Annotated in this window: 53 protein-coding genes (1 of these 53 only partly in view); 27 read left to right on the plus strand and 26 right to left on the minus strand. The window is 65.6% G+C overall.

Annotation, left to right across the window (positions count from 1 at the left end; genetic code table 11):
* The 3 genes from R3280_RS00925 to R3280_RS00935 all read left to right on the plus strand — a co-directional run.
* Positions 1-598: acyl-CoA dehydrogenase (locus R3280_RS00925; RefSeq protein WP_318996694.1), on the plus strand; the 598-nt coding region annotated here is incomplete at its 5' end.
* Between the two features lie 260 nt (positions 599-858).
* Positions 859-1,656: a tRNA cyclic N6-threonylcarbamoyladenosine(37) synthase TcdA gene (gene tcdA, locus R3280_RS00930; RefSeq protein WP_318996695.1), complete on the plus strand. Its 798-nt coding sequence runs from the start codon at positions 859-861 to the stop codon at positions 1,654-1,656.
* 46 nt (positions 1,657-1,702) lie between these two features.
* Positions 1,703-3,556, plus strand: coding sequence for a sodium:proton antiporter (locus tag R3280_RS00935; RefSeq protein ID WP_318996696.1), 1,854 nt, complete (start codon positions 1,703-1,705; stop codon positions 3,554-3,556).
* A gap of 14 nt (positions 3,557-3,570) precedes the next feature.
* On the opposite strand, the gene R3280_RS00940 is transcribed toward R3280_RS00935, so the two are convergent.
* The 3 genes from R3280_RS00940 to R3280_RS00950 form a co-directional block, all read right to left on the minus strand.
* Positions 3,571-4,521, minus strand: coding sequence for an NADP-dependent oxidoreductase (locus R3280_RS00940; protein WP_318996697.1), 951 nt, complete (start codon positions 4,519-4,521; stop codon positions 3,571-3,573).
* Between the two features lie 78 nt (positions 4,522-4,599).
* Positions 4,600-5,118: a thioesterase family protein gene (locus R3280_RS00945; RefSeq protein ID WP_318996698.1), complete on the minus strand. Its 519-nt coding sequence runs from the start codon at positions 5,116-5,118 to the stop codon at positions 4,600-4,602.
* Positions 5,115-6,203, minus strand: coding sequence for an SMP-30/gluconolactonase/LRE family protein (locus R3280_RS00950; RefSeq protein ID WP_318996699.1), 1,089 nt, complete (start codon positions 6,201-6,203; stop codon positions 5,115-5,117). The genes R3280_RS00945 and R3280_RS00950 overlap by 4 nt, the downstream gene beginning before the upstream one ends.
* Positions 6,204-6,388: 185 nt before the next feature.
* On the opposite strand from R3280_RS00950, the gene R3280_RS00955 reads away from it, so the two are divergent.
* Entirely contained in the window at positions 6,389-6,544 is a 156-nt protein-coding gene (locus tag R3280_RS00955) for a hypothetical protein (protein WP_318996700.1), read from the plus strand.
* 1 nt (position 6,545) lies between these two features.
* Here the strand turns inward: R3280_RS00955 and R3280_RS00960 are convergent, their stop codons facing one another.
* Complete coding sequence (locus R3280_RS00960) at positions 6,546-7,352, minus strand: alpha/beta fold hydrolase (protein ID WP_318996701.1); 807 nt, start codon at positions 7,350-7,352, stop codon at positions 6,546-6,548.
* 22 nt (positions 7,353-7,374) lie between these two features.
* Positions 7,375-8,061, minus strand: a complete 687-nt coding sequence (locus R3280_RS00965; RefSeq protein WP_318996702.1) for a hypothetical protein — start codon at positions 8,059-8,061, stop codon at positions 7,375-7,377.
* A 186-nt stretch (positions 8,062-8,247) separates the two neighbouring features.
* Here R3280_RS00965 and R3280_RS00970 point away from each other — a divergent pair, with 186 nt between their 5' ends.
* The 4 genes from R3280_RS00970 to R3280_RS00985 all read left to right on the plus strand — a co-directional run bounded on the left by R3280_RS00970 (position 8,248) and on the right by R3280_RS00985 (position 11,331).
* Positions 8,248-8,697 (plus strand): PilZ domain-containing protein, encoded by a 450-nt coding sequence (locus tag R3280_RS00970; protein ID WP_318996703.1) that lies wholly within the window; start codon positions 8,248-8,250, stop codon positions 8,695-8,697.
* Positions 8,698-8,718: 21 nt separating this feature from the next.
* Positions 8,719-10,149 carry a cardiolipin synthase gene (gene cls / locus R3280_RS00975; RefSeq protein WP_318996704.1) on the plus strand — a complete coding sequence of 477 codons (1,431 nt, stop codon included), beginning with the start codon at positions 8,719-8,721 and terminating at the stop codon, positions 10,147-10,149.
* A 68-nt stretch (positions 10,150-10,217) separates the two neighbouring features.
* On the plus strand, positions 10,218-10,904 hold the full coding sequence (locus R3280_RS00980) for a GntR family transcriptional regulator (protein WP_318996705.1): 687 nt from the start codon (positions 10,218-10,220) through the stop codon (positions 10,902-10,904).
* A complete protein-coding gene (locus tag R3280_RS00985) occupies positions 10,891-11,331 on the plus strand; it encodes a hypothetical protein (protein ID WP_318996706.1) in 441 nt (146 codons plus the stop codon). The genes R3280_RS00980 and R3280_RS00985 overlap by 14 nt, the downstream gene beginning before the upstream one ends.
* 9 nt (positions 11,332-11,340) lie before the next feature.
* Here the strand turns inward: R3280_RS00985 and R3280_RS00990 are convergent, their stop codons facing one another.
* On the minus strand, positions 11,341-11,955 hold the full coding sequence (locus R3280_RS00990) for a hypothetical protein (protein ID WP_318996707.1): 615 nt from the start codon (positions 11,953-11,955) through the stop codon (positions 11,341-11,343).
* Positions 11,956-12,192: 237 nt separating this feature from the next.
* Between R3280_RS00990 and R3280_RS00995 the strand changes: the two genes are divergently transcribed.
* Positions 12,193-12,549 (plus strand): hypothetical protein, encoded by a 357-nt coding sequence (locus tag R3280_RS00995; RefSeq protein ID WP_318996708.1) that lies wholly within the window; start codon positions 12,193-12,195, stop codon positions 12,547-12,549.
* Between the two features lie 21 nt (positions 12,550-12,570).
* On the opposite strand, the gene R3280_RS01000 is transcribed toward R3280_RS00995, so the two are convergent.
* Positions 12,571-15,372, minus strand: coding sequence for an ATP-binding protein (locus tag R3280_RS01000; protein ID WP_318996709.1), 2,802 nt, complete (start codon positions 15,370-15,372; stop codon positions 12,571-12,573).
* A 95-nt stretch (positions 15,373-15,467) separates the two neighbouring features.
* On the opposite strand from R3280_RS01000, the gene R3280_RS01005 reads away from it, so the two are divergent.
* Entirely contained in the window at positions 15,468-15,701 is a 234-nt protein-coding gene (locus R3280_RS01005) for a DUF2789 domain-containing protein (protein ID WP_318996710.1), read from the plus strand.
* Here R3280_RS01005 and R3280_RS01010 read toward each other — a convergent pair.
* From R3280_RS01010 to R3280_RS01040, 7 genes are read right to left on the minus strand one after another with little or no spacing between them, the layout of a single operon-like run.
* Entirely contained in the window at positions 15,695-17,374 is a 1,680-nt protein-coding gene (locus tag R3280_RS01010; RefSeq protein ID WP_318996711.1) for a diguanylate cyclase, read from the minus strand. The two genes, R3280_RS01005 and R3280_RS01010, sit on opposite strands and share 7 nt — an antisense overlap.
* Before the next feature lie 44 nt (positions 17,375-17,418).
* Positions 17,419-18,402 (minus strand): tyrosine recombinase XerC, encoded by a 984-nt coding sequence (gene xerC, locus R3280_RS01015; protein WP_318996712.1) that lies wholly within the window; start codon positions 18,400-18,402, stop codon positions 17,419-17,421.
* A gap of 2 nt (positions 18,403-18,404) precedes the next feature.
* Positions 18,405-19,151, minus strand: coding sequence for a DUF484 family protein (locus tag R3280_RS01020; RefSeq protein ID WP_318996713.1), 747 nt, complete (start codon positions 19,149-19,151; stop codon positions 18,405-18,407).
* 15 nt (positions 19,152-19,166) lie between these two features.
* A complete protein-coding gene (gene dapF, locus R3280_RS01025; protein WP_318996714.1) occupies positions 19,167-20,081 on the minus strand; it encodes a diaminopimelate epimerase in 915 nt (304 codons plus the stop codon).
* On the minus strand, positions 20,078-21,346 hold the full coding sequence (gene lysA, locus R3280_RS01030) for a diaminopimelate decarboxylase (RefSeq protein ID WP_318996715.1): 1,269 nt from the start codon (positions 21,344-21,346) through the stop codon (positions 20,078-20,080). Before lysA ends, dapF begins: the two co-directional genes overlap by 4 nt.
* 33 nt (positions 21,347-21,379) lie before the next feature.
* The gene (gene lptM, locus R3280_RS01035) at positions 21,380-21,544 is read right to left on the minus strand and encodes an LPS translocon maturation chaperone LptM (protein ID WP_413468725.1); all 165 of its coding nucleotides are present in this window, start codon (positions 21,542-21,544) and stop codon (positions 21,380-21,382) included.
* A gap of 51 nt (positions 21,545-21,595) precedes the next feature.
* Positions 21,596-24,463 carry a class I adenylate cyclase gene (locus R3280_RS01040; RefSeq protein ID WP_318996717.1) on the minus strand — a complete coding sequence of 956 codons (2,868 nt, stop codon included), beginning with the start codon at positions 24,461-24,463 and terminating at the stop codon, positions 21,596-21,598.
* Positions 24,464-24,576: 113 nt separating this feature from the next.
* Between R3280_RS01040 and R3280_RS01045 the strand changes: the two genes are divergently transcribed.
* Positions 24,577-27,021: an EAL domain-containing protein gene (locus R3280_RS01045; RefSeq protein ID WP_318996718.1), complete on the plus strand. Its 2,445-nt coding sequence runs from the start codon at positions 24,577-24,579 to the stop codon at positions 27,019-27,021.
* Positions 27,022-27,032: 11 nt separating this feature from the next.
* Here R3280_RS01045 and argH read toward each other — a convergent pair whose 3' ends face one another.
* On the minus strand, positions 27,033-28,433 hold the full coding sequence (gene argH, locus R3280_RS01050) for an argininosuccinate lyase (RefSeq protein WP_318996719.1): 1,401 nt from the start codon (positions 28,431-28,433) through the stop codon (positions 27,033-27,035).
* Positions 28,434-28,527: 94 nt separating this feature from the next.
* Here argH and R3280_RS01055 point away from each other — a divergent pair, with 94 nt between their 5' ends.
* The 6 genes from R3280_RS01055 (at position 28,528) to R3280_RS01080 (ending at position 34,556) form a co-directional block, all read left to right on the plus strand.
* On the plus strand, positions 28,528-29,628 hold the full coding sequence (locus tag R3280_RS01055) for a sensor histidine kinase (protein ID WP_318996720.1): 1,101 nt from the start codon (positions 28,528-28,530) through the stop codon (positions 29,626-29,628).
* On the plus strand, positions 29,615-30,361 hold the full coding sequence (locus R3280_RS01060) for a LytTR family DNA-binding domain-containing protein (protein WP_318996721.1): 747 nt from the start codon (positions 29,615-29,617) through the stop codon (positions 30,359-30,361). The genes R3280_RS01055 and R3280_RS01060 overlap by 14 nt, the downstream gene beginning before the upstream one ends.
* An 80-nt stretch (positions 30,362-30,441) precedes the next feature.
* Positions 30,442-31,383 (plus strand): hydroxymethylbilane synthase, encoded by a 942-nt coding sequence (gene hemC, locus R3280_RS01065; RefSeq protein ID WP_318996722.1) that lies wholly within the window; start codon positions 30,442-30,444, stop codon positions 31,381-31,383.
* Positions 31,364-32,182 carry a uroporphyrinogen-III synthase gene (locus R3280_RS01070; RefSeq protein ID WP_318996723.1) on the plus strand — a complete coding sequence of 273 codons (819 nt, stop codon included), beginning with the start codon at positions 31,364-31,366 and terminating at the stop codon, positions 32,180-32,182. The genes hemC and R3280_RS01070 overlap by 20 nt, the downstream gene beginning before the upstream one ends.
* Before the next feature lie 8 nt (positions 32,183-32,190).
* On the plus strand, positions 32,191-33,324 hold the full coding sequence (locus R3280_RS01075) for a uroporphyrinogen-III C-methyltransferase (protein ID WP_318996724.1): 1,134 nt from the start codon (positions 32,191-32,193) through the stop codon (positions 33,322-33,324).
* A complete protein-coding gene (locus tag R3280_RS01080; RefSeq protein ID WP_318996725.1) occupies positions 33,321-34,556 on the plus strand; it encodes a heme biosynthesis HemY N-terminal domain-containing protein in 1,236 nt (411 codons plus the stop codon). The genes R3280_RS01075 and R3280_RS01080 overlap by 4 nt, the downstream gene beginning before the upstream one ends.
* 151 nt (positions 34,557-34,707) lie before the next feature.
* Here R3280_RS01080 and R3280_RS01085 read toward each other — a convergent pair whose 3' ends face one another.
* From R3280_RS01085 to rho, 3 genes are all read right to left on the minus strand, one after another.
* Complete coding sequence (locus R3280_RS01085; RefSeq protein WP_318996726.1) at positions 34,708-35,730, minus strand: 2Fe-2S iron-sulfur cluster-binding protein; 1,023 nt, start codon at positions 35,728-35,730, stop codon at positions 34,708-34,710.
* Positions 35,731-35,739: 9 nt separating this feature from the next.
* Positions 35,740-37,230: a 4-hydroxy-3-polyprenylbenzoate decarboxylase gene (gene ubiD / locus R3280_RS01090; RefSeq protein ID WP_318996727.1), complete on the minus strand. Its 1,491-nt coding sequence runs from the start codon at positions 37,228-37,230 to the stop codon at positions 35,740-35,742.
* Between the two features lie 113 nt (positions 37,231-37,343).
* Entirely contained in the window at positions 37,344-38,606 is a 1,263-nt protein-coding gene (rho, locus tag R3280_RS01095; RefSeq protein ID WP_318996728.1) for a transcription termination factor Rho, read from the minus strand.
* Positions 38,607-39,103: 497 nt separating this feature from the next.
* Between rho and moaB the strand changes: the two genes are divergently transcribed.
* From moaB to moaE, 4 genes are read left to right on the plus strand one after another with little or no spacing between them, the layout of a single operon-like run.
* Positions 39,104-39,670, plus strand: a complete 567-nt coding sequence (gene moaB, locus R3280_RS01100; RefSeq protein ID WP_318996729.1) for a molybdenum cofactor biosynthesis protein B — start codon at positions 39,104-39,106, stop codon at positions 39,668-39,670.
* The gene (gene glp / locus R3280_RS01105) at positions 39,670-40,878 is read left to right on the plus strand and encodes a gephyrin-like molybdotransferase Glp (protein ID WP_318996730.1); all 1,209 of its coding nucleotides are present in this window, start codon (positions 39,670-39,672) and stop codon (positions 40,876-40,878) included. The genes moaB and glp overlap by 1 nt, the downstream gene beginning before the upstream one ends.
* A gap of 26 nt (positions 40,879-40,904) precedes the next feature.
* A complete protein-coding gene (moaD, locus tag R3280_RS01110) occupies positions 40,905-41,180 on the plus strand; it encodes a molybdopterin converting factor subunit 1 (protein WP_318996731.1) in 276 nt (91 codons plus the stop codon).
* 1 nt (position 41,181) lies between these two features.
* Complete coding sequence (gene moaE / locus R3280_RS01115; RefSeq protein WP_318996732.1) at positions 41,182-41,673, plus strand: molybdopterin synthase catalytic subunit MoaE; 492 nt, start codon at positions 41,182-41,184, stop codon at positions 41,671-41,673.
* A 99-nt stretch (positions 41,674-41,772) separates the two neighbouring features.
* Here the strand turns inward: moaE and trxA are convergent, their stop codons facing one another.
* Complete coding sequence (gene trxA, locus R3280_RS01120) at positions 41,773-42,099, minus strand: thioredoxin TrxA (RefSeq protein ID WP_318996733.1); 327 nt, start codon at positions 42,097-42,099, stop codon at positions 41,773-41,775.
* Positions 42,100-42,513: 414 nt separating this feature from the next.
* Here trxA and ppx point away from each other — a divergent pair, with 414 nt between their 5' ends.
* Entirely contained in the window at positions 42,514-44,028 is a 1,515-nt protein-coding gene (ppx, locus tag R3280_RS01125) for an exopolyphosphatase (protein WP_318996734.1), read from the plus strand.
* A 41-nt stretch (positions 44,029-44,069) separates the two neighbouring features.
* Here ppx and R3280_RS01130 read toward each other — a convergent pair whose 3' ends face one another.
* Positions 44,070-46,016 carry an ATP-binding cassette domain-containing protein gene (locus R3280_RS01130; RefSeq protein WP_318996735.1) on the minus strand — a complete coding sequence of 649 codons (1,947 nt, stop codon included), beginning with the start codon at positions 46,014-46,016 and terminating at the stop codon, positions 44,070-44,072.
* Positions 46,017-46,121: 105 nt separating this feature from the next.
* Between R3280_RS01130 and R3280_RS01135 the strand changes: the two genes are divergently transcribed.
* From R3280_RS01135 to R3280_RS01145, 3 genes are all read left to right on the plus strand, one after another.
* Positions 46,122-46,673: a TIGR02444 family protein gene (locus R3280_RS01135; protein WP_318996736.1), complete on the plus strand. Its 552-nt coding sequence runs from the start codon at positions 46,122-46,124 to the stop codon at positions 46,671-46,673.
* A complete protein-coding gene (locus tag R3280_RS01140; protein ID WP_318996737.1) occupies positions 46,670-47,053 on the plus strand; it encodes a DUF4124 domain-containing protein in 384 nt (127 codons plus the stop codon). Before R3280_RS01135 ends, R3280_RS01140 begins: the two co-directional genes overlap by 4 nt.
* A gap of 149 nt (positions 47,054-47,202) precedes the next feature.
* Positions 47,203-47,910, plus strand: coding sequence for an FKBP-type peptidyl-prolyl cis-trans isomerase (locus R3280_RS01145; RefSeq protein WP_318996738.1), 708 nt, complete (start codon positions 47,203-47,205; stop codon positions 47,908-47,910).
* A gap of 56 nt (positions 47,911-47,966) precedes the next feature.
* Here R3280_RS01145 and rsd read toward each other — a convergent pair whose 3' ends face one another.
* Complete coding sequence (rsd, locus tag R3280_RS01150) at positions 47,967-48,449, minus strand: sigma D regulator (RefSeq protein ID WP_318996739.1); 483 nt, start codon at positions 48,447-48,449, stop codon at positions 47,967-47,969.
* 111 nt (positions 48,450-48,560) lie between these two features.
* The gene (locus tag R3280_RS01155; protein WP_318996740.1) at positions 48,561-49,064 is read right to left on the minus strand and encodes a disulfide bond formation protein B; all 504 of its coding nucleotides are present in this window, start codon (positions 49,062-49,064) and stop codon (positions 48,561-48,563) included.
* Between the two features lie 133 nt (positions 49,065-49,197).
* Between R3280_RS01155 and fliL the strand changes: the two genes are divergently transcribed.
* The gene (fliL, locus tag R3280_RS01160; RefSeq protein ID WP_318996741.1) at positions 49,198-49,659 is read left to right on the plus strand and encodes a flagellar basal body-associated FliL family protein; all 462 of its coding nucleotides are present in this window, start codon (positions 49,198-49,200) and stop codon (positions 49,657-49,659) included.
* A gap of 7 nt (positions 49,660-49,666) precedes the next feature.
* Here the strand turns inward: fliL and rmf are convergent, their stop codons facing one another.
* From rmf to R3280_RS01180, 4 genes are all read right to left on the minus strand, one after another.
* A complete protein-coding gene (gene rmf, locus R3280_RS01165; protein WP_318996742.1) occupies positions 49,667-49,879 on the minus strand; it encodes a ribosome modulation factor in 213 nt (70 codons plus the stop codon).
* Between the two features lie 155 nt (positions 49,880-50,034).
* Positions 50,035-51,588 carry a glutamate--cysteine ligase gene (gene gshA, locus R3280_RS01170; protein ID WP_318996743.1) on the minus strand — a complete coding sequence of 518 codons (1,554 nt, stop codon included), beginning with the start codon at positions 51,586-51,588 and terminating at the stop codon, positions 50,035-50,037.
* 69 nt (positions 51,589-51,657) lie between these two features.
* On the minus strand, positions 51,658-54,003 hold the full coding sequence (locus tag R3280_RS01175) for a Tex family protein (RefSeq protein ID WP_318996744.1): 2,346 nt from the start codon (positions 54,001-54,003) through the stop codon (positions 51,658-51,660).
* An 86-nt stretch (positions 54,004-54,089) separates the two neighbouring features.
* Positions 54,090-55,826: a GGDEF domain-containing response regulator gene (locus R3280_RS01180; RefSeq protein WP_318996745.1), complete on the minus strand. Its 1,737-nt coding sequence runs from the start codon at positions 55,824-55,826 to the stop codon at positions 54,090-54,092.
* A 178-nt stretch (positions 55,827-56,004) separates the two neighbouring features.
* On the opposite strand from R3280_RS01180, the gene rep reads away from it, so the two are divergent.
* Positions 56,005-56,469, plus strand: partial view of a DNA helicase Rep gene (gene rep, locus R3280_RS01185; RefSeq protein ID WP_318996746.1) — the 5' end (the start) only. The gene runs 1,554 nt beyond the window's last position; only the first 465 of its 2,019 coding nucleotides appear in the window; its start codon is at positions 56,005-56,007; its stop codon lies off the right edge, out of view.

Here is a 56,469-nt window from a genome sequence, read left to right on the forward strand (position 1 = left end):
CAAAGCCTTCCTCACCGACGAGGGCTTCAACAACAGCAACATCGGCCTGCAGGTGCTGGGTGGCTCCGGCTTCACCACCGACTGGCCACTGGAGCAGCTGGTTCGTGACGGCCGCATCGCGCGCATCTACGAGGGCACCAACGGCATCCAGGCCATGGATCTGGTGGGCCGCAAGCTCAGCCTCAAGGGCGGGCAGCTGGTGCGGGGCCTGTTCGGTGTCCTCAGCGGCTTCCTCAAGGAAAACCCGCAAGCGCCCCATGGCGAAGAACTCAAAGGCGCCATCAGGGCCCTGGAGCAGGCCACAGTCTGGCTGGCCACCAACGCGCCGAAAGACCCGGAACAGGCCGGCGCCGCCGCCACTCCCTATCTGAGGCTGATGGCACTGACCGTGATCGGCTACCTCTGGTCCCGCATGGCCCAGGTGGCCACCGCGAAGCTGGCGGCAGGCGAGGGCAACAAGGTCCTGCTGGAAGGCAAGCAGGTGTCGGCGCGCTTCTACTTTGAGAAGATCCTGCCGGAGATCGAGCAGCTGACCCGGGACATCACCACCGGCAAGGACAGCCTGATGGCGTTCAGCGACGACCACTGGGCGGCCTGATATCGCGCCCAGGCATTGTGGCCGGAAATGACCGGTGGCTGGCAGCTTATGACATGGTGGCGCCAGCCGCCGGCGCTATAATCTCAGATGTTGATTAGTGTCTCTGAACTAGTCTTGTCCGGCTCTCCGCAGGGTCGGGCTCCTTGCTTGCCTGCCACGCCTATGCGTGGCTTTTTTGTTTGGGGCTCCGGCCGGTCTGCAGCCGCTGCTGCCTTGCGCTACAATGGCCGCTCCTTGGACACTCGGGCAACCACAGGCAGATGATCCAGATCGACGACTACAGCCTCAGGTTCGGCGGTATCGAGCGGCTCTACGGCCGCCAGGCCCTGGCCGCGTTCCGCGCCAGCCACGTTGCGGTGGTGGGTCTTGGTGGCGTCGGCTCCTGGGCGGCCGAGGCCCTGGCACGCACCGGTATCGGCACCATCACACTGATCGACATGGACGATGTCTGCGTCTCCAACACCAACCGCCAGCTCCACGCCCTGGCCGGCCAGTACGGCCGCACCAAGACCGACGCCATGGCCGAGCGGTTGCGGGCTATCAATCCGGAGGCGGACATCCGGGTGCATTTCGGTTTTGCCACGCCGAAGAACGTGGCAGAGCTGTTCACCCGGGAATTCCATGGGGTGGTGGACGCCATCGACAGCGTTCGCCCCAAGGCCGCACTGATTGCCCACTGCCAGCGCCAGAAGATCCCGCTGGTGTGCGCAGGCGGCGCCGGCGGCCAGATGGATCCGACCCAGATCCTGGTGGGCGACCTCAGCCGCACCACCCAGGACCCCCTGCTGGCGAAGGTGCGCAACATGCTTCGCCGAGAGTATGGTTTCTCCCGCAACCCCAAGCGCCGTTTTGGGATCGAGGCGGTGTACTCGCTGGAGCAGCTCACCTATCCTGCCGGTGACGGCGAGGTCTGCCTGCAGAAACCGGACACTGACGGTCCGGTGCGTCTGGACTGCGCCTCCGGCTTTGGCGCCGCCACACCGGTCACCGCCAGCTTCGGCCTGATTGCGGCCGCCCGACTGATCAACCGGATCGCCAAGCGCGCCAGGGCATCCTGAACCGGCCCGGCACGGGCCCAAACCAGCTACGGACTACGATGTCATTATGCAAGTCAGCACCGTTCTACTGCTCGCCAGCATTGGCCTGATCTCCCTGTTCTGCCAGTGGCTGGCCTGGCGCCTGCGGGTACCGGCCATCCTGTTCCTGCTGGCCGGCGGTATCGCCGCAGGCCCCATGTTCGGCCTGCTGGACCCGGAAGCCATCTTTGGTGACCTGCTGTTCCCGCTGATCTCCCTGTCGGTGGCGGTGATCCTGTTCGAGGGCAGCCTCACGCTGAAATTCCGGGAGATCAAGGGCCACGGCAAGATGGTGCGCAACCTAATTCCCGTGGGCTCCATCGTTACCCTGACGGTGGGTACCCTGGCGGCACGCTGGGCCCTGGACCTGTCCTGGGAGATCGCCCTGCTGTTCGGTGCCATCGCCACCGTCACCGGCCCCACCGTGATCGCGCCTCTGCTGCGCTCGGTGCGCCCGGTGGCCAAGCTGGCCAATATCCTGCGCTGGGAGGGCATCATCATCGACCCGGTGGGCGCCCTGCTGGCGGTTCTGGTGTTCGAGGGCATCGTGTCCTGGGGCCAGGGCAACGTGTTCGAGCATTCGCTGTATATCTTCGCCACCACCATCCTCACCGGGCTGGTGCTGGGCGCGGCGGCCGGCTGGCTCAACGGCATCGCCCTGCGCAAGCACCTGATTCCCCAATACCTGCACAACGCCGGCACCCTCACCTTCATGCTGGGGGTCTACGCCCTGTCCAACGAGCTGGCCCACGAATCCGGCCTGCTCACTGTCACCGTCATGGGCATCTGGATGGCCAACATGAAGCAGGTGCCGGTGGAGCAGATTCTGGAATTCAAGGAATCCCTCAGCGTACTGCTGATTTCGGCCCTGTTCATCATCCTGGCCGCGCGGGTGGAGTTCGCCGCTATTGCCGAGCTGGGTTGGGGCCTGGCGGTGGTACTGGGGGCGCTGATCCTGATTGCGCGACCGGCGAGTATCTTCCTGTCCGCCATCGGCACCCGTCTGACCTGGCGTGACAAGCTGTTCCTGAGCTGGGTGGCGCCGCGGGGCATTGTGGCGGCGGCGGTGTCGGCCCTGTTCGCCTTCCAGCTGCAGCGGGTGGGCTACGACGGGGCGGCCGCCCTGGTGCCACTGGTGTTCATGGTGATCATCACCACCGTGACCCTGCAGAGCCTGACCGCCCGGCCCATCGCCCGGCTGCTGAAGGTGGATGAGCCCGCCGATTACGGTTTCCTGATTCTGGGGGCCAACCAGGTGGCGCGGCAGATCGGCCTGGTGCTGAAAAAACTGGAGGTGCCGGTGGTGCTGTGCGATACCAACTGGGAAAACGTCCGCATGGCACGGATGGACAACCTCAACGTGTATTTTGGCAACCCGGTGTCCGAGCACGCCTCCACCCACCTTGACCTGACCGGCATCGGCAACCTGCTGGTAATTTCCCCCTACAAGCAGCTCAATTCCCTGGCCACCTACCACTTCCTGGACTGGTTCGGTAACGGCAGCGTCTACAGTTTGTCGGAGGGGGATCAGGATCAGAAGGCCCGCCACCAGACCGCGGAGAAGATCCAGCAGACCCGGGGCCTGTTCGGTGAGGTCAGCTATGCCAAGCTGGCCAGCATGGCCAGCAAGGGCTACACGGTGAAAACCACCCAGTTCGGTGACAACTTCACCTTCACCGACTTCAAGCAGCGCTACCAGCAGGCACTGCCGCTGTTCACCATCGACCCCAAGGACCGCATCCAGGCGGTAACCAGCCAGCCGCCGGAAAAACTGGACAAGGGCTGGACCCTGGTCAGCCTGGTGCCGCCCCAGCCGCCGAAGGATCGCAAGGAAAAGGACACAGACGAGCCCGGCACGGCGCCCCAGGCCTCACCCGCCTGACGGCCCCGGACCGGTCAGCCCCGGCAGTCGAGGATCAGTTTGCCCCGGACGTGGCCCTGCTCCAGCAGTTTGTGGGCCGCTACCGCCTCTTCCAGGGGGAAGGTCCGGTCGAGATGGACGTGGACATCGCCATCCTCGATCAGCTCGGCAATCTCATCCAGGTGGAAGACATCGGGCCGCACCGTCATGCCGTGGGCCCTCAGACCCCGGCGCTCGGCCTCGGTGATGATGTCGTCGGCGGTGACGGTGGGGATGGTCACCAGGACGCCGCCCTCGCCCAGGGTATGCAGTGAGCGCTTGCCGGTTTCACCACCAATCAGGTCGATGACCGCGTCCAGGCCGTAACACTCCTCGACAATGTCGGTGGTGTGATAATCGATCACCTCGTGCACCCCCAGCGCCGCCAGGAAATCCCGGTTGGCGGCCGAGGCGGTGGCCAGCACATGGGCACCCCGCACCAGCGCGAACTGCACCGCAAAGTGCCCGACACCACCGGCGCCGGCGTGCACCAGGACCTTGTCACCGGGGCCCACATGAGCCACCTCGAACAGGGCCTGCCAGGCGGTCAGCGCCGCCAGCGGAAGGCCGCCGGCGGTCACCAGGTCCAGCTCCTCCGGCACGATGATCAGCTCGTCTGCCCGGGCTACGGCATACTCGGCGTAGGCCCCGCCCCTGTCGGGAAACCCGATCATTCCCATCACCCGGTCGCCCACCGACAGGGTATCCACGCCCTCGCCCACTTCGGCGACGGTGCCGGCGGCGTCGTAACCCGGGGTCCAGGGCAGACGGTTCTCGATCTGACGGGCCGCGAAACCCAGGCCCTTGCGGGTTTTCCAGTCGATGGGATTGAGGCCCGCGCCGGCGACCCGGATCAGGACCTCGCCGGCGGCCACCGCCGGCGGTTCTCCCTGGTCCAGGCGCAGGACCTCGGCGTCACCAAAACGGTCATAGGTGATTCGGCGCATGTCGGTCTCCAAGAGTCGTTCCGCAATTGAGGGGGTGGCGTTCCAAGAGCCTAGCAGAAAACCCGCCCGGCGGCGGCTTCAGTCCAGCATGGGTTTGCCGCCGGACACCGAGGCTCCGGCAAGGATGTCGGCGTATTGCGGCGGTACCCGGGTTGGACGCTGGCTGCGCAGGCTGACACAGGCATGGGTGGAGACCGCGCGTACCAGGGTCCGGCCATCGGCGGGCCGGACCAGCTGGAACTGGCGGGAAGAGCGCAGGCGGCCGTCGAAGCCGGTCAGCCAGGTGGCCAGCAGCAGCCGGTCGCCGGCATTGGCGGCCGCCAGGTAGTCGATCTCGGTGCGGGTGATGGCCATGGCCTTGCCGGTGGCCTCGTGCAGTTCCCAGGTCATACCCAGGCTTTCAATATGGGCCCAGCTGATGTCCTCAAGCCAGCGCACGTAGACCACGTTGTTGGCGTGGCCTAGGCGGTCGGTATCTGCCTCGGTGACCTCGATGGCCAGGATGAAGGGGTCCGGCAGGTCCCAGTCACGGTAGTCCGGGGTCTTGTCGGCGCCGTGGCCGGGGATGTGATCGGGCGTGTGCGTGTCACGGGTCATGGCGTGTCATCCTCCAGACCGGGCACCGCCGCCATGGGGAGGCGGCCAATGCGGTCATTGTGCAGTGAGCCGAAATACAGCATGCCCTGGTGGGGATTCACCGAGGTGATCTCCTGCAGGTGGCTGCCGTCGGTGTCGTGCAGACTGGCCAGGATCTCGCCGTCGGCGTTCATCGCCACCGCCAGGCCATATTCCTGAACCGCCGGCTGCAGACTCTCCGGCAGTTTGGCCACCAGGTCCTTGAGCCAGGGCGTCGGGTGAAGCTCATCGATCTGGCTGTTGCGCAGGGTCGGGAAGGCCACCCAGACCCGGCCGGCATCGTCCATGGCCAGGTTGTCGGGGAAGCCCGGCAGGTTGCTGGCGAAGACGTCGGTCTGGCCCTGCCTGGGACCCTCGAGCCAGTGCTTTTTGATACGGTATTTCCAGGTTTCGTTCACCAGCACATAGTCACCGGCGGGAGACACCGCCACGCCATTGGCGAAAAACAGGTTGCCCACCAGGGTCTCGGTGGCGCCGGTGGCCGGGTCGTAGCGCAGCAGGCGGCCGTGGGGACGCAGTTCCAGCAGGTCGAGGCGGTAATCGGGCTGGTTGAAACGTGCGCTGGCATCGCTGAAGTAGATGCGGCCGTCCGGGGCAATGTCCACATCGTCGGTGAAACCGAAGGGGATGCCGTCAGCCTCGGTGGTCAGCACCTCGATGGCGGCGTCCGCATCGATAGCCAGCAGGCCTTTCCAGGCATCAGCCACAATCAGACGGCCGGCGTCGTCAAACACCATGCCCAGGGGCCGGCCACCGGTCTCCACCCAGCTCTCCACCCGGCCATCGGGCCAGACCCTGACAATCCAGCCATCCTGGGTACCGGTGTAGACCCGGCCCTGATCGTCCACGGTGGTGTCCTCGGGCCCGTAGACCTGGCCTTTCGCCAGCAGCTCAGCCTGCTCCAGCGCCTCATTGGGGGCCAGCTCGCCGGTCAGCTCCGGCGCCGGCGGCGGCGTCCAGGCCTGACTGTCCACCGGTGACGGCAGCCACCAGAAAGCCGCCGCCAACAACACCAGCACCACCAGAACCAGACCAAGCCATCTCATAGCATTTCCCTGTTTTTATCGTGATTTCGCCGAACTTTATCGGGTTTCCGCTTTCTTCGCCCAGCCCCTTCGGGCCAGGAAGGCAGCCTTGCCGGACCCGGGGAGCTCCGGTATGATCGCCGCTCAATTTTTGGTCGACCCGGCAGCAGCCCGGATCGCAAAGCCACTTCTGCCGGAGCAGCGCCATGCTGTACGAACTCTCCTCCCCGCTTTTCACTGTCTCCGCCCTCCTGGTTCTAGGCGGCATCGTCTACAGCGCAAAGAGCTTCTTCGACCGCAGGATGACCGCCCTCTCAGGTACCGACACCGACAACGGCGAACTGGAGCAGGCCGAGGCCTGAGTCAGCGGCCGTCGTCCTGGCCGGACAGGAAACGCCGGCAAAGGGTGGCAAAGGTGTCCGCCTTCTCGGCATGCAGCCAGTGGCCAGCGCCCTGGATGATGCGCAGCCGGGCATGGGGGAACAGCCTGGCCACGGCGTCCCTGTGCTTGTCCTGGATATAGGCGGATTCGGAGCCCTTGATGAACAGGGTCGGCCCGTCGAAGGGGCCCTCGGCGGATGGCGCTCTGGCCAGGTTGTCGTAACAGGCCTTGATGGCGGTCAGATTCAGCCGCCAGCGGAAGCGGGCGCCGTTGCCGGCATCCTCATCCGCACCGACCCGAATCAGGTTCTTCAGCAGAAACTGGCGCACCGGCAGCTCCTCGACGTGAGCCCTGAGCACTTCGTCCGCCTGCTGGCGGCTCTCCAGTGCGGCCAGATCAATGGCGTCCAGCCCCGCCAGTACATTGTCATGGCGGGGCCGGTAGGTAACCGGGGCAATGTCCGCCACGATCAGCCGGTCAACCCGCTCCGGGTGAGACAGCGCCAGCTCCATGGCGACCTTGCCGCCCATGGAGTGCCCCAGCAACGAGGCCTGCCCCAGGCCCTGGCGATCCATGTAGGCCAGCACATCCGCCGCCATGGCCGGGTAGTCCATGGTGTCGGCGTGGGGTGAGCGGCCGTGGTTTCGCTGGTCCAGGGCATGGATCTGCCAGCCATCCTGCAGCCGCTGGCTGACGCCTCCGAGGTTCTCCAGGGAGCCGAACAGGCCGTGGAGCAGGATCAGCGGTTCGCCTTCGCCGGTCACCCGGTAATTCAGTTCAACACTCATTGCATTCTCCTCGATGCCTTGGTCACAGCCAGGCCCGCAGCTCACCCAGCGCCGTCGAATTCAGCAAATAGGACACCCGGTGGGCGGCGGCCTGCTGCTGGATCTCACGGGCCAGTGCCGGCAGGTCGCTCGTCTGGGGACTGATCCGGGAATGCTCGGACACATAGCCCCACATGTGCTGCAGGGCATTGCGAATGCCGCCGGCAAGGGGCGCCACGCGGCTGGCGCTCACCATGCTCAGCCAGAGTTCGTTGAGCGGAATACTTCGCGCCGCCACTCGCTGGCCGAAGCTCTGATAGGCGCGATAGTTCCGGGCCAGCACACTGTATTTATAGCTGGCCCAGAGTTCGTGATCATTCCTGGGCAGGCGAATGCGGCCGACCCGGCCCTGACCCGCCCGCTCCCGGACCATGGCCAGCTGGGCCTCCAGACCGTCGGCCTGGGGGATGGGCCAGATCACCGATTCCGGCGTTACCGGAACCCGGCCGGGAACCGCGCCACCGCGCAGGGCGGACTCCTCCTGCACCTGGTTCAGCCGCAGCGCCAGCGCATCCTCGTGCCCCTGCCAGCCGGCGGGCACCTGGGTTTGCGCGCCCAGGTCCCGGCCGGCCCCCACCAGGCCCACCAGAAAGCGCATCTGGCTGGCCAGCAACTCGTCGTCCAGCAGGCCAGCGTCGATGTCGAAAACCTGTGTTCCCTTGCTACTCACCTCAATTCCCCTGACCCAGTGCACATATTTGTGCCGTTTCACTGCAGGATATCAACGCTGCAGGTTACATTAAGATGCCTCTGAATGCCGCCCGGTGCCGGAACATTGACCGGCGTCGCCAAGGCGGTCACATTACCCCGGTACGGGCATCGATAAAACCCAGAACATCAAGGATCTCCATCACCCATGGTCGCAAAGCAACCCCATGAGCGCCGTCAGCTCCGCCGACTTCCTGCCGCCGAACTCAAAGTCCAGTGGCGGCCCCGCAAAGGCCTGTTCGGACGTTTCCGGCCAGCGGATGGCCAGGATTTCACCCGGGCTGGCCTGTCCCTGTACCTGGACGGCGACGACCGGCTCGAGGTGGGGGATGCCATTGAACTGCGCATCGAGCTGCACATGGAAGCCGGCACCTTGGGGCTGGACAAGGTGGCGGCGGTAGTCCGTAATATCCGGGAGGTGGATGACGGCAAGCCCCTGTACGGGCTCGAATTCGACTACAACGCCAACCGCACCATGAAATCCGAACAGACCAGGGCCCAACTGGGCCGAATCGAGGGGATTCTTGAACGCAGCGAGAAACTCCGGCTCCGGATCCAGCCGCTCCAGGACATCGAAGGACTCCGCAACAAGGGCTAGACCGCCGGGAGCCGCCGCACCGTGACCGACATTCCGCTGCTGCTGCCGGCCCTGGCCATCGTCTACAGCCTGGCGATTTTCTGCGTCTACCGGGTGCTGCTGAGCTATCGTACTGCCCAGGGCGCCATCGCCTGGATCGCCGCCCTGCTGGGCTTCCCCTTCCTGGCGCTGCCGCTGTTCGTGCTGTTCGGCCGCAACCGCTTCTCCGGCTACGTCAAGGCCAGGCGGCTGGGAGATCAGTCCCTGAATCACCTGCTGGCGGACTTCGAACAGCAGGCCGCCGCCATCCCCAAGACCGACCGGGAAGGCTTCAGCGACGAGCTACGGGTACTCACCGCCCTGGCCAAGCAGCCCTTCACCACCGGCAACCGCTGCGACCTGCTCAAGGACGGCAAGGACATCTTCGACGCCCTGTTCGACGCCATGGAGGATGCCCGGGAGTATATCCTGCTGGAATTCTACATCGTCCGCTCTGACCGGGTCGGCCAGCGCATCAAGAGCATCCTCAAGCGCAAACTCGCCGACGGCGTGCAGGTCTACTTCCTTTACGACGACATCGGCAGTTTCCAGCTGCCGCGGCGATACCTCACCGAGCTGGCCCAGGCCGGCGCCCAGGTGTCCTCCTTCGGAAACGGCAACGTACGCCGTCGGCGCCTGCAGATGAACTTCCGCAATCACCGCAAGCTGCTGGTGTGTGACGGCCGGGTGGGTTTTGTCGGTGGCATCAACCTCGGCGACGAATATCTGGGCACCGACATCGACCAGGGGCCCTGGCGGGACACCCACTGCCGTGTCACCGGGCCGGCGGTGTTGGGCCTGCAGCTGGCCTGGCTGGAAGACTGGAACTGGGCCAACGACACCCTGCCCAGCCTCAACTGGCAGGCGCCGGAGGAGGACGCCGGCGACCAGGACGTGCTAATCCTGCCGACCGGACCGGCCGATCCCTTCGAGACCTGCACGCTGTTCTTCCTGAACTGCATCAATAACGCCCGCAAGCGGATCTGGATCACCTCGCCCTACTTCGTGCCGGACTTTCAGGTGGTGAACGCCCTGCAGCTGGCGGCCCTGCGGGGTGTGGACGTACGCATCATCATCCCGGAGAAATCCGACCACCGGCTGATCCGGCTGGCGGCCTACTCCTACCTGGTGCAGGCCAGCCGCGCCGGCATCGGCATCTACCGCTACCAGCCCGGCTTCATGCACCAGAAGCTGGTGCTGGTGGACGACCGCTACGCCGCGGTAGGCACCGCCAACCTGGACAACCGCTCCATGCGCCTGAACTTCGAGATCACCGCGCTGTCCACCGGCAGCCGTTTCGTCCAGCAGGTCCACGTCATGCTCAGCGAAGACCTCAAGGCCTGCCGCCAGATGACAGAGCGCGACTACCGGGACCGCTCCCTGGCGTTCCGCCTGACCTGCCGTGCGGTCAGGCTGCTGGCCCCGCTGCTCTAGTTCCGGACGTTTTCCACCGGCGCCGAATGTGAGAGGATTAGCCAACTCCGAATCGAAGCAGTAAGCCGATGACCACCTTCAAACCCCGTGAAACCCTGACCGAGCAGGTCGCCCGACACATCGAAAACCTGATTGCCTTCGGCCAGTTCAGCTCTGGCCAGCGCATCTACGAGGCGGCCATGGCCCGGCAGCTGGATGTCAGCCACGGTTCCATCCGGGAAGGCCTGCTGCTGCTGGAAAAACGTCACCTGGTAAAGAACGTGCCGCGCCGTGGCGCCTTTGTCACGGAACTGGACGAGTTCTTCGTCCGCAGCCTGTACGAGGTGCTGGAACTCTACCTCTGCCACACCGGCCGCAAGCTCTGCCGGCACTGGCAGCCGGAAGACATGGAAAAGCTGGAGTCACTCTACGAGCGCATGAACGAGTGCTACCAGAAGCGCGACCTGATGGCATTTCTGGAGCTGGGGATCGAGTACACCCAGGCTTCGCTGGCCTACGCCGACAACTACTTCATCGTGTCCGCCATCGACGACCTCTGGCCCTCCGCCAAGCGCTGCGCCTTTGTGGCCTTCCAGCACGCCAGCCATCGAGTCCTGGAGGACAATCTGAGCCATATGCGGGAGTCCATCGATGCCATCCGTGACCGGGACGAAGACCGGCTCACCGAAATTCTGCAGCGCTATGCCGGCCAGCAGTGCGGCCAAGTGCTGGCCAGCCTGGGCCAGCAAACCAAGGGCCACCATGCCGCGACCTGATGGCCGCGCCGGTGCCGCCAGCCGGCTGGGGGTCGTCCTGGCCTGCGTCCTGATCGGCGCCTGCGCCTCCCGTCCGGCGCCGGAGACCGGCCAGCCGGGGCCGATCGAACCACCACCGGCAAACCTGGAAGAACCGGCCCCGGGCACCGAGCCGACGCCTGTGCCTGAAGCCCGGCCGGCACCCGAACCGCAATCCCAACCCGGCTCCCTGCCCTGTGCCTGGAGCCGGACCCGGGGCATAGCCACCCTGCTGGCCATCGCCGAATCGCAGCGCCAGGGCACCTGGCAGTTCTTTCCCGGTGATGATCTGGTGTTTCACCCGGCGCCAGAGTCGGCCAGCGCCGGTGACGAGTTCAAGGCATTGCTGCGCCGTCCCATGAGCGGCAACTGCGAGGAGCCCGAACTGGTGCTGTTCGGGCCGGTGTAGCGGTTCCGGTCAGTTCTGCTTGTCTTCGGCCAGGGACAGGTGGGATACATCCGGCACCATGGGCGGCGGCAGGTCCCGCTTTTCTCCCAGGTCGCTGCCGGCGGGCGCCAGGGTCCATTCGTCCAGATGCTGGAACATCGGCGGGGTCACTTCCTCCGGCTCCGCCAGGGTCACCCCCACCGGGTCCAGCGAGAGGCCGGAACCGGCCAGGATACTGTCCACTTTCTCGCCCGCCACCGGCAGGCGGTCGCCCGGCTCCACTTTCGGCCCTGCGCCCTGGGGCGGCCGCCGGGCCGGAGCACTGGCGGACTCCGTGGGGCGCTGCGGCTGCGGCGCCGGTTCTGACGCCGCGGGCCGGGTTTGCGAGGGCTGACCGGGAGCCGCCGGCGCCGGCTGGCTGCCGGGCATGGCCTGGACATGGGCCACCATGCCGTGTTTGAGGAGCACCTGGCGGTATTTTTCCGCCTGAGCCTGATCGAGCTTGTTACGGATCACCACCGCCTGGCCGCTGAACATGCGGTCGACCTGATCGAGGCTGGCCTTGAACAGGGCCTGCGCGTTGGCGCGAGCGGTTTTCAGGTCGGTACCCTGGGCACATTCGCCCCTGAATACGAGTTGGTACATGGTAAGAGTCTCCCGCCCGTTTCTGCGTTTGCCGGCGCCGACCGGCCAGAGGGGCGGCGGAGGCGTTGGTTCCATGATAGTTGATCCCGGCGGGTGCGGAAACCTGGCCCGAATCGGTCAAATTATGATCATCTGCAAAAGATTGAAAAATCTCTGGCTCGGGAGCGATGCAAAGTGACGAAACTCTGCGATAATCTCCAGTAACGCAATTTAACATTTCGTTACAGGGGCGCCCCGATGCGCATTCCACAGCTCACTGCCGTCTGCATCTGCCTGACCCTGGCCACCAGCGCCCGGGCTGAGAACCTCGATGTCCTGATGAGCGGCCTGTTCGCCCAGAACCAGCCCACCTACATCGGCTTCGACAGTGTCGAGCGCCAGGACATCCCGGTGTCCGCCGCAGTGGACCGCAAGTACCTGATCGTGGACTTCCGCTTCACCACGCCCCCGGCAAACGAACAGTTGCAGGCCAGCGTCCACAAGATCTGCATGACCCTGATCCGCGACCGGGAGCTGATCCAGACCCTGTCCGACAGCGGCTACGACATGGTGTCCGTCGCCTTCGACCGCCAGTCCCAGTACGACTGCCTGTAGTATCTGGCCGTCTCCCGGCGCCTAGTCCCGGGCGCTGACGGTTTCCCCGAGCAACCTTGGAAAAGCCTCCAGCGACTGGTTGATGGCATCCAGATTGAAGGTTTCCACGTCTTCCAGCAGTTTGCGGCCATACAGGGCCACCCGGTCGGAACGATAGCGCAGGCCCCAGTCCCGCACCCGCTCGGCGAATTCCCGCATCTGCTCCGGATCTCCGCTCTCGCGCACCTGACGCCACTCATCACCGAAATCCCGGGACAGCTGATGGCGCAGCCAGCCGCGTTCCTGCCGATCCAGTTCGTCCGCCAGCTTCGGCTCCGCCGGTGCCGGCGCCTGCTCCGTGTCGGTTTCCGGCAGCGTGGCCTCGACACCCGGCAGGCGTACCGTGAACGTGGAGCCCTGGCCGGGAGCGCTGCGAACCGACAGTTCGCCGCCCATCATCCGCGCCAGCTTCCGGCTGATGGCCAGGCCCAGGCCGGTGCCACCGTACTTGCGGTTGCTCTGGCCCTCCTGCTGCTCGAAGGCGTCGAAGATCCGCTCCTGCTGGTCGCGGGGAATGCCGATGCCGGTGTCGTTGACCGTGACGATCAGCTCATGACGTTGGGCTTCGCCGGGCTGGCGGGGCTGGGCACGGGCGGCGGCGTAGACATCAACCCGGCCCTCGTGGGTGAACTTGATGGCGTTGCCCACCAGGTTGAACAGCACCTGACGCAGCCGTGCCTCATCCAGCACCATGGCCCGGGGCACGGAGGCGTCCACCGTGACCCTGAGCTCGATGCCCTGCTCCCGCGCCCGCAGATCGAAGATGTGGCGGACGTCATCCAGCAGGCGCTTGACCTCCAGGGGCGCGAATTCCAGCCGCATCTTGCCGGCCTCGATCCGGGACAGGTCCAGTATGTCGTTGATCAGCATCAGCAGGCTGCGGCTGCCGGCGCGGATGGCGTCCAGGTACTGCCGCAACTGGGGGTCGGTGACCCGCTCGCTGAGCAGGTCGCTGTAGCCGATCACCGCGTTCATGGGCGTGCGGATTTCGTGGGACATATTGGCCAGGAACTCGCTCTTGGCGCGGTTGGCGGTTTCCGCCTCCCGGGCCAGCCGCTCGGCTTCCAGCTTGGCGGCGCGCAGGTCGTCCTCGCTGCGGCGCAAGGCGTTTTCCGAGCGGATCCGCTCATCCACCTCCCGGGACAGCTTACGGTTCCAGTACAGGAAAATCAGCACCACCACGATGGCAATCAGCACCACCCGCTTGAGCACCGTGTAGTCGGGCTCCTGCTCCACGTCCAGATGGATCCAGCGGTTGTACATGGGCTCGGTGTCGCCAGCCTCCAGACTGGTGAGGGACTTGTTGATGATGCGCAGCAGCTCCGGGCGCTCCTTGCTCACCGCCAGCTGCAACTCATACTGGTAGGGCGTGATGCTGGTTATGCGCAGGTTCGACAGCCCCAACCGGGCGACCGTGTAGCTGACGCCGGGAATGTGGGTCACCATCACCTCCAGGTCACCGTTGGACAGCGCCAGCAACCCCTCTTCCACCGAATCCATCGGAAAGATGTTGATATCGGGGTGATTGATCAGCAGGTAGTCGTGGCTGGCCTGCTGGCGCACCACCCCCACCCGCTCGTCCCGCAGCTCCCGCAGGTCCCCGATAAACCGGCCGTCATCGCGGATCGCCAGGGCTATGGGCAGTGACAGATAGGTCCGGCTGAGGAGGAATTTGTCCTCCCGACGCGGTGACCTGGGCAGGGCCGCCAGGATATCCACCTCGCCATCCAGCAGGGCCTGTTCCGCCGCACTCCAGTCGGTGGTGGTCTCGCGGCTGAAGCTGACGCCAAGACTGTCTTCGATACGGCCCACCAGGTCCGGCACCAGTCCGCGAAGCTCACCGTCCTGGGTAAACTCGAACGGCGGCCAGTTGGAGCGGAACATCACCCGCAGGTTGGGATTGCGCTTGAGCCACTCCTGCTCGATCTGGGTCAGCTGGATACTGGCCTCCGAGGCTGCCCTGGGCACGGTAAAGGGCACCCAGGCCTCGCGGATGGCCTGGTGCTCACTGCGGTTGAAGGAGTTCACGGTGCGGTTGAGGACCCGCAGCAGGGTCCGACGCTCCTCGGACACCGCCAGCACCACATGGGTGGCCTGGCCGTCCAGCAGTGACGCCAGACCGATACCGTTGATCAGGGCAGCCTGCAGATAATCCGACACCACCGGCATGGGCCCGAGAAAAGCATCCGCCTGGCCCGACAGCACCTTGCTCACAGCCTCCCCCACGTTACTCACCGGCACCGGCCGGAACGACTCCACCGGCTCCAGCAGACGGTACTGGTTGCTGTCGTCGCCGATCAGCGCCAGTCGCCGTCCCTCAAGGTCTGAAAGACTCTGGATGCTGGCATCCCCGGCGTCAACGAACAGGCCGTAGGTCAGGCTCATCAGCGGCGCGGTCACCGCCAGCCCGGCCGGCACCGGCTGCCCTGGCGCGTGGGTTCGCAGCATGGCATCCAGCTCGCCCCGGGCCAGCATGGCCTCGGAGTCCGCGGCGCTGGCCGCCACCAGGTCCACCCGAGTGTCCAGTTTGGTACCGATGCGATTCAGATAGTCGATGTAGGTGCCCGCCAGTTCCCCTTCGGCGGTCACAAACGCCAACGGAATCTGCCCCGGCCGGACGCCGATATTGAGCTCCCCCTGTTGCGCCAGCCAGTTGAGATCGGCCCGGTCCAGCACCGGCAGGGGCGAGGTCACCGGGGGGTCGGCGCGGCCCATCTGCGGCATCAGTACCAGCAGCGACAGCAAAAGGCAGACTGGCAAGCACCAGCGGCGGGCGCACGTCATTGGATAATCCATGTCAGTTGGCTACAGTGAACATAAGAGCCAGCGCGCTGGCTGGGTTACCGGTACACAATTGATTAAACGGGAGATAGCGCATCATGGATACCACGATTCATACCATGCCCCGCCTCTTCGAGCAGCTCGGGCTGCCCTCCGATGAGGCCGCCATCCGCAAATTCATCCAGGACCATGCGCCGCTGCCGGCGGACATGCCGCTGCACAAGGCGCCGTTCTGGAACGAAAGCCAGTCCCGCTTCCTCTACGAGGGCATCGAGGAGAACGCCGACTGGGCAGAAGTCATCGATGATCTGGACGCCCAGCTCCGTCACTGAGCCGGGGCCACCAGGACCTGATTGCGACCTGCGGCCTTGGCCTGATACAGGGCGCGATCGGCCTGGTCGAACACCGCATCCAGCGCCACCCCCTCCCGGAACGGTGCCAGGCCGGCCGAGAAGGTAATGGACACCGGCTCACCCTGGAAGTGGAACGGCAGCTCCCGGATGTGGGACCGCAATTTGTTGATCACCTCCAGCGCCGTGTCCACGCCGGTTTCCGGCAGCAGCACCACGAATTCCTCGCCACCGTAACGGGCCACGAAGTCGGTCGCCCGCAGACGATCCCGCAACACCTTGGCCATCAACTGTATCACCCGGTCGCCGGCCTTGTGACCATAGCTGTCGTTGACCGCCTTGAAATGATCGATATCCAGTACGCACAGGGTGACCGGATTGTGGTAGCGCTGCCAGCGCTCATATTCAAAGGCCAGGCGCTCCTGCCACGCCTCCCGGTTGGGTAACTGGGTGAGCACGTCGGTCAGGGCCCGGCTGCGCTCCTGGCGCAGTTGCTCCTTGGTGTGTTCCGAGTGCGCCTCCAGTGTGGCCAGCTTTTCCTGCAGCACCGCCAGTTGCTCCTGGGCCAGGGCCTCCCGCGCCGATTCCTGTTCGCGGTAATGCCGCACCGAATGCGCAATCGACTCCAGGTGCTTGCTGACGGAAGCCTTGAGCTGGGCCATGTCATCGCTCTGCTCCAGGTTGTCGGTGAGCGCCTGCAGGTCCCGGTTCAGGCTTGTCTCCAGCTGTTCGGACGCGCTCTGGCGGTGCTCGCTCTGCGCCGACTGCTCCAGTAGATGGGTCTGCAGGGCCAACAGGCGCTCGTCAAGGCGCTTGAGGAAGCTCTCGAATTCCAGCTGGCCGCGACTGACTGCGGCAATGATCAGCTCGGCGGTTTCGTTGAGGGCATCACGCAACTCCTGCCAGTCGTCGCTCTCGGCCAGGCGGCTACGGATGCTGAGGGCCCGGGCATGGGCCGCCGGTGCCAGGGTGACCTGACTGAGCATGTGCTCCAACACCTCGGCCACCCGCCGGGCAAAACGGGCACGCTGCGCGTGGCTGGCCTTGAGGGCGGCTTGAAAGGGCTCGCAGGGGTCGGTGGCGTCCAATGCAGACGCCGGTACCTCCATGGTGACCGGCGGCTCCGGACTCGGCGCCGGCCGGCCACCAAACAGCCGGCCCAGCAGGCCATTTCCGGATTTGGCGGCAGACCCGCCCTGCAGCGCCTGAACTTCCAGTTCCGCCAGCCGCAACAGCCATTCCGGCAACGCCCGCTGCAGGGTATCCGGTTCGCTGAGCTGGCGCCCCAGCTGCTTCAGCTGATCGCCGTGACCCTGGAAAAGCTCGTGGTGGCGTAGCGCCGAGATCAACTGCTGGAGGCTGTCCCGGAGACGGGAGCCGATGCCGGAACTGTCGCTCTCCAGCGCCACCAGGCGCTGATCCAGCTGCTCCTGCAGCCGCCGCAACCCACCCGGATCTGCACCCTTGCGGCGCAAGTGCTCACGCACCCCCTCCAGGAGCCTGTCCAGTTGATCGTCCTGACCTTCCGCGGCAAAGCTGGTGCGTACCAGCAAGCGCTCGAGGGTGTGGCGCTCGGACTGCCACTGCTGCTCGCGCGCCTTGCTGCTGTCCAATTCCTGAAGGTACTGCTGCTTCCAGGACTGTTCCGATGCCATGCCTGTCTCCCGGTGGCATTGTGGTGTGAATGTCTTGGCCCGGGTCAGGTGTCGCCGGCCGTGTCCTGCGCCTTCGGGCGGCGCCTGGCTCTGGGATGGCTCTGGTCATACACCCGTGCCAGATGCTGGAAATCCAGGTGCGTGTAGATCTGGGTGGTGGCGATATCCGCATGCCCCAGCAGTTCCTGCACCGCCCTCAGATCGCCGCTGGACTCCAGCAGGTGACTGGCAAAGGAGTGTCGCAGCAGATGCGGATACAGGCGCTGGTCCGCGCCCTTGAGCAGGCCCCAGCGCTGCAGCCTAAGCTGCACACTGCGGGGGCTGATGCGGTCACCGCGGCGGCTGACAAACAGCGCCCGCTGGCTCTCTGGTGCCAGACCCGGGCGCACATTGAGCCAGTCCTGCAGCGCCAGCAGGGCCTTGCGGCCCACCGGCACCAGCCGCTCCTTGCCGCCCTTGCCCAGCACCCGGACTTCGCCGCTGCGGCCATCCACGGCCCCCAGATCCAGGCCGACCAGCTCCGCCAGCCGCAAGCCGGACGAGTAGAACAATTCGAACATGGCGCGATCCCGGATCTCCAGCGGTTCCTCGGCCCCGCCGTCCAGCAGCTGGTTGACCTGGTCCACGTCCACCACCCCCGGCAGCTTGCGACCGGACTTCGGCGCCCGGACATCCAGGGCCGGATTGTCCCGGACCTGGCGTTCCCGCAACAGGAAATCGTAGAAACGCCTTATCGAGGAGAGGTGGCGGGCGATGCTGCGACCGGCCAGACCGGCCCTGCTGAGCTGGGCCACATAACGTCGCAGGCCGGCCTGGTCCAGGCCGGACCACTGGTGCTGACGGGTTTGCTGCAGGTGGGCGCCCAGCCGCAGCAGGTCGCGCTGGTAGTGCCGGCAGGTCAGGGTCGCCTGGCGGCGCTCGGAGGACAGGTGGTCAATGAATCGCGCCAAAGGTTCCGCGAGCGAGGCTACAAGAGCGCTGTCGCCTTCGCCGCCGGCATCGTCTGCCCCGTGCGCAGAAGGCGCCATGGTCAGCGGGACTCGGCCACGGAGTCGGGCACCGCTCCCAGGCTGGCATGCCGGTGCAGCATGGGCGGCAACAGCCGGCTCAGGGTGTCGCTGATGTAGGTCAGGAACAGCGCGCCCATGCTCTGGTCGAAATAGCCCGGTTGACAGCTGCCGACGGCGAAGACACCAATCAGGCCGTTATGACGCAGGGGGACCAGCGCCACCGAAGCCACTGGCTGCTCCCGGTCGGGAAACAGGAAATCGCGCTGGCCTTCGCGGAACTGGCCACAGACCGCCCGTTCACCTTCCAGCAGGCTGCCCAGATGGCGCTCCGCCTCGGCCGGTGACACGACCTGCAGGGCACCCTCAGCGCTGGTGGCCAGGGGCTGGTCTGAAAACAGGATCACCGACGCCGCGTCCAGGCCAAAGTCACCGCGGATACTGTCGTCCACCGCGGCGGCCATGTCGTTGAGGCTGGTGGCCTCGATCACCTGCATCAGCAGGCGCTTGCTTTTCTCGAACAGACGATCGTTCTGGCGGGCGATGGACACCAGTTCCACCAGCTCGTGGCGGAGGGTGTCGCGCTGCTCCCGGAACAGGTGCACCTGGCGCTCCACCAGGGAAATCGCCCGGCCGCTGTCGTGGGGCAACGTCAGACTGCGAAGCAGCTCATCCTGGGCGACGAAGAAATCGGGGTTGGCACGGAGGTAATCCGCCACCTGTTCCGCGGTCAGGGCGTCGGCCTTCTGTCGGGCCGTTGGTTCTGTCATGCAATTCTCCTTTGATCACTGCCGGCCCCTGCCGCCACGTTCGCTCCGGCGGGAGCGACGGGGGGCCGCCTCCGCAGGCAGCCTGAGCTGGCCGTCAAAGACCCGCGCCGTCGGCCCTTCCATCATAACAGGGGCCCCCTCGCCCTGCCATTCGATGACCAGTGGACCACCGGGAAGTGTGACCTCTACCCGCTTGCCCAGCAGGCCCCGCAGCTGACCGGCTACCACCGCGGCACAGGCACCGGTGCCGCAGGCCAGGGTTTCGCCGGCGCCACGCTCGAACACGCGCAGGCGGGCATGACCGGTGTCCACCACCTGCAGGAAGCCGATATTGGCCCGGGCCGGGAAGCGGGGATGGCGCTCCAGGCGTGGCCCCAGGGTCGCCACTGGTGCGGTGTCCACGTCCTCCACCACCAGTACACCGTGGGGATTGCCCATGGAGACCGCACTGATCTCCAGGGTCTGGCCGTCCACTTCCATGGTGTACACCCGCTGGCGGTGGTCGGCCGCAAAGGGAATGGCCGGCGGGTTCAGCTCCGGCACTCCCATGTTGACGCTCACCCAGCCGTCCTTGCCCACCCGCAGCTCGATCACGCCGCCGCTGGTCTGGACCCGGAGCACTTTCTTGTTGGTGAGACGCTGGTCCCGGACAAAGCGGGCGAAACAGCGGGCGCCGTTGCCACACTGCTCCACCTCGCTGCCGTCGGAGTTGAAGATGCGGTAGCGGAAGTCCACGTCTGGCAGTCCCGGGGGTTCCACCACCAGGAGCTGGTCAAAGCCGATGCCGAAATGCCGGTCCGCCAGGGTACGGATCATCTCCGGCTGCAGCCAGAAAGGCTGGCTGATGGCGTCCACCACCATGAAGTCGTTGCCCAGGCCGTGCATCTTGGTGAACTCCAGCAGAGGACCCTGGCCGCGGCGCTCGGTCATGATGACTCCGTTGCCGAATCCGGCAGCCGGCTCTCCAGCCGAAGCTGGTCTTCCAGGGTCTCGCGCTGGCGCACCACGTGGACCTGATCGCCGTCCACCATCAGCTCTGGCGGGCGGTTGCGGGTGTTGTAGTTGGAACTCATGACAAAACCGTAGGCACCCGCGGAGCGCACTGCCAGCAAATCACCCGGTTGCAGCCGCAGCTTGCGTTCCTTGGCCAGGAAGTCACCGGTTTCGCAGACCGGGCCCACAAGGTCCCAGACTTTCTCGTCGCCGGTGTCGCGGGGGCTCACCGGTACCACCGCCTGCCAGGCGCCGTAGAGGGCGGGCCGGATCAGGTCGTTCATGGCAGCATCGATGACCGCGAAGTTGCGATGTTCGGTGCACTTGAGGAATTCGACACGGGTCAGCAGGATGCCGGCGTTGGCGGCAATGGAGCGACCGGGCTCCAGGATCAGCTCCAGGTCGCGTCCGGCCAGGCGTTCACAGAGCCTGGCCACGTAATCGGCAGGCTGCGGCGGGGTTTCCCTGTCGTAGGTCACCCCCAGACCGCCACCCATGTCCAGGTGCCGGATCATGATGCCCTGACCCGCCAGCTGGTCGACCAGCGCCAGCACCCGGTCCAGGGCGTCCAGGAAGGGTGCCACCGAGGTGAGCTGGGAGCCGATGTGGCAGTCCACGCCGATCACATCCAGGTTCGGCATCGCCGCGGCGCGGGCATAGACCGCCGGCGCCTCGTTGATGTCGATACCGAACTTGTTTTCCTTCAGGCCGGTGGAGATGTAGGGGTGGGTGCCGGCGTCCACGTCCGGGTTGACCCGCAGGGACACCGGCGCCTTCATGCCCAGTTCGCCGGCCACCGCGTTGAGACGGTCGAGCTCGGTGTCGGACTCCACATTGAAGCAGCGTACCCCGACGGTCAGGGCCCGGCGCATCTCCCAGGGCTGCTTGCCAACCCCGGAAAACACCACCCGGGAGGGATCACCGCCGGCCCGCAGCACCCGCTCCAGCTCACCGGCGGAGACGATATCGAAACCGGCGCCGAGGCGGGCCAGAACGTTCAGCACCGCCAGGTTGCTGTTGGCCTTGACGGCGTAGCACACCAGGTGGGGACGGCCCGCGAGGGCGTCGTCGTAAGCCCGGTAATGGCGTTCCAGCGTGGCGCGGGAATAGACATAGGCCGGCGTGCCGTGGGCGGCGGCAATATCGGCCAGCGCCACGTCCTCGGCAAAGAGGTGGCCGTCACGGTAATTGAAGTGGTCCATCGGTTGTCCTGTCACTGGTGGTACAGCGGTGCCCTAGCGCTCGCCGGAATCGTCACGCTCGGAGCCGGTGCCGGCCGTCTCGGCCTCGGAGGCCGGGGCCGCCTCCGGCGCCGGCCGGTAGAGCGGCCCTTTCTGGCCACAACCGGCGATCAACATGACCGTGACCAGAACCGCAAAGAGTGGAGAGAGCGTCCGCATTGCCTGCCGTACCCATGATTCGTTTGCCGGCAGTATACCTGACAGCAGTGATCAGGGCATATCCCCGGCCAGGGCCTGGTTCAGCGCCTGTTCCAGCTCACGGCGGTAGTAGAGGTACTGGGTGGTCTGCAGGTCCTGCTGGTAGACCTGGGGGTCCAGGTCGTGAGGCAGGTGAATGTCGGTCAGATAGACCGGGTAGGACTCCCCGGCCCGACGCCGGGAACGGATGTAGTGGGCGACGGCGGGAATCAGCTGGTCGCCGTACTCCAGCAGGGTGAACTCCTGGTCGCCACAGTAGATATCGAACCGCAGGTGGCTCTCGCCTTCCTGCACCCCCACCGCCTGCACTTCCAGCCCCCCCAGGGGCAGTTCCTCGCCGCTGACCGGGCGCCGCTCGGTGTGCCACTGGCCATCCCGCATCACCAGCTCGTAACAAAGGCAATCGGTCAGAGCGCCGGTCAGACCCTGGCTCTGGCGCAGCTGACGCCGCTCCAGCAGGTTCTCGAGGAATTTGAACAGCGGCGCCAGCAGGTGGCGCCGGCTGCTGAAGACCTGCTGCCAGCCGCAGACCGAGCCAAGCTCATCCACCACCCAGATCCGCGCCCGCTCGCCCTGCTGCTGGTAGAACACCTGCACACTTTCCGGCTGACTGGCCTGGCACACCGCCCGCAGCGCCGGGTCCTCCAGCAGGGCGTAACGGTCGAACAATACCGGGGAGTAGGTCTGCTGGGATTTGCGCAGGTAATCCATCAGCGCCTCCCGACTGTCCAGCCCGACGAAACCCGGCTCATTGCCCTGGAACTGCAGCACGAAATAGCGCCGGTCCATCTCGATCACGTAGCGCAGGGCATGGGGCCCCGTCCCACCGGCGAAGAAATAGCGCTGCACGTCGGCAAACAGCTCCTGCACCCGCCGGGCGATGGCGCCGCCATGGCCGCCAAAACTGTGCACCGCCAGGACCGGCAGATGGCGGGGGCTCTCCGCCACGCTGGCAAGGTAGTTCTTGAGGCACTGGATGAGGGTGTCACCGGCGGCATAGTGCTGCAGGCTGACCTCGTGCCAACTGCTCAGGGTCACCTGGTCGATGGTGTGAACCAGGTTCTCCCGGCCGCCGCTGAACCCCAGCGAATCGTGGCGGCCGCTGAGCTTATGCAGACCACGCTCGGTGAGACGGGCCTGGGGGTCCAGCGCCACGTTCACCAGCAGCAGCGTGGTCAGGGGCCGGGCCGGGGCCAGCAGGGCGTCACGGCTGGCCGGCGCCAGCGGCACCGGCAGGTGCTGGCTGAGGGTCTCCAGCAGTTCCCGCAGCTCCGCCACGCTCAATACGCTGCTGCCAGCCCGCACGTTGAGCCGGGTGGCCCGGGTCAGCAGGCCGTTGCAGTAGCTCCACACCAGCAGTTCGGTGAGGTTGCTGGCCCGTCGTATCACCGGCTGCCAGAAGGCGTCGGCGGGATTCTCCAGGTCCCGGTACAGCAGCCAGCCCTCACCACTGGCTTCCAGGCCTTGGGTGGACTGGTGATGGAAGGCCAGGTTCTCCTCCGCCAGCGATGGCGCGATGTTGGGGTTGATCAGCTCGATCTTGCCGGCCTTGCGCTGGAAGGCCGCGTAGAGCTTGCGGCCCAGCAGACCCATGTCGGTCTGGCTGATGGCCGCCTTGAGGGCATGGGTGCGGGCCAGCCGGGACAGCAACCGATAGCTGTGGCTGAGTTCATTGACCATGGCCCGGCGCAGGGTGATCACCTGCTCGGCGCGCCAGAGCTGTCGGTTGTCCAGATCCCGCAGGGTCTCCGGCCCCCAGCCCCAGGCCGTTACCAGTTGTTGCAGGAGCTGCCCCCGCCAGCGCTCCCCCGCTACCTCGGCCCGGCTCAGAGGCAATCCGGCCTTGAAATAGAGGGCGCGGCGCACCAGATCGAGCCGGCTGTCGGCATCCAGCTCCACCAGCCAGCGCTCCAGGCGCTGGTAAAGCAAGGCGTAAGGATCCAGCCGGTCGGGATCGGTCTCGCCGCCATAGATGGCGGCCTTGAAAGCCAGCGACAGCAGACCGCCGGCCGGGTCACGGGCGTAACATTCAATCAGCAGCAGCTTGAGCAGGGATTTCCAGGGCGAGTCGATGCCCTTGTAGAGCTGCCAGACCCCGGCCCCCAGGAACTCCTCCTCGGGGATGGCCGGCACGGCACCGAAGTCGATGTAGTCACTGGCCTTGATAAAGCGGCACTCGATCAGCTGCCGGGCGCGCTCCTCGTAGTTGCCTTCATCCGCCACCGGCACCAGCCACCAGAGCGGAAAACAGCCGGCCAGGTGGATGCCGGTGCGGTAGAACTCGTCCAGCAGCAGATAGTGCTGGGCACTGCCGCAGTTCTCGCCGCTGACCTCGGCGCGATGACGCCGGTGCCGCCAGTCCTCGGCGCAGAACACGAACACGTGAAGCTCCAGGCCCAGCCCGGCGGCCCACTCGGATACCCGGGCCGCCTTGCGCTCCAGGCGCTCGACGGCAGCTTCCGTCAGCCCCGGCCGGTGGCAGAGCCAGACGTCCAGATCGCTGGCCACCGAATGGCCCAGGGAGCCGGGGCTGCCCATCAGGAACATGGCCTCCACATCCGGCTGGCGTTTGCCGGCATCCCGCAGCGCGAAGGATCGGGCCAGGCGCTGGGCGGCGCCGATGGCGGCGGGTGACGGCTGGTAGTGGGCAATGCCGAACGGACAGTCGTGGTCCAGATAGCCCGGCAGGGCCGGATGATTGAGGTGAAACACCAGCGGCAGCACTTCCAGCACCACCTGCTGACGGTAGGTCAGCGCCGAATGGGCGCGCTGCCAACGGGCCTCGTTGACCTGCCAGAACCGGTCCCGGAGACGGCGCAGGACCTTGCGGTCGATACCTTCGTCAAAATCGAGGCGGATGGGCAGGTCTGGGGCGGTCACAGCGACTCCGTGAAAGTGGTTTTTACGACACCGGTATCAGTCTGACGGCCGCACTCCCGATAAGATGAGGCCAGACTCGCAAACCGTTCACGATCATAGCAGGTCACTTTGCCTTGAAAGAATTCTTCATTCGCCGCTACCGGATCGAGTCCGGCCAGGCCGACCCCCGTCGCACCCTGATCCGGATTGACGACGCCGGCATCATCACCTTTGTCGACAGCCAGGCCGAGGCGGTGCTGGGCTTTGGCGCCAGTACCCTGGTGGGCCAGCCGGTATCGCGCCTGGTGGCGGCACGGGAGGACGATCCCCTGACACCGGCGAACCGGCAGAGGTTCGAGCGGGGCCATTCGGTGCTGGTGACCCTGCGACATCGGGAGGGCTTTTTCTTCACCGCCCAGCTCACCCTGCGCCTGGCGGTCAGGGACGCCGACCAGGCCGTCAGCGCCTTCGTTACCCTGAGGGATTCGTTGCCACTGGATCCGCGGCTGCTGGCCCTGACCGAAAAGGCGGTTCAGCTCGGCTTCTGGGAGCTGGATATCCAGGACAACCGGATGAGCTGGTCGGAGGGCCTCTATCGCCTGCTGGGACTGCGTCCGGGCAGCGACATCACCCCGGAGCAGGCGCTGTTCTACTGCCAGGGCGGCCAGAACCGGCTACGGGCAATGTTCCGCCGTTGCGCCCGCACCGGCGAGCCTTTCGATGCCACTCTGGATCTGGTCAATGCCCGCCAGCAGTCGCGCCGCATCCGGGTTCACGGCCAGGCTCTCAAACAGGGGCTGCAGGTGACCGGTCTCAGCGGCGTGGTCAGCGATCTCAGTCCGCAGCGGGAACTGGCGTCCCGGACCACCCGTGGCCAGGCCCTGCTCAGCGCTTTGATGGCCGCCACCGATGACCTGGTGGTGGCGGTGGATACCGGCCTCAACCTGCTGTGCTGTAACAGCGCTTTCCGGCACCAGGCCCGGGAGACCTTCGGCGTCGAGGTTCGTGACGGGGACAATCTGTGCCAGTTGCTGGCCGAGTTCCCCAATGAGCGGCGGCTGGTGCAGCGGCTCTGGCAGAGGGCCTTCGAGCGCGAGAGCTTCACCGTGGAGATGCCGCTGGCGATGCAGGACCGGGAACTGCCGGTCTACGAACTGCGTTACCAGCGCCTGCTGGACGAGGAAGGCGAAGTGTTGGGGGCGGTGCAGGTGGCGCGGGATGTCAGTGACCGTACCCGGGTTGCCGGCAATCGGCGCTACATGAACCGCCACGACCCCATCACCGGCCTGCTCAACCAGCGCGAATTCGGCCTGCGGCTGGCGCGCCTGCTACGCAACACCTGTGACAGCGCCGGCCGCCACGGCCTGCTCTACTTCAACCTCGACGGCTTCACCGAACTTGGTGAGCGCGCGCCGCCAGGCACCGGCGACCGTTACCTGAGGGCCCTGGCCGGGGAGATGATGGTGCGCATTCGCCAGCGTGATTCTCTGGCGCGGCTGTCCGGCGACACCTTTGCCCTGCTGATCGAGAACTGCGACCGCATTGAGGCCGCCAAGGTCGCGGACACCCTGCTGACCCTGATCGCCGACTTCGTGTTCCAGTGGCAGGATGTCAGCCTGCAGACCACCGCCAGTGCCGGGCTGCTGCGACTCCACGGTGAATGTTCCCAGGATCCGGAAAAGCTGCTGGAGCAGGCCGCGGATCTCTGCCACACCGCCAAGACCGCCGGCCGCAATCGGCTCCACGCCGCCGACGCGGTCTCCGACGAGGTCCAGGCCGGGCTGGCCCGCGGCCGCCTCGAGGCGTTGCGGGAGAGCCTCGACAACGACCGCCTGGAGCTGCAGTTCCAGAGCCTGCGGCCAGTGGCCAGTGTGACCTGGGGCGACCACATCGAGATCCTGGCCCGGCTGCGGTCGGAGAACCCCGACGAACCCGTGCTGGAGCCCGCCGAATTTCTGCCCCTGGCCGAACGTTTCGACCTGGCCCGGGATATCGACCGGGCGGTGATTCGCAAGACCCTGGCCTGGCTGGCACGCCACAGCCTGCTGGAGCCAAGACTAAAGTACTGCGGCTTCAACTTGTCGCTGGCCAGTGTGCTGGACGACAGCTTTCCGGACTTCATGGCCACCCTGCTGCGGGACCTGCCGTTTGCGCCGGAATGCTTCTGCCTGGAGATCCGCGAAACCACCGCCAGCCAGTACCCGGACGAGGTTACGGTGCTGTGCGATGCGTTACATCGGATTGGCTGTCGGGTGGCCCTGGATGGGGCGGGGGCCAGCGTGGCCAGCTACAGCCTGGCGGCGACCCTGCCGGTGGACATCATCAAGCTGGACCAGGCCATGATGGCGCACCTGCACGACGACCCGGTGCAGCAGGTCATGGTGGAGGCGCTGCACAAGATCGCTGCAGCGGCTGGCAAGGCCACGGTGGCCACGTTTATCGAGAACGACGAGGCGCTGCGCAAGGTGCGCAGCCTGGGCATCCACTACGGCCAGGGCTTCCGGCTGTCGCGGCCGCGGCCGCTGGAAGAACTGCGACCGGTCGCGGTGGAGCTGGACACCGGCCGCATCGGGGGCTGAGGCGCCGGGGGTCAGGCCTTGCCGAGACCCTGGCGGGCGCGGGCCACGGCGGCACGGACCTGGTCAGGCGCGGTGCCGCCGGTGTGGTTGCGGGCCTGCACCGAGCCTTCCAGGGTCAGCACGTCGAAGACATCGCCGTCGATCACCTCGGAGAAGCCACGGAGCTCGGCCAGGGTCATGTCGGACAGGTCACGACCCTCGGCAACACCAAAACCCACTGCCTTGCCAACGATCTCGTGGGCATCCCGGAAGGCCACGCCTTTCTTCACCAGGTAATCCGCCAGGTCGGTGGCAGTGGAGAACCCGCGCTTGGCCGCCACCCGCATGTTGTCGGCCCGGGCCCGGATCGCCGGCACCATGTCGGCGTAGGCCTTGAGGCAGCCCTTGACGGTATCAACGGTGTCGAACAGCGGCTCCTTGTCTTCCTGGTTGTCCTTGTTGTAGGCCAGGGGCTGGCCTTTCATCAGGGTCAGCAGGCTGATCAGGTGGCCGTTGACCCGGCCGGTCTTGCCCCGCACCAGCTCCGGCACGTCCGGGTTCTTCTTCTGGGGCATGATGGAGGAGCCGGTACAGAAGCGGTCCGGCAGGTCAATGAAGTCGAACTGGGCCGAGGTCCAGAGCACCAGCTCTTCGCTGAAGCGGGACAGATGGGTCATCAGCAGGGCCGCAAAGCTGCAGAATTCGATGGCAAAATCCCGGTCGCTGACCGAATCCAGGGAGTTCTCGCTGGCCCGGTCAAAACCCAGCAGCCGTGCGGTGATGGTGCGATCGATGGGATAGGTGGTACCGGCCAGGGCGGCGGCCCCCAGGGGCATGACGTTGACCCGCTTGCGGCAGTCCTGCAGGCGCTCGGCGTCCCGCACCAGCATCTCGTACCAGGCCATCAGGTGATGGCCGAAGGTCACCGGTTGGGCGGTCTGCAGGTGGGTGAAACCGGGCATGATGGTGTCGGCCTCGCGCTCAGCCAGATCCAGCAGGCCGGACTGCAGGCGGGCCAGCTCCTCGGCGATGGCGTCGATCTCGTCCCGCAGGTAGAGGCGGATGTCAGTGGCGACCTGGTCGTTTCGGCTGCGGCCGGTGTGGAGCTTCTTGCCGGTGATGCCGATGCGGTCGGTAAGCCGGGCCTCGATGTTCATGTGGACGTCTTCCAGGCGGACCGACCACTCGAAGTTGCCAGCCTCGATGTCCGCCTTGACCGCCTGCAGACCCTCGATGATCTGGGTCTTTTCATCGGCGGTCAGCACGCCGACCTCCGCCAGCATGGTGGCGTGGGCGATGGAGCCGGTGATGTCGTGGTGATAGAGCCGCTGATCAAACCCGACCGATGCGGTGAATCGCTCCACGAAGGCATCCGTCGGCTCCGTGAACCGACCGCCCCAGGGTTTTTCGGCGCTCTTGCTCTGGTCAGTCATGGTCTATCTTTCCTGCTGGCAGCCCGGCATTATCTGGCGAGCCTGGTGAAAATGAGGCGGCGATTATAACACTCTCTGGGAGACTCTCACCTGCATGAGCACCCGCAGTCGTAAAAACCGGCAGGTTCCGCGGGAGGACACCGGCGGCGAAGAATTCTTCGTGCCGGACCTGTGCCGGGTGCGCGCGGTGTTCATGCTGCTCATCACCAGCGAGTTGATGGTGCTGCTACTGGCAGTGATCCGGGCCGACAGCGGCTGGATCGACTGGAACTACTTTGGCCTGCTGTCCCTGTTCGTACAGTGGACCCTGCTCACCAGCGCCGCCATTATCTGCGCCCTGCGCCAGCGCCTGCAGCCCCTGGGCGTGGCCCGGGCCAGCGCCCTGATCACCGCCATCGTGGTGCTGGATGTGCTGGTATTCAGCCTGTTTGCCGGCGAAGTGCTCAACCCCCAGCAGCCGGGCCTGCCCTGGCAGGGTATCGGCCGCAACCTGCTGCTGGCGGCCATCATCACCCTGATGGTGCTGCGCTACTTCTACCTCCAGCACCAGTGGCAGCAGCAGCGCCAGGCCGAAATGCAGGCCCGGCTGACGGCGCTGCAGGCCCGCATCCATCCCCACTTCCTGTTCAACAGCATGAACACCATCGCCAGCCTGATCGCCACCCGGCCGGAACAGGCCGAGGAAGCCGTACTGGACCTGTCGGAGCTGTTCCGCGCCAGCCTGCGGACCCAGAACCGGCTGATCCCCCTGGCCGAGGAACTGGCCCTGTGCCGGCGCTACCTGATGATCGAGGGCCTGCGCCTGGGGGAGCGCCTGCAGGTGGACTGGGCGGTCGCCGGAGACCTGAAGCATCAGGCAGTGCCACCACTGACCCTGCAACCACTGGTTGAGAACGCCATCTATCATGGTATTCAACCGCGGGCTTCCGGCGGCACCATCCGCATCGAGGGCTATCGCAAGGGCGACTCGGTCTATCTCATGGTGCAGAACCCGAGGCCGGAAGCGGACCAGAAGAACCACGAGGGCAACCGCATGGCACTGGACAACATCCAGGCCCGCTTGCGGGCGCTATTCGGCGAACCGGCGGTGCTCAAGCACAGTCAGCAGGGCAGCACCTACACCGTTACCCTGCGCCTGCCATGGCAGCCGGTTAATCTCCCCCAGTCCTGGAGCCCGAGCCATGACAGCCAGTGATCCGCAACGCATCCTGATCGCCGACGACGAGCCCCTGGCCCGGGAGCGGCTGGCGCGGCTGGTGGACAGACTGGACGGCTACCGGGTCTGCGGCGAATCCGGTGACGGCCACGCCACCCTGCGGGCGGTTGCGGAGCTGGAGCCCGATATCCTCCTGCTGGATATCCGCATGCCCGGCATGGACGGCATGGAAGTCGCGGAAAAGCTCAGCGCCCTCACCCACCCACCGGCGATCATCTTTTGCACCGCCTACGATCATTACGCCATCAACGCCTTCGAGGTGCAGGCTGCGGCCTACCTGCTCAAACCGGTGCGTCGGGAGGCCCTGGCGGACGCCCTGGGCCGCGCCGGTCGGATCAACCGGGTCCAGCTCCAGGCCCTGCAGGTGCGCAGCGAAGCCAGTGAGGACCAGCTGGCGGTGCGCACCCACCGGGGTACCGAGCTGATCGAGCTGGCGGCCATCCTCTACTGCGAGGCCGACCAGAAGTGCGTCACCATCCATCACAGCCAGGGCGAAACGGTGACCGACTTCACCCTCAAGGAACTTGAGCAGGCCTATCCGGAGCAGTTGCTACGCATCCACCGCCAGACCCTGGTCGGGGTGCGTCATATCCAGGCGCTGCTACGGGACGACGACGGCCACTACCGCATCCGCCTGCGTCAGCAGGACACCGAGTTGCCGGTAAGCCGGCGCCATGCCACCGCCGTACGTCAGAAGCTGAGCCCGGGCTGAGGCGTAGCCCGGACGGGACTTTTTCGCCGTCCCGCGTTAGTCTTGTGCCACACTTTTTCCAATCTGGTCCGACCCTAACCATGTCCAAACGCACGCTTAAGATTGCAACCCGAAACAGTGCCCTGGCACTCTGGCAGGCCGAATTCATCAAGGCCGAGCTGGAACGCATGCACGATCACGTCAGTGTCGAGCTGATCGGCATAAAGACCCAGGGCGACAAGATCCTGGACGTGCCCCTCGCCAAGATCGGCGGCAAGGGTCTGTTCGTGAAGGAGCTGGAAGAGGCTATGCTGGACGGCCGCGCCGACCTGGCGGTGCACTCCATGAAGGACGTGCCCATGACCTTTCCCGAGGGCCTGGGCCTGGTGGCCATCTGTGAGCGGGAAGACCCGACCGACGCCTTTGTCAGCAACCACTACAACAACGTGGACGATCTGCCGGAGGGCGCCGTGGTGGGCACCGCCAGCCTGCGCCGGGAATCCCAGCTGCGGGCCTACCGGCCCGACCTGAAGATCCACACCCTGCGGGGCAATGTGAACACCCGCCTGGCCAAACTGGACCGGGGCGAGTTCGACGCCATTGTGCTGGCCAGCTCCGGCCTCAAGCGCCTGGGCTTCCACGACCGTATCCGCTACGGCATGCCGGATCGCATCTCCCTGCCGGCCGTGGGCCAGGGCGCCCTGGGCATCGAGTGCCGGCTGGACGACCACGAACTGCGGGAGCTGCTGGCACCCCTCAATCACGCCGACTCTGCCGACCGGGTAAAAGCCGAAAGGGCCCTCAACCGTCGCCTTGAGGGCGGCTGCCAGGTGCCCATTGCTGCTTACGCCCTGCTGGAGGACGAGGATACCCTGTGGCTTCGCGGCCTGGTGGGCGCGGTGGACGGCAGCGAGATCTTCCGGGTGGAGGGTCGCGCGCCCCGGGCCGAGGGCGAACGCCTGGGCCGGGAACTTGCCGAAGACCTGCTGGCTCTGGGGGCGGACCGGGTGCTGGCCGAGATCTATGGTCACACCCCGACCTGAAGCCGACCTGGCCGGCGCCCGGGTCCTGGTCTGCCGGCCGGAACCCGAGGCCGGCCGGCTGGCCGCCTACCTGGAGGCCTGCGGGGCCGAGGTACGGGTGCTGCCGCTGATCGAGCGGGTGGACCTGCCGGAAACCGCCGCCGACCGCACCCTGATCCAGAACCTGGACCTGTTCCAGCACGTGATCGCCGTCAGTCCTTACGCCGCAGGGCGCCTGCTGGAGCGAATCGACACCTGGTGGCCCCAGTTTCCGGTGGGCCTGAACTGGTATGGCGTCGGCGCCAGTACCGCCGCGGTGTTCGCTGCCGCCGGGCTGACGCCCCAGGCACCACCGGATGGCTTTACCAGCGAACACCTGCTGGCCCTGCCGGGCCTGCACGCCCCGGCCGGCGAGAAAGTCCTGCTGGCACGAGGTGAGCGCGGCCGGGAGCTGGTCCGGGACAGCCTCAACCGGCGCGGCGCCGTGGTGAGCGAGTTGATCCTCTACGACCGGCGGCGACCGTCCTGGTCCGAGTCCGACCTGCGGGACCATCTGGGTGACTTTGACCCTCACGCCATCGTCGCCCTTTCTGGAGAAACATTGAACAATCTCATGGCCCTAGGTGAGAATAGCGACCATAATCTCAAACAACGATTGCTGGTGGTGCCGGCCAACCGGGTTGCCCAGCAGGCCCGGGCGTCCGGCTTTGACTGGATTCTGACTCCGGCCAGCCTGGCGGATGATGCCATTGCCACCGGTATTGCCGAGCACCTGGCCAGACCAGCCCGGGCGCCCCGGCCCAACACATCGCTCAGCTAAGGACGCCCGTGACTGACTCAAACAAGCAACTGCCTGCCACAGTCGACCAGCCCCAGCCCCCACGTCCCCGAATCTGGCCCCTCTGGCTGATCGCTGTGCTGGCCCTGGCCGTGAGCCTGGCCCTGGCTTTTGCCGGCTACCTGCTGTGGCTGCAGCAGCAGTCCATGCAGGACCGCCTGAGTTCAGTGATCCAGACCGCCGAAAGACTGCAGAACAACTACAGCCAGACCGACAATCAGCGGGCCGAACGGCTACAGGCATTGGACAGCCGGATCAATGAACTGCGGGAGAAGATCGCCACCCAGCAGCGCCAGATTGACCATAACGCCCGTGAACTGCTGGAAGCCGGCAACCGCACCCGCACCGACTGGCTGCTATCGGAGGCCGAGTACCTGCTGCGTATCGCCAACCAGCGGCTGCAGATTGAACAGGACTACAAGGGCGCCCTGGCGGTCCTGCAGGCGGCTGACCAGGTCCTGGCGGAAACCGACGATGTCGGCGTCTACCCGGTACGGGAGCAACTGGCGCGGGAAATCATGGCGCTCAAGAGCATTGCCGGCGTCGACCGTACCGGCCTTTACCTGCAGCTTGAGGCTGCCATCGAAACCGTGCAGTCGCTGTCCGACAGCGCCCTGGCCGGCAACGACCCCGCGCCAGCCCCAACAGCGACCGGTGAGGATGGTGGCGGACAGAGCCAGGGCGCCGTCGCCCGGGCCTGGCAGGAAACCCGCGAAACCCTCGCCAGCATGATCGTGGTGCGTCGCCTGGACGAGCCGGTCAAGCCGCTGCTATCGCCGGAGCAGAGCGCCTACGCCCGCCTCAACATCCAGCTGATGCTGGAGGAGGCCGAGCTGGGCCTGCTGGAGCGCAACCAGATCGTTTACCAGCAGGCCCTGGGCAAGGCCCTGGACGCCATCAAGCGCTGGTACGACAACAGCGATCCGCGGATCGAGGCCCTGCTGGGCACCCTCTCCGAACTGCGCCAGAAGTCCATCGACCCGGAGCTGCCGGACATCAGCAAGTCGCTGGAACTTCTCAAGGCGCGGCTGGAAGGCCGTACCGATCCCGCGGCGAATCGCGACGACGATGGCCAGGCCGAATCCGCCGCACCCACCTCTGACAACGGGGATGCCGGCTCATGATCAAGCTGCTGGTGATCATTCTGGTAGCGCTGCTGCTGGGCGTGGGCCTCAGCATGGGCCTGCAGTACGACCTGGGCTATGTACGGATCAGCCTGGGCCACTACCTGATCGAAACCAATTTCTGGGTGGGCCTGGCGGGCCTGCTGGTGCTGGTGTTTGCCATCCTGCTGGTGATCGGCCTGCTGCGCCGCACCGGTCGCGGTGCCGGCGTGATCGGCGGCTGGCTGGCCCGCGGCAAGGAACGCCGGGCGCGGCGGCGTACCACCCAGGGCCTGCTGGCCCTGGCGGAAGGCAACTGGCCTCGTGCCCGCAAACTGCTGGAAGCCTCCGCCAGCCAGGCCGACACCCCGCTGATCAACTACCTGGCGGCCGCCCAGGCGGCCTTCGAATGCGGCGACCACGACGCCGTCGATGACCTGTTGCGGCGAGCCTTCGAAAGTACCCCGGGCTCCGACATGGCGGTGGGCATCACCCAGGCCCAGCTGCAGCTGGCGGGCAACCGCCTGGAGCAGGCCTTGGCCACCCTGATCCGTCTGCGCAAGCAGACGCCGCACCATCCCTTTGTGCTGAAGCTGCTGAAGAACACCTATGTCCGGTTGGAGGACTGGCGCGAGCTGTCCAAACTGCTGCCGGAACTGCGCAAGCGGGAGCTGCTGGACAAGGAAGAGCTGAACATGCTGGAGCGCACCGCCTGGCACAACCTGCTGCAGCGAGCTGCGGCGGAATGCCGCCGGCAATCAGTCGGTGGTCAGGACCTGTCACCGCTGACCCGGCTGTGGGACGAGCTGCCGGGTTTCCTGCGCCGGGACGAGCACACCATCCGGGAGTACGCCCGGCTGCTGGCGGAGCTGGGGGACGAGGTGCAGGCCGAGACCCTGCTGCGCAAAGTGCTGCGTAACCACTGGAGCGATGAACTGATCAACCTCTACGGCCGCCTCCAGGGCCAGAAGCCGGACGAGCAACTGCTGATGGCGGAGCGCTGGCTGCAGGACCGGCCCAACAATGCCGAGCTGCTGCTGGCACTGGGCCGGCTCAGCCTTCGCAACGAACTCTGGGGCAAGGCCCGGGAGTATTTCGAGACCAGCCTCAAGCTGCGCCGCAGCCGCGAGACCATGGCGGAACTGAGCCGTCTCAACGCCCACATGGGGGACGAGCAGGACAGTGTCCGGCTGCTGATGCAGGGGTTGGTGAAGGACAGCGGGTTGCCCGATCTCCCCATGCCCAAGGCCTGAGAAAGCCTCTGAGGGGGTGAGGGGCTGTGTTGCGCGGTGCTCGCAAACTCGCCTACCAGACGGTATGTCTCCTTTGCTGCGCTCCGGGCGCCTTGCCCCTCACCCCCTCAGAGGCTTTCTGGTCTTGGCGGGGGCGAGGGGCTGTGTTGCGTCAGCGGGGGGCGTATTCCAGCACGTCGGAGAAGAACTCGGACTCGGGCAGCCCGTCGGCCACCAGCGCGTCCATGAGGGTATAGACCATGGTGGGCGAGCCGCTGGCCATGACCCGGGCGTTGCGCCAGTCGTGGGCCGACGCCCGGACCACACGCACCAGCTGATCGTGATGACCGGACCAGTCGTTGTCCTCGCAGTCCCCCACCACCGGTACGAATTTCAGCGGCGGCCACTCTTCGTGCCACTGCTGGGCCAGTGAGCGCAGGTACATGTCCTCGTGGCGGCGCACCCCCCAGAACAGGGTGACGGGCTGGTCGAAGTCGGTTTCCTGCAGGTAGTCCACCATGCTTTTCATCTGGGCGAAGCCGGTACCGGCGGCCACCATGACCAGCGGCTTGTCCGGCACCGACGCCAGGCAGGCGTGACCGTGGGGAATATCCAGGGTGACCGGATCACCTGACTTGAGGGCATCGATCACGCGCTGGGCCGACACCCACTCGGGCGTGGCCTGGATATGCAGTTCCAGATGCTCGGCGCTGGGGCTGCTGGCGATGGAGAAATAGCAGGGGTCGGCAGCCGGCAGCAGCACCGACAGGTACTGGCCGGCATGGAAGGACAGCTCCCGCCGACGCGGCAACTGAAGCTCCACGCCGTAAACGTCATGACTGATCGAACGCAGATCCACCACGTTGGCGTGAAACTTCCGGGCGGGGTTCTCTCCTGCTGCCATAACGGTCTCGATCTCCAGTTCAATGTCACCCAGGCCCTGGCTTCGGCAAAGCATCAGACGCCCGGCGTTCGGTACCCGGGTCCGGGTACGGTTGCTCAGCACCCGGCCGCTCAGCAGCCGGGCTTCACACAATTCACACACGCCGTTACGGCAGGCGGAAGGCACCGCAATGCCGGCGGCTCTGGCGGCGCTGAGCAGATCGCTGTCCGCCGGCGCCCGGAACACCAGACCCGAAGGCCTCAGCGTTATTCGCGCTCCGGGCTCGTCATCACCCACCGGGTCCCAAGCCATGGACGTGACCTATCTGTCGGGGCCCTGGCCGGGAAGTTCAAGGCCAAGGCTGTCCCACAGGCTATCCACCCGCTGCTTGACCTCTTCCGACATGGTGATGGGTGTTCCCCACTCCCGGTCGGTTTCACCCGGCCATTTGTTGGTGGCGTCCAGCCCCATCTTGGAGCCCAGGCCCGCCACCGGTGACGCGAAATCCAGGTAATCGATGGGGGTGCTGTCGACCAGGGTGGTGTCCCGGATCGGATCCATACGGGTGGTCATGGCCCAGATCACGTCCTTCCAGTCCCGGGCGTTGATGTCGTCATCGGTGACGATGACAAACTTGGTGTACATAAATTGCCGCAGAAACGACCATACCCCCATCATCACCCGCTTGGCATGGCCCGGGTACTGCTTCTTCATGGTCACCACCGCCAGGCGGTAGGAACAGCCTTCCGGCGGCAGGTAGAAGTCGGTGATTTCCGGGAACTGCTTCTGCAGGATGGGCACGAACACTTCGTTCAGCGCCACGCCGAGGATGGCTGGCTCGTCCGGCGGGCGTCCGGTGTAGGTACTGTGGTAAATGGGGTCGCGCCGGTGCGTGACGCGCTCGACGGTGAACACCGGGAACTGCTCCACTTCGTTGTAGTAACCGGTGTGATCGCCGAAAGGCCCCTCCGGAGCGGTATCGTCCGGATAGATGAAGCCCTCCAATACAATCTCGGCGCTGGCCGGCACCTGCAGGTCACTGAGACCGGCTTTTACCAGTTCGGTGCGGGCACCCCGGAGCAGGCCGGCGAAGGCATATTCCGACAGGGAATCCGGCACCGGCGTCACCGCCCCCAGGATGGTGGCCGGGTCCGCTCCCAGCGCCACCGCCACCGGGAAGGGCTCGCCCGGGTGGGCTTTCTGCCATTCCAGGAAATCCAGGGCGCCACCGCGATGACTGAGCCAGCGCATGATCAGACGGTTGCGGCCAATCACCTGCTGCCGGTAGATGCCCAGGTTCTGGCGCTCCTTGTGGGGGCCGCGGGTGATCACCAGCGGCCAAGTCACCAAGGGTCCGGCATCCCCGGGCCAGCAGTGCTGGACCGGAATCCGGCCCAGGTCCACCTGGTCACCCTCCAGCACCACCTCCTGGCAGGGCGCCGAGCGCAACACTTTGGGGCTCATCTTCATGACCTTGCGGAACACCGGGAATTTTTCGATGGCGTCGCGGAAGCCCTTAGGGGGATCCGGTTCCTTGAGGAAGGCCAGCAGCTTGCCCACGTCCCGCAACGCCGCCACATCGCTCTGGCCCATGCCGAGCGCCACGCGCCGGGGCGTGCCAAACAGGTTGGCCAGCACCGGCATGTCGTAGCCCTTGGGCTTCTCGAACAGCAAGGCGGGGCCACCGGCACGGAGGGTGCGGTCGCAGATCTCGGTCATTTCCAGGTGCGTGTCCACCTCGACCCGGATGCGCTTGAGCTCACCCATTTGCTCTAGTTGGGCGATGAAGTCACGCAAGTCACTGTAGTTCATGGCAGGCCCTGTGGTGGCGTGTCAGGCAGAGGTTTACGGACAGAACGGTCAAGCGGATGTCGGCGGGACCGGAACCGGCCCCGCCGAGCACAGTCAGCAGGCGGGAGCAGCCATCAACGGCGCTTCATGGACTGGAAGAATTCGTCGTTGGTCTTGGTCTCGCGCAGCTTGTCCAGCAGAAACTCCAGGGCGCCGGTGTCGTCGTCCATGGAGTGCAGCAGCTTGCGCAGGATCCAGACCCGCTGGATATCCGCTTCCGCCATCAGCAGGTCTTCACGGCGAGTGCCGGAACGACGGATGTTGATGGCCGGGTAGATCCGCTTCTCGGCAATGCGGCGGTCCAGATGGACTTCCATGTTGCCGGTGCCCTTGAATTCCTCGTAGATGACCTCGTCCATCTTGGAGCCGGTATCCACCAGCGCGGTGGCCAGGATGGTCAGACTGCCACCTTCCTCCACGTTACGGGCGGCACCGAAGAAACGCTTGGGCTTCTCCAGTGCGTGGGCGTCCACACCACCGGTGAGTACCTTGCCGGAGGACGGGATCACGGTGTTGTAGGCCCGGGCCAGACGGGTGATGGAGTCCAGCAGGATGACCACATCCTTCTTGTGCTCCACCAGGCGCTTGGCCTTCTCGATCACCATTTCCGCCACCTGGACATGACGGGCCGGCGGCTCGTCGAAGGTGGAGGCAATCACCTCGCCGCGCACGGTGCGCTGCATCTCGGTGACCTCTTCCGGGCGCTCGTCGATCAGCAGCACCATGACATGGCATTCGGGGCTGTTGCGGGTGATGGACTGGGCGATGGTCTGCATCAGCAGGGTCTTACCGGCCTTGGGCGGCGACACGATCAGGCCACGCTGGCCCTTGCCGATGGGCGCCACCAGATCCAGCACCCGGGAGGACAGGTCCTCGGTGCTTCCGTTGCCGGCTTCCAGACCCAGGCGCTCGTCGGGGAACAGCGGCGTCAGGTTCTCGAACAGGATCTTGTTGCGGGCATTGTCGGGCTTGTCGAAATTGATCTCGTTGACCTTCAACAGCGCGAAGTAGCGCTCGCCGTCCTTGGGGGGCCGGATCTTGCCGGAGACGGTGTCACCGGTACGCAAGTTGAACCGGCGAATCTGGCTGGGGGAGACGTAGATGTCGTCGGGTCCGGCCAGGTAGGAGGCGTCGGCGGAACGCAGAAAGCCGAAGCCGTCCTGCAGAATTTCCAGTACCCCGTCGCCGTAGATGTCTTCACCGCTCTTGGCGTGCTTCTTCAGGATGGCGAAGATCACATCCTGCTTGCGCGAACGGGCCAGGTTATCGAGACCCATTTCCTGCGCGATATCGAGCAGTTCGGGTACGGATTTCTGCTTAAGTTCAGTAAGATTCATAAGTTATTGGATATTCAAGAATGGAAGTAATCAGGTTTGAGTGGACAGGGGCAGGCCCTGAATGTGTTGAGCAAATGTGCATCATCATCGGGACAGGAACTTTGCGACGGGCGCCACAAAGAACGCTTGCCAGACCTTTCGCCACTCACCGGCAATCCGTCTCGGGGAAGGCGGCAAGGCCAACACCGGAACACGATGAATAAGGGCAGCGCTATCTGGTCACGGGTACTCTTCGGAGGCCGGTCTCACCCAAGGGATGAGTTCCGGCCGGAGGCTGGAAGATCAGCCCTCTGGAACATCTCGATCTTTCCTCATGACACGAATGAATGTCAAGTACCTGAAACATCGAATCCGCAGATAATATAGCAAGCGGCCGGTTCTTTACCAGCCCTTCCAATCGCCAATGAGCCACGTGATACTGGTTATCGTATTGTTTGGTTCACTTTGTTTGGTTCACTGTTCCACGCCATCGGCACTGCCACGGAGTATCGCCAGCCATGACCATCAGCCCAGACGCGACCGCGCTGAACCTTGCCATCCTGACGGTATCGGACAGCCGGGGCCCGGCCGAGGACAGCTCCGGCCAGTACCTGGAGGACAGCGTGCTGGCCGCCGGCCATAACCTGGTGGCGCGCCGCCTGCTGCCGGACGATGTTTTCCTGGTGCGGGCACTGATTTCGCGCTGGATTGCTGATCCCGAGGTGCATTGTGTATTGATCACCGGCGGCACCGGCTTCCTCGAGCGCGACAGTACCCCGGAAGCCGTGGCACCGCTGCTGGAAAAGACCATCGAAGGCTTCGGCGAGGAGTTCAGGCGCCTGTCGGTGGAGGAGATCCGCTCCTCCACGATTCAGTCCCGCACCTTCGGCGGCATGGCCAACAACACCGTAATCTTCTGCCTGCCGGGTTCACCGAACGCCTGTCGCACCGGCTGGGAAGGCATCCTCAGGCACCAGCTCGACAGCCGGCATAAGCCCTGCAACTTCGCCGGCCTGGTGCTGCGCAAGCCCGAGCGCCAGCTGCACCGGCTGGACGAGCGCGTCGGCGAAAAGGCCCGGCGCTGATGACCACACTGATCTCAGTCGACACCGCCCTCAGCCACGTCCTCGAACGCGCCCTTCCCGTTCAGGAGGCTGAGTCCGCTGACCTTCACCACGCACTCGGGCGCATCCTCTCGGAAGACCTCCAGGTTCGCCACGATATACCCTCCGCAGACAACACGTCGGTTGACGGCTATGCCCTGCGCCTGGCGGACCTGCAAGACGACCGGCGGCTGCCGGTGTCGGCCCGCATACCGGCGGGCACCGCCCCCGAGCCCCTGGCGCCTGGCACCTGCGCCCGCATCTTCACCGGCGCCAATATTCCCGAAGGCGCCGACACCGTGGTGATGCAGGAGGATGTGGAAGTCGAAGACGAGCTGCGGCGCTTCCCGGAGGGCCTGCGCGCTGGCGACAACATCCGCCGACGCGGCCAGGACCTGCGCCAGGGCGACACCGCCCTGCACGCCGGCACACGTCTACGGGCCCAGGAGCTCGGCCTGATCGCTTCCCTCGGCCTGGCCCAGGTGCCGGTCTGGCGACGTCTGCGGGTGGCGGTACTGACCACCGGAGATGAGCTGGTGGAGCCGGGCCAACCGCTGCCACCGGGCCGGATATTCAACACCAACCGGTTCACCCTCCAGGCCATGCTGCAGCAACTCGACTGCGAGGTGGTGGTCAACCAGACCGTGCCGGACAACCATGACGCCACCGCCATTGCCCTCAAGCGCGCGGCCCGTCAGGCCGACCTGATCGTAACCAGTGGCGGTGTCTCGGTAGGCGAGGAGGATCACCTGCGGGCGGTGCTGGAGCAGCACGGCCAGCTGTCACTCTGGCGCATGGCCATGAAGCCGGGCAAACCCCTGGCCTTCGGCGCCATCGGCAACATTCCGGTGCTGGGGCTGCCAGGCAATCCCGCGTCGGTGCTGGTTACCGGCCTGATTATCTGCGTGCCCTTCATCCGCCGCTGCCAGGGGGACGTGCGGCCCGCGCCCCGGCCCATCCGGCTGCCCGCCGCCTTCAGCGTCGACAAGGCGTCCATCCGCCGTGAATACGTCCGCGCCCGCCAGGAACTGCGGGACGGCCACGCCGTGGTCAGCTGCTACCCCAACCAGAGTTCCGGCCTGCTCAGCTCCGCCTGCTGGGCCGACGGCCTGGCGGTGGTTCCGGAGAACCAGACCCTGGCGGAAGGCGACATGATTGACTACTACCCGTTCTCCGACCTGCTCGGCTGACAACCCGAATCGCGAGAGAGGCCTGTATGACCAGCAACACCATCGACACCATCACCGTTCAGGTCCGCTTCTTTGCCCGCCTGCGGGAAGAGCTTGGCGTGGAAACCGAGCCGGTGGACCTGGCGGCCGGCGGTACGGTAGCGGACCTGATCGGCGCACTTGCGGCGCGCGAGGGCGCCTGGCGCCAGCTGCGGGATGGCCGGCCGGTGATGACCGCGGTCAACCAGATCATGGCGCGGCCGCAACAGCCACTGCGGGACGGTGACGAAGTGGCCCTGTTCCCACCGGTCACAGGAGGCTGAGATGACCGGTAGCGCCACCGAGGCCACCTGCATCCGGGTCCAGACCGAGGACTTCGACAGCGGCGCCGAACAGCGGCTTCTGTCGGCCAAGGGCGACATCGGGGCCATCGCCACCTTCACCGGCCTGGTGCGGGACTATGGCGACCAGACCGGGGTCCAGGGCCTGTTCCTGGAGCATTTCCCGGGCATGACCGAAAACCAGATCGGCGAACTGGTGGCCGAGGCCCGTCAGCGCTGGCAGCTCGGCGGCGTGCGCATCATTCACCGGGTGGGACGCCTCGGCCTTGGCGAGCAGATTGTCTTTGTCGGCGTGGCCAGCAGCCATCGCAGCGATGCTTTCGCGGCCTGCCAGTTCCTTATGGATGCACTGAAAACCACCGCGCCATTCTGGAAAAAGGAACTCACCGCCGAGGGCGAGCACTGGGTGGAGCAGAAGGCCTCGGACCGGGCCCTGACCGAACGCTGGTACCCGGACGGGAACGCCAAGGACTGACGCCCCGGCATCAAACGCCGGCCACAAAAAAACCGCGGGCTGCCTGCTTGAGCGCGCGGTTTTTTGTGGCTATGCCTTTGCAGCTGCCCCTGAATCGACTCAGAGGTTGCTGTCGAGGAAGGCCGCCAGCTGGGACTTGGACAGGGCGCCGACCTTGGTGGCATCCACGTTACCGTTCTTGAACAGCATCAGGGTGGGAATCCCGCGGATGTTGAACTTGGGCGGGGTCTGCTCGTTCTCATCGATGTTCAGCTTGCAGACCTTGAGCTTGCCCTCGTATTCCTCGGCAATTTCCTCCAGCACCGGCGCAATCATCTTGCAGGGGCCACACCACTCGGCCCAGTAATCCACCAGCACCGGGGTATCGGACTGCAGGACATCCTGATCGAAGGAGTCGTCGGTTACGTTTACGATATTTCCGCTCATTGCATTTTCCTGATTCTGGCGCCCGCTCAGATACCGCTCAGCGGACGGGGCGCATTGGATCTTTGGCTCTGGGCCACGACAAGGCGTCGGCCCGAACACTTGCTGAAAAGCTGTCTGCTACTTTACGCGATAGCTCTGTCCGCTGTGAAGCGAATGCCCTGCTCTGCCGGAAAAAACAGCCAGGTTGGCCAGGACCGTGACGGACCATGAACCCGCTTCGATGCGTCCACACATGCTGACAGCCGGCGACTGTTTCGCCTATAGTTAGGCCAGACTCCATTGACCGCCAAGTCAGTCACGGTTCCCGACTGACGCGCCCATTGGCCTGATGACGGCTTGAAAACCTGTGCATTGCGCCTGGGCGCCTGCCATTGCCCCATCACTATAAGGCCTGACAAGAGGAATTCAAGATACGTGACGGCCGCAAACAACGCCCCCGCCCCCGAGCTTCTTGCCGCCATTGACCTGGGTTCCAACAGCTTCCACATGGTGGTTGCCCGGCTGGTTCACGGTGAGATCCGCACCCTTGAGAAAATGGGCGAGAAGGTCCAGCTCGGCGCCGGCCTGGACGCCGGAAACAACCTGACCGAGGCCGCCCAGCAGATCGCCCTGGCCTGCCTGAGCCGGTTTGCCCAGCGCATCAGCGGCATGCCGCCGGAAGCGGTCCAGGTGGTGGGCACCAATGCCCTGCGGGTGGCCCGCAACGCCCACCGGTTCCTGGCACGGGCCGAGCAGGTGCTGGGCTTTCCGGTCGAGATCATTGCCGGGCGGGAGGAAGCCCGACTGATCTATCTCGGCGTCTCGCATACCCTGTCCGACGACACCGGCCGGCGCCTGGTGGTCGACATCGGTGGCGGCAGCACCGAGTTCATCATCGGCGAGCGTTTCGAGGCCCAGGAGCTGGAGAGCCTCCATATGGGCTGCGTGTCCTTCCGCAACCGCTACTTCGAGGACGGCAAGATCAGCCGTCGCCAGATGGACCGGGCCATCACCCACGGCGCCCAGGAACTGCTCAATATCCGCCACCGCTTCCGCTCCCTGGGCTGGCAGAGCGCGGTGGGGTCCTCCGGCTCCATCAAGGCCATCGCCAGTGTGCTGGCAAACCTGAAGCTCACCAACGGCAGCATCACCCTGGAGGCCATGCGGGAACTGCGCCGCCGGCTGGTGGACATGGGCCAGGCGAGCCGACTGGGAGAACTGGGGGTAAGGCCCGACCGCCAGTCAATTTTCCCCGCCGGATTTGCCATCCTGATGGCGGCGTTCGAGTCACTGGGCATCGAGGAGATGACCTACGCCGACGGCGCCCTGCGGGAAGGCCTGCTCTACGACATTGCCGGCAGAATCCAGCATGAGGACGTCCGGGACCGCACCATCCAGGCCCTGCAGGAGCGCTACCACGTCGACCAGCAGCACGCCCAGGCGGTGGAGGACACCGCCATGACCATCTATGAACAGGTGGCCGACCAGTGGCAGTTGCGCACCGCCGCGGACGAGGAGGTGCTGCGCTGGGCCTGCCGCCTGCACGAGATTGGCCTGACCATCTCCCACAGCCAGTACCACAAGCACGGCGCCTACCTGCTGCGTTATTCCGATCTGCCGGGCTTCAGCCAGCAGTTCCAGCGCGACCTGGCCACCCTGGTGCGCGGCCACAGGCGCAAGTTCTCGCCCGCCATTTTCGAGGGTATCGACTCCGAGGAGGACCGCCGCCGGCTGCGCTACCTGTGCATCATCACCCGGCTGGCGGTGCTGCTGCAGCATTCCCGCAACCACGAGGCGCCGCCGGAGCTCAGCCTGTCAGCGGACACCGCCAGTCTCAGCATCCGGTTCCCCGAGCAGTGGCTGGACGAAAGACCGCTGACCCTAGCGGACCTGGAGAATGAACGGGACTACCTTGCCCGCCAGGATTTCAAACTGCGCATCAACGAATAGGGGCGCCGGGGGGGGGGGAAGGCCGGGCCCGGCACCGGTGCTCAGGAGCTGACCGTCGCCTCGGCTTCCAGGGCTTCCAATTCCTCGACCACCGTCAGCCAGGCCTCTTCCGCGGCTTCGGCCCGGCGGGTCAGGTCGGCCTGCTGGGCCAGCAGCTCCCGCAACCGGTTCTTGTTGGCATCGTCGTAGATATCCGGCGACGACAGCTGAGCCTCCACCTCCGCCAGCGCCTTCTGGCAGTGCTCCATGTCGGCCTCCAGCGCCGCCTGACGCTTGCGATAGGGGCTCAGGCGCTTGCGCAGGTCGGCCTCAGCGCGCTTGCGGGCCTTGCGGTCGTCGGCACTCTCACCCACCGGCTCGCCACCGGCCGGCTCACCGGCAGCCAGGTCCTGGCGCCGGGGCGGCTCACTGTCATCGCGGCGGCGTTCCGCCAGCCAGCGCTCATAGTCCTCCAGGTCGCCGTCATAGGGCGTCACCCTGCCGTCGTTCACCAGCCAGAACTCATCCACGGTGTTGCGCAGCAGGTGGCGATCGTGGGAGACCACCACGATGGCGCCCTCGAAGTTCTGCAGCGCCATGGTCAGGGCCTGGCGCATTTCCAGGTCCAGGTGGTTGGTGGGCTCGTCCAGCAACAGCAGGTTCGGTTTCCTCCAGGCGATCACCGCCAGCGCCACCCGGGCCTTCTCGCCGCCGGAGAACTGGCGGATGGGGGTCAGCGCCTGGTCACCGTGAAAATCAAAGCCCCCCAGGAAATTGCGCACCTGCTGCTCGGAGGCCTTGGGCGCCAGGCGCTGCAGGTGGAGGAAAGGACTGGCGTCCAGGTCCAGGGACTCCAGCTGGTGCTGGGCAAAGTAGCCGATGGCCAGGTGCTCACCGGTGGTGCGCTCGCCCCGGATCAGGGTGCCGGCCCCACGCAGGGCATCCATCAGGGTGGACTTGCCGGCGCCGTTGGGGCCCAACAGACCGATCCGGCTGCCCGGCAGCAGCGTCAGGTTCAGACCCCGCAGCAGCACCGTGTCACCGTGACCGGCCTCACCCTGGCGGATGGACAGCAGCGGGTTGGAGACCTTGTCGGCGACGGGAAACTGGAAACTGAACGGCGAGTCCACATGGGCCGGGGCGATCCGCTCCATGCGCTCCAGGGCCTTGACCCGGCTCTGGGCCTGGCGGGCCTTGGTGGCCTTGGCCTTGAAGCGGTCGATGAAGCGCTGGATTTCCTCGATCCGGGCCTGCTGGCGCTCGAAACCGGCCTGCTGCTGGGCCAGGCGCTCACGGCGCTGGTCCTCGAAGGCGCTGTAGTTGCCGGTGTACTGCATCAGCTTGCGCTGGTCGAAGTGCACTACCTGGGTGGCGACACGATCCATGAAGTCCCGGTCGTGGGAGATGAACAGGAGCGTGCCGGGGTAGCGGGCCAGCCAGTTCTCCAGCCACAGGCAGGCGTCCAGGTCCAGGTGGTTGGTGGGCTCGTCCAGCAGCAACAGATCCGAGGGCCGCATCAGCGCCTGGGCCAGGTTGAGGCGGATCCGCCAGCCGCCAGAGAAGGCCGCCACCGGCCGGTCGGCGTCGGCATCGGTAAAGCCAAGCCCCCGGATCAGGCTCTCCGCCCGCCGGGGTGCGGACCAGGCCTCATGGACGTCCAGTTCGCCATGGATCCGCGCCATGGCGTTGTCGTCTCCGGCGGCTTCGGCCCGGGCAAGCTCGCGCTCCATCCGCCGCAGCTCGATGTCGCCGTCGAGGACAAAATCCCGGGCACTGCGCTGGCTGGCCGCCACTTCCTGGGCCATGTGGGCGATGCGGCAGCCGCCGGGCAGACTGATGTCCCCGTGTTCCGGCACAAGGTGCCCCAGCAGCAACTGAAACAGGCTGGACTTGCCGGCGCCATTGGCGCCGATTATGGCAACCCGCTGGCCCGGCTGGACGGTGAGACTCGTGCGTTCTAGCAACCACACGCCGCCCCGTTGTAGACTGAGTTCTGAAATTGTGAGCATGGCGGCATTCTATCAGGGAACCTTTCGTGGCTGTTATCGTCGGAAGGCACAGGATGACTCGAGAACCGGCCTTGAATCTGCCGGGGTCACGTCAAGGGCCAGTTTATGGACATCAGCACAACGGCCGCAGGCCTCGTTGACGAGGACCTGCAGCTGGACACGCCACTGTGGCGTTTTGCCATCACCGCCTGGCAGGACCGGACCACCGCCCAGCTGTGCCTGCAATTGCAGGCCGCCGGCTGGAGCGTCACCCGCCTGCTATGCGCGGCCTGGCTGGCCCGTGAGGGCCGCAGCCTCGATCCCGAAACCTCCGCCGTGACCTCCTGGCGAGCGCACATGACCGCCCCGATCCGCACCATGCGACAGTCCCTCAGCAAGCAGTCGAAGATCACCGCCGCCCTTCGCGAGCAGCTTGCCGGCGCCGAGCTGGAAGCCGAACGGGTGGAACTGGCTCTGGCCCACGCCGCTCTGGCCGCCGGCCATCCCAAGCCGGACCCGGCCTTCCGGCGGCAGCCGCTGTCGCAGCGTCTGCAGGCCAACCTGGCGGCCGCCGCGCCGGACGCCGACACTAGGAAAGACGTCAGCCAGCAGGTGGTCCGGGACCTCAGCCGCCAGCTGGCGGAGCAGCTCACCGCGACCAGGGAGGCCACCACATGATCATGCGATGGCTGATACGCCTGGCCTTTCCCGCCCTGGGCCTGCTGCTGGTGCTGATCTTCTTCGGCATCAACGACCCGGAGACCGCCACCCAGCCCAGCGCCGCGCAGGTCGACACCCGCATTCCGGCCTTTGAGGGCGAGGTGCCTGCGCCCATTCCGGACGAGGGCCCGGCCATCGTCTTCAAGTGGCAGGACACCGACGGCAACTGGCACTACGCCGACAAGCCCCCGAAGCAGGGGCCCTGGAACGCCCTGGCGATCGAACCTGGCCCCGGCACCACCACTCCGGGGCCCGCGCCCGGCAGTCCGGACGACTGGCAGTCGCCCTACTCGGCACCCTTCTCATTGCGCCAGGATCTGCCCCATAACGACTCCTGAGAACCGGCGCCCGGGCAGCCGCCCGAGCGACGGTCCGGCGGGCGTCCTTACCGGTTGTTTAGTGGCGTCCCGCCGCCAAACCGGTTAACGTCTGCAGCTCCATCGTGAAAAACTGTCCCATGACAAAACCAAGAGTAAGGTACGTTTCCATGAAAAAGACGTTTATGGCCCTGGCGGTCACCGGATTCATCGGCGCCGGTTTCAGCACCGGCCTGGTTGCGGCGGAACCCGCCCTGAACACAGACGACGAAAAAGTCAGCTACGGCATGGGTCTGGTGCTGGGCCAGCGCATGCAGGGTGATATCCCTGACCTGCAGCTCGAGCAGTTCCTGCAGGGCATCCGCCACGGCGCCGCCGGCGGTGAGGAAGCCCGCATGAGCCGGGAAGAGATCCAGGCCGCCCTGCAGAACTATCAGCAGAAGATGCAGGAAGAGCAGATGAAGCAGATGGAAGAGCTGGCCAAGGCCAACAAGGCCGCGGGCGAGACCTTCCTGGCGCAGAACGCTGAGCGGGACGAGGTCACCACCACCCAGTCCGGCCTGCAGTACGAAGTCGTTGAAGAAGGCGACGGCCCCAAGCCGGGCGCCGACGACCAGGTCAAGGTTCACTACACCGGCCAACTGATTGGTGGTGAAGTGTTCGACAGCTCCCGCGAGCGCGGTGAGCCGGTGACCTTCGGCCTGTCGCAGGTGATTCCGGGCTGGACCGAAGGCCTGCAACTGATGGAAGAGGGCGCCCGCTACAAGCTCTACATCCCGTCAGACCTGGCCTACGGCCCAGGCGGCAACCGCTCCATCGGTCCCAACGAGACCCTGGTGTTCGACGTGGAGCTGCTGGAAGTCAATCCCGAGAATTGATGCTGACAGGGTCCGGTTGACTACCAGCCGGACCCTCCTACCCCCCCCCGGAGGCGTCAGGCCGAATCCATCACCTGGTCGGCATGGACGTTATGCAGGTGTTCGATCAGGAAATCCTCCATCTCGAACCGGGTCTCCAGGCTCTCGCCGAGTTTTGACAGGCTGTCGAATAGGGCCGGCCGCTCGGCGTCGGTCAGAGCCGAAGCTTCCAGGCGGTCGTTGAACGCCAGCGCCATCTCGGTGGTCTTCTGGATGCGGGGATAAACCCGGGCCGCCATCTCGATGCCGCCGTCGTCGAACTCCTTGGCCTCACGGACCAGTTGCTCGTAGATTTCGAAGTGGCCGGCAGACACGTAGTCCAGCAGCACTTCGCAGAGCCGGTTGAACTTCTGTTTGAGCTCCTCCGCACTGGCATCCGCCTCAGCGCCAGACAGGTCACAGTACTGAACAATCAGCTCCTGTCGTTCCTTGAGCCAGCGATCAATCAGCTCGCTGACACCACCCCAACGCTCCTTGGCACTGTGGCAATTCTCTAACATGACGCCTCCCGCTACGGCTCTCTCAGTCTCGACTTCGATTTTTGTTGATGTCGGACCAAGTTACCCCATGCACCGTAGTGCGGCAAGCCGCATCATGCCGGGACGGCAAATTCACCACTCGCTGCGGCGGCGCTGCCAGGCACCGAACAGGATGGCAATACCCACCACCAGGATCAGGGCGAAGAAGATCGCTGTCCAGCCGGCAATGCTCAGGCCCAGGAAACGCCACACCACCTTGGCGCAATCCCCGGTGCCCTGGATCGCGGTACTGAGCACCTCAAACAGCGGCAGTACGTCCAGCAGGTAATCTACCGAGGGGCCGCAGGCCGGTACCTGATCCTCCGGCAGGCTCTGGAGCCAGAGCTGGCGGCCAGCGAGACCCAGCCCGGCCCCGGCAAAGACCGCCATCAGCAGGCCGTAAACCCGGCCGCCCCAGCCTTGCGGGCCATGCAGGGCCGCCAGCAGACTGACGCCACCCACCGCCATGAAAGCGAACCGCTGCAGCCAGCACAGCGGACAGGGCTCCAGGCCCATGACGTGCTCCATATAGAAAGCCACCAGCAGCAGGCCGGCACAGATGAAGAACACCAGCAAAAAAATCAGTCTGCGACTCAACTCAAACACCTCACAAATGGTTGATGCCGGCGGTGACACAGCTGCATCACGCGCCCGGGCCTGCTATTCTTTCGGGGGTCGGCCTGGGCCGATGCCAGTCACTAAACCGCAAACCCTGACGAACTGCAAGCCTATGATTTCGATGCGCCACCCCCTGCTGAGCCTGATCATCGCCCTGCTGCTGGCATTGCCTGTCACAGCGCTCCAAGCCGCCGAAGATGAGGCGCCCGCCGAGGAGACGGAAGAGCAGGCGGAGGAAGTGCCAAAAGAGACCATTTACGTCGCCATGGAGCCGGCATTCGTGACCCATGTGGGGGATGCTTCCGGCAATCTCACCTACCTGAAGGCGGAAGTGACCCTACGGGCTTCGACAGCCGCCGCCGAGGCTGCGGCGGAGGCCCATATGCCGCGACTGCGGCACGAAGTGCTGATGCTGCTGAACGGTCAGGACGACCTGGACCGGCTGACGTCGCCGGAGGGTAAGCAGGCGCTGCGGGAACAGGCAAAGGAAAGAGTAAACGCGGTGCTGGCGGAACAGCAGACCGGCGCGCAGATCGACGACGTGCTCTTCACCTCGTTCGTGGTACAGCGCTAGGGGTCGCTCAGGCAATGCGGCCCAGGATATCGTCCTGAGCGGACCGGCTCTCCATGGCCAGGCGGCCGTCTTCCCAGCCCGCTTCCCAGGCCGCAATCACCACTTCACCCCGGTAGGGACAGCGTTCGCGGGCCATGTTGATGGACGCCGCCATCAGGCCCTGGCGATAGGCCTTGTTGAGCGCATCCACGTTCCAACCGAGCTTCATATCCCTGGCCATGGCAACCTCCCGTCGACTGTGGGACGAATGCGGGGGCGAGATGGCCGTCCGGCCGCCGCGCTCACACCCTGTTACCGACGCTAACAATCGCTTACCTGAGCGACAAGCTCACTACTCGGTTCTGTGGACCAGGTCCGGCCGGGGCGTGGCTCCGGTCACGATGCCAGATAATGCGCCAGGAAGGTTTCGAAAGAATCCTGGTCGGCGGCTTCCAGGGTGCGCTGCTCCGAGACCGAGGCGCGGGCCATGGTCTCGAACTCGGCGCGGGTTTCGGCGCTGGGGGGCTGGTCCCGCAGGGCCTGCTGGTGGCGGCCGGCCATCGCCAGGGTCCATTCCACGTGGCCCTGGTCGGATTCGGCCATGGCCGCCATTACCCGGGCCGAGGGCAGCAGTGAGGGATCGTCCAGCTTGGCCTGCTGGCTGGCCAGTGCAGCCTGGTAGCGATTGCCACCCTGCCAGCCATCCAGGCGCTGCGCCAACGGCTGCAGGCGCTCGAAAATGCCCCTGGCGGCCCCGGCCACGGGCGTCATGCGGCCCTTCAGACAGAGTGCCAGCTCGCCATCCCGGCCCCGGTTGATGACATCCTTGTAGTTGCGGTCGAGACGGTCGCATTCCGCGCTGCTGATGCGGTCGCTGTCGGAGATCAGGCAGTCCAGCAGGAACAGGTCCAGGAAGTCGACCTGCTCGGCGGTGACACCCACCGCAGAGAACGGATCCAGGTCCAGGCAGCGTACTTCGATGTATTCCACACCGCGGGCGTCGAGGGCCTGGATCGGCTTTTCCTGGCGCTGCGTGGTGCGCTTGGGCCGCACCGCGCTGTAGTACTCGTTCTCGATCTGCAGGATGTTGGTGTTGATCTGGATAAACTCGCCGTTGCGGCGGGTGCCGATGGCTTCGTAGGGCGGCCAGGGGGTGTGAATGGCCCGGGCCAGGGTTTCGGTGTAGGTCTTCAGCTCGTTGAAGCAGATGTCCAGCGATGCCTGGGCGTTGTTGTGGTAGCCCAGATCCCCCATCCGCAGGGAGGTTGCCACAGTGCCGTGCCAGGTATCCGGGCGCAGCCGCGACAGGCTATGGGGCACCCGCTCCACGAAGCTGGCGTCCAGGGCCGGTGAGGCGCCGAACAGCAGCATCAGCAGCCAGCTGCGGCGACGGAAATTGCGGATCAGCCAGAAATACTGCTCTGACTTGAAGTCCTGCAGGGTCTGGCTGTCGTCCAGGGCCTGCTGCCAGACCCGCCAGAACGAATCCGGTAGCGACAGGTTGTAGTGGGCCCCGGCAATGCTCTGCATCATGCGGCCGTAGCGCACCGCCAGACCCTGACGGTAGACGTGCTTGAGCCTGCCGATGTTGGAGCTGCCATACTCGGCGATGGGAATGCTGGCGTCGCCATCCAGGCGGCAGGGCATGCTGGCAGGCCAGAACACCTCGTCGCCGAGATGCCCCTGGACATAGCCGTGGATGTCCCGCAGCGAAGCCAGCAGCTCATCCGTGCTGGTGCAGACCGGGGTGATCAGCTCCAGCAGGGCCTCCGAGTAATCGGTCGTGATGCGCGGATTGGTCAGCGCCGAACCCAGAGCCTCGGGATGGGGCGTCTGCGCGATGAACCCGTTGCGGTCCACCCGCAGGCCCTCTTTTTCAACGCCCTTCAGAAATCCGTCCCACTGCCCGGAAGAGAGCTGATGGAACTGCTGCTGGCGGGATACACCCATGTCTGGCTCCTAAGGGACCACGCCGGTAGCGCCGGCCCGGGTCTCATACTTTGTACTGTTGGGGCGGGGTTACCGCTTTTCTTTCCGGGCCGAAGCCAGGGCCTGGGCCAGGGCACCCGCCATGGCGCCCTGGGGCTGGGCCTGACCGGCTGACTTGCCGGCACTGGCCTTGCTGGCCGGACGCGAACCACCACCGCCCTTGCGCTGCTCGGCTTTCATGTCGCGGTTGTCGCCGGCGCCGGGCTGATCGTCCAGGCGCATGGTCAGGGCGATACGTTTGCGGGGAATATCCACATCCATCACCTTGACCTTGACGATGTCACCGGCCTTGACCACATCCCGCGGGTCTTTCACGAAAGTGTGGGACAGCGCCGAAATGTGCACCAGGCCGTCCTGGTGGACGCCGATATCCACGAACGCACCGAAGTTGGTGACGTTGGTGACGGTACCTTCCAGCGTCATGCCCGGTTCCAGGTCCTTGAGGGTTTCCACCCCCTCCTGGAAGGTGGCAAACCGGAACTCCGGACGCGGGTCCCGGCCGGGCTTCTCCAGCTCGGCAATAATGTCTTTCACCGTCGGCAGGCCGAACTTGTCGGTAACATAGTCTTTCGGGTCCAGCGAACGCAGGAAGCTGACATCGCCAATTACCTGAGCCACATCCCGGCCATTCTTGCGGGCGATGGCTTCCACCACACCGTAGGCTTCCGGATGTACGGACGAGCGGTCCAACGGATTATCGCCCTCGGCAATACGCAGGAAGCCGGCGGCCTGTTCGAAGGTGCGGGCACCCAGGCGGGCCACGTCCAGCAGCTGTTTGCGGCTGCGGAAGACGCCATTGCGATTGCGGAATTCAACGATGTTCTCGGCAATGCCCTGATTGAGGCCGGACACCCGCGCCAGCAGGGGAATGGAGGCGGTGTTCAGATCCACCCCGACTCCGTTGACACAGTCCTCCACCACCGCGTCCAGGCTCCGGGCCAGCTGGACCTGGGACACGTCGTGCTGGTACTGGCCCACGCCGATGGATTTGGGCTCGATCTTGACCATCTCCGCCAGCGGGTCCTGCAGGCGGCGGGCAATGGACACCGCGCCGCGGATGGTGACGTCCAGGTCCGGCAGCTCCCGGGAGGCGAACTCCGACGCCGAATAGATGGAAGCTCCGGACTCGCTGACCACGATGCGAGCCAGGTTCAGCTCCGGATAGCGCTTGATCAGGTCCGCCGCCAGCTTTTCGGTTTCCCTGGAGGCGGTGCCGTTGCCGATGGCGATCAGCTCGATGCGGTGCTCCCGGCACCAGCGCGCCAGCTGCTCGATGGACTGCTCCCACTTGTTCTGGGGCGCATGGGGAAAGATGGCGCCGTGGCCGGTCACCTGGCCGGTACCGTCGATGATGGCCACCTTGACGCCGGTACGCAGACCCGGGTCCAGGCCCAGGGTGGGCCGGGGGCCCGCCGGCGCCAGCAGCAACAGGTCCTTGAGATTGGCGGCAAAGACGTTGATAGCCTCGGTTTCGGCGGCTTCGCGAACCTGGGCCATGAGATCGGTTTCGATCTGAGTGGCCAGCTTGACCCGCCAGGTCCAGCGCACCACTTCCGCCAGCCAGCGGTCGGCAGCGCGGCCCTGGTCACGAATGCCCCACCGGGCGGCGATGCGCTGCTCGGCGGGATGGGGCTGCCGGCGGTCGTCCTCGCCGTCTCCCACTATCAGGGTATAGGTGAGAATGCCTTCGTTGCGGCCCCGCAGAATGGCCAGGGCCCGGTGGGAAGGCACTTTCTTGAGGGGCTCGACGTGGTCGAAGTAGTCCCGGAACTTGGCGCCCTCGGTTTCCTTGCCTTCGATCACACTGACCTTGAGCTGCCCCTCCTGCCAGATGAAGTCCCGCAGGCCACCCAGCAGCTCGGCGTCCTCGGCGAAACGCTCCATCAGGATATGGCGGGCGCCTTCCAGCGCGGCCTTGGCATCGGCAACACCGGCCTCGGCGTTGACGTAGGCCGGCGCCAGCGCGTCCGGATCCTGGCCGGGGTCGCTGTAGAGCGCTTCAGCCAGCGGCTCAAGACCGGCCTCGCGGGCTATCTGGGCCTTGGTGCGGCGCTTGGGCTTGTAGGGCAGGTAGAGGTCTTCCAGGCGGTTCTTGGTGTCCGCCTCGTTGATGGCCCGCTGCAGTTCGTCGGTGAGTTTGCCCTGCTCGTCGATGCTCTTGAGCACCGTGGCGCGGCGGTCTTCCAGCTCCCGCAGGTAGCGCAGGCGGTCTTCCAGCGTGCGCAGCTGGCTGTCATCCAGCGAACCGGTGACTTCCTTGCGGTAGCGGGCGATGAACGGCACTGTGGCGCCGCCGTCCAGCAGTTCCACGGTGGCGTTGACCTGTTCTTCCCGGACACCCAGTTCTTCGGCGATTCGCCTGGCAATACTCGTCATGCAACCTCTTCCATCACGCTGGGGACGCGGCCGGGCCCGAGACAGGGCCGGCGCGACCGTAGATCAAAGCGCAAAGGTACAGCGGCTCATGGCCGCAGGCAAGCGAGGCGGTTGCGGGCTTCCAGAAATTCCACCAGGTCCTGCCAGGGCATGGGGCGGGCGTAGTAATAGCCCTGGACTTCATCGCAATGCTGCTGGCGCAGGAATTCCAATTGGCCTTCCGTTTCCACGCCCTCGGCCACCACGTTCATCTGCAGACTGTGGGCCAGGCTGATGATGGCACGGATGATGTGCTCGGCGTCGCCGGAGACCCCGAGGCCATGGACAAAGGACTTGTCGATCTTCACCAGGGCGATGGGCAGGTGCTGGAGGTTGCTGAGGGAGGAGAAACCGGTACCGAAGTCGTCCAGCGCAAAACTGATGCCCAGCTGGTTGAGCTCCCGCAGGCAACGCTGGGCGTAATCCGGGTCGTGCATCATGGCGCTCTCGGTCAGCTCCAGCTCCAGCAGGCTGGTGTCGACGTTGGCATTGTAGATGATGCGGAAGATGGTCTCGGTCATCTTGCGATCGTGAAACTGGCGGAACGACAGATTGACCGCGAACAGCAGGCCCGGGTAGCCGAGTTCGGCGGCATCCCGCAGGCGCTCGCAGGCCTGCTCGATCACCCAGTAGCCGATGGGCACGATCAGGCCGCTGCGCTCGGCGGCGGGGATGAACTCGTCAGGCGGCACCAGCTTGCCGTCAGGATGATTCCAGCGCAGCAGGCACTCCACCCCACGCACCTCCTCGGTCACCAGGTCGATGCGGGGCTGATAGTAGAGTTCCAGCTCCCGACCCCGCAGGGCGTTGCGCAGATCCGCCTCCAGCTTGAGCTGACGGCCGGCGGTGATATGCAGTTGCTGGTTGTAAAAGCGGTAGCTGGTGCCGGTGTCCCGCTTGGCCTCGAACATCGCCCGGTTGGCCCGGCGCAGCAGGGTTTCAGGACTGTCACCGGCCTCCGGATAGGTGGCCACACCGAGGCTGGCACTGACGGCGACACTGTGGCCATCCACCACCACCGGGTCCCCCAGGGCCGCCACCACCTTGCGGATGATCTGGGTGATATCCAGGGAGTCCTCCACCTTCTCCGCAATGATGGCAAACTCGTCGCCACCGATCCGCATCAGCGAGTCGGTCCGGCGCAACAGCTGACGCAGCTTCTCCGCCAGCCGCAGCATGAGCTGGTCGCCCATCTGGTAACCCAGGCTTTCATTGATGGTACGGAAATCGTCCAGATTGATGTGCAGCAGTGCCAGGCGCTGGTCGCTGCGCTCCGCCCGCAGCAGGGCCTGCTGCAGCCGGTCGAAGAACAGGTCGCGATTGATGAAGCCGCTGGCCACCTCGGTACCCAGCTGACCCTGGGCGGACTCGATGACCTGCTGACGATACCAGACGCAGCGAACCGCCCGGCCCAGACTCCAGGCATCGAGCCGGCCCTTGCAGAGGTAGTCGGCGGCACCATTGATGAGCATTTCCGGCGCCCGCTCGCGCTCGGTCTCGGCGCTGAGCGCCACCACGGGCTTGTCGTTGCCCGACACCGTCAGGTACTGCAGAAAGGCGAGTTCGGAACCACCGTGGAGCGAGCAGTCCCAGAGAATGACGTCGAACTGGGCATGGCGCACCAGGTCTTCGCAGCCGGCCAACTCCGGACACCAGGTCAGGTCAGGGAGAATGTCGTAGTTGTTCCGTAGCAGGGCGACATACCACAGGAAATCCGCGTGTTCGGGGGTCAACACCAGAATTCGGACACTACTGCGGTTCATCGTATCCAGGGTCTCGGTCATGGGTAACTGTCCGCATCCATTCGGAAAATTTCGCGCCTCTGGCCCGGCAGCGAACACCGCCCTTTCCTGAGCGGCTGTCTGGACTGCTTTACTAGGATAGCCGATCGGAGGGCAAGGTACAGGTCGGGAGCAGTCATGTAGAATACCCCATCTTTGGAAATTCTCAGCAGGCCGCTTCGTGTCGCAACTCAATCCCCGTCAGCGTGAAGCCGTCCGCTACGTCGACGGCCCTCTGCTGGTGCTCGCCGGCGCCGGCAGCGGTAAAACCAGCGTCATCACCCGCAAGATGGCCTACCTGATCGAACAGGTGGGCATTCCCGGCCGTCATATCGCTGCCCTTACATTTACGAACAAGGCCGCCCGGGAGATGAAAGAGCGGGTCTCCCGCCTGGTGGACCGCAAGCTGGCCCGCGGCCTGACGGTGTCCACCTTCCACAACTTGGGCCTGAACATCATCCGCGAGGAGCACAGCCACCTGGGCTACCACCCCGGCTTTTCGATTTTCGATGCTGACGACGCCCGCGCCCTCCTGCAGGACCTGATGCTGCGGGAGGCCAGCGCCGATGCCGGTGACGAGCTGGCGGACATCCAGATGACCATCTCCAACTGGAAGAACGCCATGCGCGGTCCCGCCGAGGCCCGC

The sequence above is a fragment of the Marinobacter sp. genome (assembly GCF_033722195.1).
Taxonomy (GTDB): Bacteria; Pseudomonadota; Gammaproteobacteria; order Pseudomonadales; family Oleiphilaceae; genus Marinobacter.

Excerpts from the sequence above, each read along its gene's own strand:
- tcdA (WP_318996695.1), top strand. The coding sequence starts at position 859 with ATGATCCAGATCGACGACTACAGCCTCAGGTTCGGCGGTATCGAGCGG.
- R3280_RS00935 (WP_318996696.1), top strand. The coding sequence starts at position 1,703 with ATGCAAGTCAGCACCGTTCTACTGCTCGCCAGCATTGGCCTGATCTCC.
- R3280_RS00940 (WP_318996697.1), bottom strand. The coding sequence starts at position 4,521 with ATGCGCCGAATCACCTATGACCGTTTTGGTGACGCCGAGGTCCTGCGC.
- R3280_RS00945 (WP_318996698.1), bottom strand. The coding sequence starts at position 5,118 with ATGACCCGTGACACGCACACGCCCGATCACATCCCCGGCCACGGCGCC.
- R3280_RS00950 (WP_318996699.1), bottom strand. The coding sequence starts at position 6,203 with ATGAGATGGCTTGGTCTGGTTCTGGTGGTGCTGGTGTTGTTGGCGGCG.
- R3280_RS00955 (WP_318996700.1), top strand. The coding sequence starts at position 6,389 with ATGCTGTACGAACTCTCCTCCCCGCTTTTCACTGTCTCCGCCCTCCTG.
- R3280_RS00960 (WP_318996701.1), bottom strand. The coding sequence starts at position 7,352 with ATGAGTGTTGAACTGAATTACCGGGTGACCGGCGAAGGCGAACCGCTG.
- R3280_RS00970 (WP_318996703.1), top strand. The coding sequence starts at position 8,248 with ATGGTCGCAAAGCAACCCCATGAGCGCCGTCAGCTCCGCCGACTTCCT.
- R3280_RS00980 (WP_318996705.1), top strand. The coding sequence starts at position 10,218 with ATGACCACCTTCAAACCCCGTGAAACCCTGACCGAGCAGGTCGCCCGA.
- R3280_RS00985 (WP_318996706.1), top strand. The coding sequence starts at position 10,891 with ATGCCGCGACCTGATGGCCGCGCCGGTGCCGCCAGCCGGCTGGGGGTC.
- R3280_RS00990 (WP_318996707.1), bottom strand. The coding sequence starts at position 11,955 with ATGTACCAACTCGTATTCAGGGGCGAATGTGCCCAGGGTACCGACCTG.
- R3280_RS00995 (WP_318996708.1), top strand. The coding sequence starts at position 12,193 with ATGCGCATTCCACAGCTCACTGCCGTCTGCATCTGCCTGACCCTGGCC.
- R3280_RS01000 (WP_318996709.1), bottom strand. The coding sequence starts at position 15,372 with ATGACGTGCGCCCGCCGCTGGTGCTTGCCAGTCTGCCTTTTGCTGTCG.
- R3280_RS01005 (WP_318996710.1), top strand. The coding sequence starts at position 15,468 with ATGGATACCACGATTCATACCATGCCCCGCCTCTTCGAGCAGCTCGGG.
- R3280_RS01010 (WP_318996711.1), bottom strand. The coding sequence starts at position 17,374 with ATGGCATCGGAACAGTCCTGGAAGCAGCAGTACCTTCAGGAATTGGAC.
- xerC (WP_318996712.1), bottom strand. The coding sequence starts at position 18,402 with ATGGCGCCTTCTGCGCACGGGGCAGACGATGCCGGCGGCGAAGGCGAC.
- R3280_RS01020 (WP_318996713.1), bottom strand. The coding sequence starts at position 19,151 with ATGACAGAACCAACGGCCCGACAGAAGGCCGACGCCCTGACCGCGGAA.
- dapF (WP_318996714.1), bottom strand. The coding sequence starts at position 20,081 with ATGACCGAGCGCCGCGGCCAGGGTCCTCTGCTGGAGTTCACCAAGATG.
- lysA (WP_318996715.1), bottom strand. The coding sequence starts at position 21,346 with ATGGACCACTTCAATTACCGTGACGGCCACCTCTTTGCCGAGGACGTG.
- lptM (WP_413468725.1), bottom strand. The coding sequence starts at position 21,544 with ATGCGGACGCTCTCTCCACTCTTTGCGGTTCTGGTCACGGTCATGTTG.
- argH (WP_318996719.1), bottom strand. The coding sequence starts at position 28,433 with ATGACTGACCAGAGCAAGAGCGCCGAAAAACCCTGGGGCGGTCGGTTC.
- R3280_RS01055 (WP_318996720.1), top strand. The coding sequence starts at position 28,528 with ATGAGCACCCGCAGTCGTAAAAACCGGCAGGTTCCGCGGGAGGACACC.
- R3280_RS01060 (WP_318996721.1), top strand. The coding sequence starts at position 29,615 with ATGACAGCCAGTGATCCGCAACGCATCCTGATCGCCGACGACGAGCCC.
- hemC (WP_318996722.1), top strand. The coding sequence starts at position 30,442 with ATGTCCAAACGCACGCTTAAGATTGCAACCCGAAACAGTGCCCTGGCA.
- R3280_RS01070 (WP_318996723.1), top strand. The coding sequence starts at position 31,364 with ATGGTCACACCCCGACCTGAAGCCGACCTGGCCGGCGCCCGGGTCCTG.
- R3280_RS01080 (WP_318996725.1), top strand. The coding sequence starts at position 33,321 with ATGATCAAGCTGCTGGTGATCATTCTGGTAGCGCTGCTGCTGGGCGTG.
- R3280_RS01085 (WP_318996726.1), bottom strand. The coding sequence starts at position 35,730 with ATGGCTTGGGACCCGGTGGGTGATGACGAGCCCGGAGCGCGAATAACG.
- ubiD (WP_318996727.1), bottom strand. The coding sequence starts at position 37,230 with ATGAACTACAGTGACTTGCGTGACTTCATCGCCCAACTAGAGCAAATG.
- rho (WP_318996728.1), bottom strand. The coding sequence starts at position 38,606 with ATGAATCTTACTGAACTTAAGCAGAAATCCGTACCCGAACTGCTCGAT.
- moaB (WP_318996729.1), top strand. The coding sequence starts at position 39,104 with ATGACCATCAGCCCAGACGCGACCGCGCTGAACCTTGCCATCCTGACG.
- glp (WP_318996730.1), top strand. The coding sequence starts at position 39,670 with ATGACCACACTGATCTCAGTCGACACCGCCCTCAGCCACGTCCTCGAA.
- moaD (WP_318996731.1), top strand. The coding sequence starts at position 40,905 with ATGACCAGCAACACCATCGACACCATCACCGTTCAGGTCCGCTTCTTT.
- moaE (WP_318996732.1), top strand. The coding sequence starts at position 41,182 with ATGACCGGTAGCGCCACCGAGGCCACCTGCATCCGGGTCCAGACCGAG.
- trxA (WP_318996733.1), bottom strand. The coding sequence starts at position 42,099 with ATGAGCGGAAATATCGTAAACGTAACCGACGACTCCTTCGATCAGGAT.
- R3280_RS01130 (WP_318996735.1), bottom strand. The coding sequence starts at position 46,016 with ATGCTCACAATTTCAGAACTCAGTCTACAACGGGGCGGCGTGTGGTTG.
- R3280_RS01135 (WP_318996736.1), top strand. The coding sequence starts at position 46,122 with ATGGACATCAGCACAACGGCCGCAGGCCTCGTTGACGAGGACCTGCAG.
- R3280_RS01140 (WP_318996737.1), top strand. The coding sequence starts at position 46,670 with ATGATCATGCGATGGCTGATACGCCTGGCCTTTCCCGCCCTGGGCCTG.
- R3280_RS01145 (WP_318996738.1), top strand. The coding sequence starts at position 47,203 with ATGAAAAAGACGTTTATGGCCCTGGCGGTCACCGGATTCATCGGCGCC.
- rsd (WP_318996739.1), bottom strand. The coding sequence starts at position 48,449 with ATGTTAGAGAATTGCCACAGTGCCAAGGAGCGTTGGGGTGGTGTCAGC.
- fliL (WP_318996741.1), top strand. The coding sequence starts at position 49,198 with ATGATTTCGATGCGCCACCCCCTGCTGAGCCTGATCATCGCCCTGCTG.
- rmf (WP_318996742.1), bottom strand. The coding sequence starts at position 49,879 with ATGGCCAGGGATATGAAGCTCGGTTGGAACGTGGATGCGCTCAACAAG.
- gshA (WP_318996743.1), bottom strand. The coding sequence starts at position 51,588 with ATGGGTGTATCCCGCCAGCAGCAGTTCCATCAGCTCTCTTCCGGGCAG.
- R3280_RS01175 (WP_318996744.1), bottom strand. The coding sequence starts at position 54,003 with ATGACGAGTATTGCCAGGCGAATCGCCGAAGAACTGGGTGTCCGGGAA.
- R3280_RS01180 (WP_318996745.1), bottom strand. The coding sequence starts at position 55,826 with ATGACCGAGACCCTGGATACGATGAACCGCAGTAGTGTCCGAATTCTG.